This window comes from Mesorhizobium sp. B263B2A, from assembly GCF_020165775.1.
Lineage (GTDB): Bacteria > Pseudomonadota > Alphaproteobacteria > Rhizobiales > Rhizobiaceae > Mesorhizobium > Mesorhizobium opportunistum.
In genome coordinates this window covers 54448-111222 of sequence record NZ_JAIUIU010000010.1, presented here as the reverse complement: position 1 = coordinate 111222, position 56775 = coordinate 54448, and the positions used below count along the sequence as shown (strand labels likewise).

Below are 56775 nucleotides of genomic sequence, written 5' to 3'. Positions count from 1 at the left end.
GCCACGCTGGCGGCGATCCTGGTGACCATCCCGATCCTGCGGCTGAAAGGCATCTACATCATCCTGGTGACCTTCGGCTTCGCGCAGCTGGTGATGCAGGTGATCCTCAGCCAGTCCGACATCACCGGCGGCACGCAAGGGATCGTCCGCATTCCGGGGCTCTATGTGTTCGATCACAACATGATCCGCGACGGCAAGTTCGCCTATTTCTACATCGCGCTGGCGCTGCTGGTCGCGAGCACGCTGTTCCTGCGCGTGTTCGTGCGCTCGCGCGCCGGGGCCAGCATCGTGGCATTGCGCGACAATGAGGAATACGCCATCAGCCGCGGCGTCTCGATCGTGCGCCAGCGCATGCTGACCTTGGCAGCCAGCGCCTTCTTCACCGGCATCGCCGGCGCCTTCTACGCCGCCTACCAGCGTAATGCCTCGATCGACGTCTTCGGCATGAGCCTGGCCACCATCATCCTGTCGATGGTGCTGCTCGGCGGCACCAGCACGATCTATGGGGCGATCATCGCCTCCTTCGTGCTGACGATCTTCGCCGAGTGGATGGCCGATTTCGGGGCATGGCGCCCGATGATCACGGCGGTGCTGATCATCGGCGTGATGCTGGCCTATCCCAGCGGGCTGGCGGGCATGATCAAATCGGCATGGGGTGCCGTCGCCGGGCGGATCAACCGCCCGGCCTGACCACGTTGAAACAGCGGCGCCGCCTCAACGGACGCCGCACCAGTCGACAACGGATGCAGCGATAACCTTGGCGGTCTCGACCACCGATTCCACCTCGACATATTCGTTGGCGCCGTGGAAACCGTCGCCCGACGGGCCGAAGATGACGCCGTCGACCCCGGCACCGGCGTAATGCGCGGCATCGCACACGGCGACGAAGCCGCGCACCTGCGGCGCCTTGCCGACCACCGCCTTGCGCTTCATCAGCGATGTCACCAGCGGATGGTCGACCGGCGTGTTCATCGGCGGAAAATGCAGCCCACCGAGCTCCCACTGGATCACAGGCGGATTGTCGCGCAGCCAGGCGTCGGTCTGGGCGAAATGATGGACGAACATCTCGAAATCGCGGCGGTAGCCAGCCGAATTCTCGTCGGGCAGGAATTTCATGTCGAGGTCGAGCACGGCGACATCGGGAATGATGGCCGGGTTGGTCATGACCGTCGGCAGGCCATGCTCGCCAAGGCCGGTGCCGGCATGCATGACGCCAATGTTGATCGTGTTCATGCCGAGCGGCAGCAATGGATGCGATTTCGCCCGCGTCCGGTCCAGCTCGTACTGACGGACGGCGGCAATGAAGCGGGCGGCGATCTCGATCGCGTTGACGCCCGGCTCGAGCCGGTCGTTGTCGTGGCGCTGCGGGTAGATTTCATTGTAGCGTAGCGCCGAATGCGCGTTGCGGCCACGGATCGTCACCCGCGCCCATTCGAGCCCGCCTTCGACCGGCAGGACATCGCCCCAGGTCGGTTCGGCCACCAGCACCGCCTTGGCGAGCTTGCCCTTCTTGACCGCGTCCATGGCGCCGAAGCCGCCGGCCTCCTCGTCGACGACGGAGTGGACGGCCAGCCGGCCTTGCAGCGTGATACCCGCCTTGCGGATCGCATGCGCGGCGGCGATGCAAGCGGCGACACCGCCTTTCATGTCGACGGCACCGCGGCCATAAAGCCGGCCATTGGTGATCTCGCCACCGAACGGATCTACGGACCAGTCCTTGATCGCTCCGACCGGCACGACGTCGATGTGTCCGCACAGGATCAGGCTGCGGTCCTCGTCTCCGGCCCATTCGCCGACCAGGTTGGGACGGCCGGGCAAGGCGTCCCATTGTTCGGTGCGGAAGCCGTCCTGCTTGAGGATCGGCTCGAGCAGGGCCTGGACATCCGCCTCGCGGTTGATCGCCGCATTGACTTCGAACTTGGGATTGACCGAGGGAATGCGGACCATGTCGCGGGTCAATCCGATCAGCCAATCACGGTCGGCCTCGATCTCAGCCTGCACGGCATCGATGATTGTTTGGTTGTCAGGCATTTTCTCGGTCCCTTGGTTACGCTACGATAGCGGGAAGCGCCAAGCGCATCGGCGTCACTTTTTCTCGGCCCTGGATTTGTGGGCCGGCTTCGATGGCCCCGTGTCATCAGACGAGGCTGGTTCGGCGGCATCGAGCGTGACCGCGTTGGCACTGCGGATCTTCTCGATGTCCTCGATCCGCTTGCGGACCCCCGCGCCATGACCTTCCAGCGCATGGGCGAAGACGGTTTCCATCTGCGCGACGGCGGTCGCCAGCGTGTCGAACGGCGAATTGGCGTCGATCGCCGCGACCATGGTCAGGTCGGCGATATCGGCGATCGGCGACAGCCAGATATCGGTGAACAGCAGGACGGAGACGCCGCGCTCGTGGGCCTGTTGCGCAAAGCTCACCACGTCCGACTGGTAGCGGCGGTAGTCGAAGACGACGAGAAGGTCGCGCTTGCCAAGGTCGATCAAGAGGTCGAAATCGGCTGGGCTGAGGGAGCCGATGTCGCGCACGCCGGAGCGGAATTGCAGGAGGTAGCCGGCAAGCATTGAGGCGATATGCCGGCTGAAACGGCCGCCCAGCAGCACCACCTGCCCCTTGGTTTCGAGCAGCAGGTTGACGGCGCGCGTATAGGCTTGCAGGGGCACCGCCGTGCGTGTGCGCTCCAGACTGTCGGAAACCGAATGGAAATAGGCGAGTGCCGTGCCCTCGCTGGAGCCGCCCGGGCGCTTGGCCTCCATCATCAGAAGCGGCGAATGCAGCCTGGATTCGACCTCGGTGAGCAGGCGCGCCTGGAAATCGGCAAACCCGACATAGCCAAGCTTGGTCATCAGCCGCGTCACGCTCGGGTCGCTAACCCCGGCGCGGCGTGCCAGCCGGGTCGCCGTGCCCAGCCCGGACATGGGATAATCAGCTAGCAGGACCTGAACGATCTTTTCTTCCGCCGACGTGAACGCCAAGGTGGTGTTGGCCAGTTCTTCGCGGATCGACATGGTCATCGCCTCTCGCCGACGGAAAGACGATTATCTTACAATTTCATGCCGGATTGTCAAATTTGGAAAATATCTTACAGAGCCCAACGGGCGCCGCTGTGGAGGCCGCTGATTTCGCCCGACGGGACTGGGCCGTCGCGGCCGTCGCCAGCCTATTTGAAGCTGGCGATGGGCAGGAATTTCACCGCGGAACCAGTGAAGCGGCGGTGATCGGACGTCTGTCCTCGCGGCCGGAATCCATCGAGATAGACCTGCTCCGGGGCCGTGCGGATGAAATTGGCGGCGATGACGGGCGCCGCCGTCGGTTCGGCTCCCCTGGCGATGACGCGGCCTGCCGCAAGCGGCCGGCCGGGCGATGCGGCCGGCACGATAACGGCGGTGGCTTCGGGATCGAGACGTGGCTGGACACGGTCGGCCTTCAGGCTGGTCCTGACGCGCTCTTCGGGTTTCGACGGAGGGACCGCGATCCGCTGCCCGGCCAGCTTGTCGGGGCCGTCATCAGGATGATGCATGGCCAGCAGGGCACCGACAGCATCGCCGGATTTGGCCCCTTCCGGCTGATGCACCGGGCTCGTCTGGCTTTCCGGTCGCCATGTCGGCAACGGGATGTTGAGCGCCACCATGTCCGGCGCGACGCTCGCCGGAGCGGGATCCGTCTTGCCCAGGGGAATTTCGGCATTGGCTGATGCCGGCTTGTCGTCCGGCAATTCGGCGCGCGGCGCGAAGGCCGGCAGCGGCACTGAGCCCGGCGCCATGGCCATGACAGTCGCTTCAGGCCCGGCGAGCGGTTCTTCCGCAGGATCAGCGGCAGCCGTCTGGATGTCCGCAGGCTTGGCATCCTGCGGCGGCACGATAGCGATGCCCTGCCCGGCCGGCCCGGGTTCAACGGACTTTGCCGGTTTGCGTGGCGCCGGCGCCGCTTCCGCGACATCGTCGGACTCATCCGCGCCGCGACCCAAAAGCGTCGCCAGCAAGCCACGCGACTTGCGTTGGTTGCCATCGATACTTGCCAGTTCGATGTTGGGCGTGCCGGCGGCCTTGCGCGATTTGTATGAGGCAAACGCCTGCTCGTAGCCCGGCAACGGTTTGCCGTCGCTCGGCACATGCAGCGTGTTGCCGTTGGGGAAGACTCTGGCGAGTTCCTGGCGGCTGATGCCCGGCCAGTGCCGGACATTGCCGACATCCATATGAATGAAGGGCGACCCGGAGGTCGGGTAATAGCCGACACCGCCGCCCTGCATCTTGAGACCGATGTCGCGCAGCTTCTTCAGCGGCACGTCCGGCAGGAGGAAGTCCATCGCGCGGCCAACCATGTGCTGGCTCTCGCGGGCCACGCCCTTCGAGCGGCCGCGCAGCATGGCATTAGTCGCAGGCGAACGATAGGCGCTGACGATGTGGATGTAGGCTGTCGAGCCGCTGGTCCGATAGGCCTGCCAGACAAGGTCGAGCAGACGCGGATCCATTTTGGTCGGCTCGTTGCGGCGCCAGTCGCGCAGCATGAAATTGATCTTCTTCAGGCCGGACTGATCGTAGCGCCCGTTGCGCTTGAAGACGATCTCGGCCTTCTCGCCCGTATGAAGGTGCTGGATCTTCAGGGCACGCGTCTCGGCGAACGCGCTGGTGACGCACATGCAGAGGAACGCTGCCACGATGGCCGGCAGCCGTGTCCAACGATGGGAAGCGCCGGGCGGGTTTTGTTCGCTTTCAATCACGGTCATGCTTTGCACATCGTTTTTGTTTCGGGCGATTTGACGTCCCCGCCGGGATGAGGAGCTTCTTTTCGAGCCCTCGACCTGGCAAGCAGACTTGATCACGCAGACGGGCTCCCGTCCCCGTCATGTCGATGAACAGCATCTTGGTTAACGAATCGTGTCGGCGCTGGGAACGGGACGCTCCACCTCGACGGCCGCCCCGGACTGAATTTCAGCCAACCACTTCAGCGGAACAGAAATTTCGACACTTCCGGGTTGCCGCGCCGCCACATCACATTGTCCAGGAAGTAATGGTGCACGTTGATGAATATCCACGCGATAAAGAGGAAAAGCGACGAGCCGAACACCGCCTTGTCGTAGGGAACTAGGTCCGCCAGTGCCATCGGCACCAGCCAGAAACCGAGCGCCCCGAGAATTGCGCCGACGACGATGAACGCCAGCACGCGCAGCCTGTACACCGGTCCAAGAATGGACAGGATTTGCCATCGCGGCCTCTCGACGGCATCCGCGCGGTCGCGCTCGACATTGGTCTGGTAGCGCCAGACCACCGCCAGATATTGCAAGGAATGGAGCGCCGGCACCACCAGCAGCCAGAGCGGGTTCAACGTCACGAAGAGGATCCAGGCATAGAGGGACACGAGGTACGCGACGACGCCATTATACGGCAGCGCCCCACCATGCCTGCGCCAGCGGTTGATGAACATCACGGCGGTGGGGGGGGGGGAGGCGGCCGCGGTCGCCATGGCGATGGTGATGAGCCATGGCGGGACAGCGAAGGTGTAGTATTCCAGACCCCAGAACTGCCTCTCGGTGATCACCACGTTCGTCTGAAGCCAGGCGAACAGCCACACGGCGTAGCCGTTGAACAGCAACACCTTCTTGTCCTGATCGCTGAAGAATTTGCGCTTCAGCACGGCGTCCACCATCAGCATGCCGTAGCCTTGCTTGACGTAGTGCCAGCCGACGAAAAAGCCCATCGCGTTGGTCGCATTGCCGAGCAGCCGGGCGTTCCCCGTCAGCGAGCCATAGGCAAAGAAGGCGGCCATGGCCAACGGGACGACGATGCCCGCGAGGATATAGCGGATCTGGAGACTGCGGCCGTAGCCCTCGCCGCGCACCTTGCGCGCGAAATTGCGATAGAAGATCTGGTACGAATGACCGAAGTGCGGCTGGTTTATAAGATGGGAGAGCAAGAACATCGTCAGCGTCAGGGCCGCTTCGTATCTGAGCGGCACGAAATACAGCACCGGCAGGATGACAAGCGCGCTCCCGCCAAGCATGAAAAAGTCGATGAACGGGCCAAAGAGATATTTTTGCGGGGCAGCCGCGACCGAAGCCGGGGCGTCCGCCGAAAGGTGAAGTGCCATGGTGCCTTCTCCTTGTGATCGTTTATTTTAGCCATCGACCCGGGCGCCCGGCAAGCCGCTGGTGCGCGAAAATGACCTGAGCGGACGCAAGCCGAGGTTCCAAAGCAGGCCAAATTGAGGAAAGCGGGGAGAATCTGGTGCTGCGAGAGAGGATTGAACTCTAAGTTACTGCAACAAAATCAACATGTTACGCCAAATTTTGTAACATTGTGACGTCCGGCAGAATGATCTCGTCTATCGATCGAAGAAGGTCCATCCCCGGGGAACTGGGCCGCGCCTTTGCCTTGGCATCCTGTTGCGTTAGCATAGGCTCAAATTAGCTATGCCTGACGAATCGGATTTCGCTGAGGGGGCGAAGATTCATGGAGATGCAGCAGGTCCGTTACTTCCTGGCCCTGTCCAGCACCCTGAACTTCACCAGGGCAGCTGAAGAGTGCAACGTCACACAACCTGCGCTGACGCGCGCGATCAAGACACTTGAAGACGAATTGGGTGGAGAACTCCTTAGGCGCGAGCGCCAGCATTCCCATTTGACCGAGCTTGGGCGTCGCATGCTGCCGTTGCTGCAGCAATGTTACGATGCCGCCACTTCCGCCAAATCGCTCGCCAAGGCGGTGCAAAGCAGCGACGTGGCGCCGCTCAATGTGACCATTTCCAACAGCGTCAACATAGCGCTGCTGGTTTCGCCGTTTACGGAGCTTTTCCGTGCCTATCCCGGGGTCCACCTCAAGATCAACCGCGGCTCGCCAACCGCGGTCATCGATGCTCTCAAAAATGGGGAGGTCGAACTGGCGGTTGCCGGTTCGCTGGGGCAGGCTTGGGATCGCCTCGACACCTGGCCACTTTTCCAGGAGGGCATAGAGCTTGTCGTGAATTCCGATCATCCGCTTGCCCGCCGCAACGAAGCCGATGTCGCGCTGAGCCAGCTTGCCGCGGAGCCTGTGTTGAGCAGGATCGATTGGGAAACGAGCGAGGAGCTGTCGCGCTGCCTGTCGGCAAATGGGCTGACGCCGCGGTCCGCGCATGAGGTCGAGACCGACCACGATCTCCTGGCGCTGCTCGAAGCCAATGCCGGAGTTGGTTTCGTCTCGGTGACAGCACCACGCTCGCCAAACGTCCGTAGGCTCAAGCTGCGCGACTTGGACATATCGCGAGTCGTCGCCGTCTATGCAGTCGCCGGCCGCCAGCGTTCGCCGGTGGCGACGACGTTGCTAAACCTGTTGCGATCGACCGACTGGTCGACCTTTGGCGTCAGCGAGCCCGACTGAGCGCCCCGATCAAGTCGTCGATATCCATCCGACGGCGGTAGTCCGGATCAACGAAGCGATCCGTGATCACCCCGTTTGTGCCGACGACGAAGGTCGCAGGGATCGGCAGGAACCAACTGGAGTTGCCTTGAAACTTTGGGATGTCATACGCAACGCCCATCAACTGCTCCATCTCGGACCCGATCCAGATCGCAAGGTTGAGCGAAAGGGCGTAGCCATTGTCCATGTCTGTCAGGAATGGAAATTGGGCGCCTACGGCGGTCTTCATCGCCTTCGCGAACTTGCGCCGCTCAGGTATGATCGCGACGACCTGACCGCCCAGCGTCGCAATCTCCTGCTGAGCTTCGACGATGCCGATCGCATTCAACCGGCAATATGGACACCAGTGCCCGCGCTGAAAGGTGACCACGGCAGGCCCCTGGAGGAGGATGTCGCTCAGGCCGGTCAGTCTGCCCTCGTCGTCAGGCAGCAGGAATCCCGGCATGATGTCGCCGGGGGCCGGCGCCATGGCTCCGGCCTCCTGCTGCTCCAGGCGCTCCACGAGGCGGTCCACCGCATCGGCGAAATCCGCGTTCAGGCGGCGCACCGCGGTCGCAATCACGGCGAGCCGCTCGTTCAGCGGTGCGTCGAGCTCGATGGCAGCCTGGACGGACTGTTCGAATGTCATTGCCTCGTAGTCGATGGCCATTTCTGCGCTTTCAAGGGTTGCAGGCAGCCTATCATCAAAGCCCGCCGGCCATGGCCATGCTTTTCTCGCATGGTTTCGATACCCCGCGTGCATCAACGCAGGAGAGGTTCGTATTCTGTTCGCAGCCTCCCCTCAATTCGTTACATCATGTTCCTGATATCCGAGGCAAAGGTCGGGAAGCCGTAGACCGTTTCGGACAGCTGCGATGCGGTGATGCTGTGTTTCATGGCAAGCGCGAAAATATGGATCAGCTCCTCGCCGGCATGCCCCACAATGTGAGCGCCAATGATCCTGTCCGTAGTCTCCTCGACGATGATCTTTGACCACGCCACGGTCTCGACATAGGTCCTGGCGGACAACCAGCCCTGCATGTCGTTCACATGAATCTTTACGGCAAGCCCCTGCTCCTTGGCCTTGACTTCGGTCAATCCAACGCTGGCCAGCGCCGGGACCGTATAGAGACAAGCCGGTATCTGGCCATAGTCCGGGCGATGTTTCGCTCCATCGACGATGTTGCGACCGACGATGCCGCCCTCATAGGTCGCGACTGGGGAAAGCTGCGGAGAATTCCACACCGCATCACCACAGACATAGACGTCCGGGTTGGAACGCGAACGTAGGTGATCATCGATTTCGATACGGCCTTCGCGATGCACGATGACGCCGGCGCCAAGGTCGAGCCCCTCGACATTGGCTAAGCGCCCGGTGCAATTTACAACCCTGTCCGCCTCTACGACGCATTCGGCGCAATCCGCCACAAAGGTGACGCGCAACCGTCCATCGGCTTTGTCGATCCTCCGCACCCAAGCCAGTGTGCGGACACAAATGCCGATGCGTTCGCTCTCGTCGCGGATCCGGGCAACGGCATCGGCATCGAATGTTGCGAGCAGGTGCGGCAGCGCTTCGAGGATCGTCACCTTGACGCCGGCGCGCGCGTAGACGTGCCCCAGTTCGAAAGCGATGACACCGCCTCCGACGAATACCACTGCGCTTGGCAGCACCGGATCGCTGAGGACATCGTCGGAAATGGTCATATGATCTGCGCCCGGAATCGGAAGTGGACGCGGCTTCGAGCCCGTTGCGATGACAATGTTCCTTGCTTCGAGTTCGCGGCCGTTGACGCTGATGGCATTGCTGCCGATGAACGTGGCCTCGCCGACGATGATGTCGACGCCGCGCCTCGCCATCAATCCGGACAGGCGGGACGGTATGTCCCTGATGATGTCCTTTTCGCGTTCGATCAGGGCAGGCCAGTCGAGCCGAGGCTTGTCGATCGCGATCCCGTGCCGGTCGGCCCGTTCTATCTCATGGAGGGCATGGGCGGCCGCGACGAGAACCTTCTTTGGCGTGCAGCCGCGATTGGGGCAAGTGCCGCCGAGGTCGTGCGTCTCGATCATCGCCACCGACAACCCGGCTGCGCGCGTGGCCACCGTCACACCCATCCCGGCATTGCCGCCGCCGAGGATCACGACATCATACTTTTCCACTGTCTTGCGCTCCCGGGTTCAATGCAGTTTGACTCGCGGTTTTGTGCGCCGCGCAAAGATACCGGCGATCGTATCCAGCGTGGTGTTCAAAGACCCGTGCACAGCCTTGAGGTGCATCTTGTAAAGCGTGCGATACATCAGCCGGGCAAGCAGGCCTTCGATCTTCAATCCACCGATCAGGGTGCCAAACGAGCCGTAGTCGGAAAGCGAAACGAGTGAGCCGAAGTCGCGGTAGCGAAAAGCCGGCGCGGCTCGTCCCTCAAGACGCGCGGCAATCACCTTGGCAAGGTGGTGAGCCTGCTGGTGGGCAGTCTGGGCGCGCGGCGGCAAGGGATTGTCCTCGCCGGGCAGGACACAGCTTGCGCAGTCGCCGATCGCAAACACGTTTTCGTCGCCTCTGGCCCGCAATGTCTCATCGACGACCAGGCGATTGATGTGGTCCGTCTCGAGACCATCGAGCTTCTTCAGGAAATCCGGCGCCTTGATCCCGGCGGACCAGACGATCAGCTCCGCCGGCACGAATAGCTTCTCGCCAAGCCTGACGCCGTTCTCCGTCACCTCCGTCACCTTGATCCCGCAGCGTATCTGGACACCGAGGTCGCGCAGCAGATGCGCCGACGCACGTGCCAGAGGCTCGGGCAAAGCCGGCAGGATACGCGGCCCCGCCTCAACGATGGTGATGCGGATCAGCCTTTCGAAATCAATGTTGTCGAGATTGTGCGACGCGATCTCCCGCATCGACTTATGCAGTTCGGCAGCCAACTCGACGCCGGTGGCCCCGGCACCAATGATGACGCAATGAAGCTGGTCTGGGGACAGCTGCTCATATTGCGCATTGGCGCGCAGGCATGCGTCTATCATGCGCCTATTGAAGCGGGCGGCCTGATCGGCGGTATCGAGCGCGATGGCATGACGTGCCGCTCCAGGCGTTCCGAAATCGTTGCTGACGCTGCCAACGGCCAGCACCAGCGTGTCGTAGCCCAGCACACGTGGCGGGATGACTTGCCTGCCTTCATCGTCGAAGCTTGGGGCGACAAAGATCTGACGTCCGGTGCGGTCGATGCCGACGACTTCACCGATGCGGTATCGATAATGATAACGGCTGGCATGGGCGATGTATTCCACCGCATCGCTCGACGCGCTCAACGCACCGGACGCCACCTCGTGTAGAAGCGGTTTCCAGATGTGCGTGCGGTTGCGGTCGACAAGCGTGATCGAAAGTTGCCGTTTGCCGAACTTGCGGCCGAGGCGGGTTGCCAATTCCAGACCGCCCGCGCCACCACCGACAATGACCACGCGATGAAGCGAGCTGTCCGCATGCGATGGAGTTTCCGGTATGGCGCGGAAAAGCGCGGCGTTGTTGGCGAGCACGGCTTCTGGAACCAGCCGCATTCCCGGAGTGATGATCTGCATCTGTAATTTCCGTCTGTTTCCAGGCTTAGCCGCGCTCGAACAATTCACTCTTGCGATTCGTGGATGACGATGCCCTGCAGCATGTCGACGTCGCATTCCCACGGCTTTTCCGAGAGCACGCGCTGCCCGTGCTCGTATCCCGCCTGCCAGCGCGTGCGGATGCCTGAGCGGGTGAAGTCGATGTCCTTGGTGTGGTCCTCGCCGTCGAGGCGCGGCGAAAGCAGCCTGACAAGGTGCATGACCGAGGGACAGCCGTAGGAAGCGAGTTCCTTGAACATTGGATCCTCGCGCTGTTCTTCGGGGACGAGCCTCCCCATTTCGCGCACGACGTGGCGCAAACGATGCAGTTGCTCCTGTCGCGCCACATGGCTCCGGCCCCGGCTGGCGTATTGAAGGTCCTTCTGCCGCCCCATGACCTGCCAGATCGATTTCGGCTCGGTGGCAAGGGGCTGCCACATGTTGACGGCAAAGATCAGCGCATCGCGCCGGGGACGCGCGTCCAGCACGACCTCGATCGGCGTGTTCGAATAGATGCCGCCATCCCAATAGGGCTCGCCGTCGATACAGACCGCAGGAAACGCCGGCGGCAAGGCGCCTGATGCCATGATATGCGCCGCTGAGAGCGTCACCTCACGGGTGTCGAAGTATTTGAGCTCGCTGGTGTTGACGTTGACCGCGCCGACCGTCAGCCGCGTATGGTGCCGGTTGAGATAGTCGAAGTCGACCAGGTCATTCAGCGTCCGCTTGAGAGGATCGGTGCTGTAGTAGGAAGCATTCTCGACACCCACCTCGCGGTTCACCCCGAACATGGCACTTGGGTTCGGTTCGAAAAAGCCTGGGATGCCGCGCATCACCGTGCCCATATTGGCAAAGATATTGCTTGGAGCCATCATCCGGAAAAACTCGTCGAGCGGACTGACACGGCTGACGCCTTCCCAGAATTCCTGAAGCCTCGCCAGCCGAACCGTTGGTTCGTTTCCGGCAATCAACGCCGCGTTGATGGCACCGATCGAGGTGCCGATAACCCAATCCGGTTCGATGCCGCCTTCGACCAGCGCCTGGTAGACGCCGGCTTGATAGGCGCCGAGAGCGCCGCCGCCCTGCAGCACCAGCACGGTCTGGCGCTGGACCGAACCGTGGGGGACGTGGCCGGTCTCCGAGGCAGGTTCCGACGTCGAGGGATTTCGGTTGGTCTTGTTCATCGTTGCGCTCCTTGCTGCCGGTTTCAGTGGGCGGTCCAGCCGCCTTCGATCGGCATGATGGCGCCGGTGATCGAGGCTGCGTCGTCCGAGGCCAGAAACAGGCAGAGTGCCGCTACCTGGCCTACGGTCACGAACTGTTTGGTGGGCTGCGCCGCCAGAAGCACGTCCTTGATCACCTGTTGTTCGGTGATCCCGCGTGCCTTGGCCGTGTCCGGTATCTGCTTCTCGACCAGCGGCGTGAGCACATATCCGGGGCAGACCGCATTGACGGTAATGCCTTGCTCGGCGACTTCCAGCGCTACCGTCTTGGTCAGGCCAGCGATCCCATGCTTGGCGGCGACATAGGCAGACTTGTAAGGCGAGGCGACAAGGGCGTGGGCGGACGCAACGTTGATGATGCGGCCCCATTTGCGTTCCTTCATCGCCTGCAGCGCGCGCCGGATCGTGTAGAACGACGACATCAGATCGATCGCCACCACCGCCTCCCATTTCTCGATGGGGAAATCGTCGATGGGCGCGACGTGCTGGATGCCCGCATTGTTGACGAGGATGTCGACCGCGCCGAACTCGGCGATAGCCTTGTCCATCATTTCGGTGATCGCGCCGCCTTTGCTCATGTCCGCATTGTCGTAGCGAACGGTCACCCCATGATCGGCGGCAAGCCTCACCCGCAGCAGTTCGATCTCATCGGCATCGCCGAAGCCATTCAGGACGATGTTACAGCCCTTGGCCGCGAAGGCTTCGGCGATGCCTTGGCCGATGCCGCTGGTCGAGCCTGTGATGAGTGCCGTCTTTCCTCTGAGCATCGTCGTTTCCTTCGGTTGGAGCCATGGCCGGAAGGCATTGGCTGCGAGCAACGGGCTTGCGCGCCCAGGTCTGATTTCTGGAGCAAGTATGGCGAGCGTCTCGAAGCAGCGGAAATGCCGTTGAGACATGGATTCGATAGCCGAGGGTCAGAGCGTCGGTTCGACGCCGTCGCTCCATCCGCCTTGGCTTGTTTGACGCAAGGGCAGCTAGTAAGATTGCGCCGCAACACGGGTGCCGTATGCCTGCCCGCCGAGGGGAGTTGCCGTGGAAATCAGCCAGATCAGATATTTCTTGGCCGTCGCCAAGGAACTGAATTTCACCAGGGCGGCCGAACAGTGCAACGTCACGCAGCCGGCGCTTTCACGCGCGATCAAGCTGCTGGAGGATGAATTTGGCGGCGCGCTTTTTCATCGCGAGCGACGCTTCACCCATCTCACGGAACTCGGCCGCATGGTCGAGACCTATCTCGAGGGTGTTTTCGAGAACTCCCGCCAGGCAAAGCAGATCGCCGAACAATACGTGCATTTGAAGAAGACTCCCCTCAGGGTCGGGATCATGAGCACCATCGCTCCGGACGAGATCATCGAACTCATCTCGTCCGTCCGCACCCATCACCCGGGGGTGGAGCTCCACCTTTGCGATGCCGATGCGCCGAGTTTGCGCAGGCGATTGCTCGAAGGCGACATAGAGGCAGCAATCTATGCATTGCCGTCGAACGTGGCCGACGAGGAGGTGCATTCCTTGCCCCTGTTTCAGGAACAGATGGTGATGGCTGTTCACCTCACCCATCGGCTGGCCAACCAGCGGGTCGTGCGCGTGAGCGACATGAGCAATGAAAGCTACATCCACCGTAACAATTGCGAATTCGCTGGTTACGCTGATGCCATTCTGACCGAGCAAGGCGTCACGGTCAGTCCTGTCTACTGGAGCGATCGTGACGATTGGACACTGGCGATGATCGCCGCGGGGCTTGGCTTTGGCTTCATGCCTGAGCATACCGCCAAGCACCCAGGGGTGGTGTCGTTGCCGATTATCGAGCCGGAATTCTGGCGCGAGGTCAATCTCGTCACCGTGCGCGGTCGCAGGCATTCGCCGGCGGTTGGCGCACTGGTTCGCGAGGCGACGCAGAAAAGGTGGTTCGGCGAGCGGGCGAAGGCATTGTCCGCCGCCGAGTAGCCCGGCACCACCAGACACCGGCCTCGCATGCCCGGGCGTCGGATCTCCGGCACATGTGCGCGGGCTCAGTTCTTTTTGATCGTCGAGGTCACGGACTGAATCACCTCGGTCGCCATCTTGAATTGGGCCTCGCGGTCGGTGATGGCATGCCGTTTGGCGATCCAGCCGAAATCGCTGTAGGCGGCGTAAACCGCGCCATCCGCGGTCTGATAGACCAGCACGCGCACCGGCCAATCGAGCCCCGCTTCCGGATTTGATGTGATGAAGGTCGTGCCAAGCGCCGGGTTTCCGAACATCACCAGCCGCGACGGCCTGACATCATTGCCAGCGTTCTTGCCAAGCGTTGCCTGGTCGATAACGCCGAAGAACTTGATGCCTTTCTTGAGGACATCCTTCTTGATGCGGGCGACGGTCTCGGCGACGGAATAGCCGCTCTTCACAGTGACGACACCATCCGAAGCGGCAGCCGGAAGGACGATCGCCACCAGCATGGCGGCGCCGGAAATCATGGTTTTCAGGTAGTTGGTCATGTCAGTCTCCTTTGTTGATTGCCAGATTTCGTTCTTAGGTCTCATGTCTTGGCGTTTGCAGCACGCGCGCGATCCCGAACGCGCCGGCGAGGACAGTGGCGAGCACGGCCACGCACGCGGTCCAGCCGACGCGGTCATAGATCTGTCCGACTACGAAGCTGCCGGCGAGCCCGCCGGCATAGTAGGAGGCCAGGTAGATGCCGCTTGCGGCGGCGCGGTCACGCGAAGCGGTCCGGCTGACGTGTCCTGTGGCTATCGCCTGCGCCAGGAAGGTGCCGATGGCGACCAGCGCCATGCCGGCAAGAACCATCGGCAGGCTGGTCGTGAGCAACAGCAACAGACCGAGGATCGCCAGCGCAAGCGTTGCCCCGATGCCCATCTTTGGGCCAAGGCCGGCGGCGACACGCCCGGCGAGTGGAGTGGTCAGCATGGAAGGCAGGAAGACGAAATAGACCAACCCCAGCGTCATCGGCGACAGCGACAGCGGCGCGGCGACGAGCTGGAAATTCACATAGGTGAAGGTTCCGATGAAGACGAAGAGGATCAAGAAGCCGATGGCGAAACAGGCGCGCAACTCGGCGTTGTTCAGCAGTCTCCTCCAAGCTGCGCGGGCGGTCTGGCCCGTCGTGTCGGGGCGCACCATTGCGGATGTCTTCTGCAGCGTGAACCAGACGAGAGCCGCGCCAATCAGATTGAGGGCGGCGAATGTGAGGAAGTTGATGGGAATGCCGAACGTGTCGGCGACGGCGGCCGACATAAGCCGTCCGAAGAAGTTGCTGGCGACGTTGCCGGTCACATAGGCCGCAAGCGCGCTCGTCGTCTGCCGCGCGGAAAAGTGCTCCGCCAAGTAGGCCATCGTCAGCGTGAATGCCGTCGACATACACAAGCCTTGGACGACACGCAGCAGGGCGAACACCACGATACTGTCGGTCTGCGACAGCAATGTTGTCGGGATCGCCAGCACCGCAAGGCTGATCAAGATGCCGTTGCGTCGATCGAGGTTCCTGCCGAAGAGCGCCACCGCGATCCCGGCCACGGCCATGCCGAACGTGCTGGCGTTGACGGCAAAACCCATGGCCGCGCGGCTAACACCGAATTTGACCACCAGCGAAGGCAGGATGGCCTGCGTAGCGAACAGATCGACAAGCGTGAGAAACGCGATCAGGGCAACCAGGCCGAAGCGCCGGCTGTCGGCGGCAACCATGCTGAGCCGCGTCAGTTCAGTCTGTTCACTGGTAGTCATGAAAGGGCTCCGTGTCACACGTCCCCAGGCGATCGCCTGAGGACGCACTTTCAGTTGCTGATGCTGGAATGGTCTCACCGCGAGGCGCGGGCTACATCATGTGGTCGTCGTGCATTGCCGGCGGCAGGACATCGGCGGAATAGAGCACCGCGGGCACCTTGCCGTTGTTCTTCCACCAATGGGCGAGCTGGCCGAACTCGGCGGTGACGTCTCCTGCCGGATGCTCGATGCCGACCTTGCAGGTGCTGCGATATTCGGTGATCGAACCTTCAACAATCAGGATATTGGCCGGACGAACGTTGTGTTCATGCCATGGCACAACTCCGCCGGGCTGAACGACGAGTTTGCGCAGACGCAGCATGTTGCCTTTCCAGGCCTCGCCCTTGCTGCTCAGGTCGATCGCGGAGAGAACCGTGTCGACAACGCCAACCGGCTTGCTGGGATGTTCCTGGGTGTCGGTCGTGGCGGCTTGGCCGGCGGGGCAGTCGCCAGCGAAGGCCGGAGCAGCGGAAAGTGCCGCGGTGGCGGACAGCAGCCCGATCACAAACGCGAGATTAAGTCTCTTGATAGCCATATGGTATTTCTCCTTTGTCGGTGCCCAAACGCGGGAGGCGGGGCATGACAGGGAGAATGATCGGAGCCGCGAAGAAAGAGAAATGCTGACTGGCTTTCAATTCGATACCTGAAAACTATCGTGAGCTATCGTGGCTGCACGCAGAGGCACGGCAACACATGCGACGCCATGCCAAAATTTCTTGGAGTTTGCTTCAGGCGGCGGTCTTGCGGATTGCCTGGACTATGGGGCTTTCCGGCCAGCCATGCGCCTTGACGCTGTTGACGAAGGCGGATGCCGCTGGCGAGAACCTGCGTCCCGCGACAACGACCAGAGACACCTCCCGCCAGACTTCGGGGTCGACTACCGGCCGGACCTGCAGGCCGGGGATGACCGCACTGAATTCCGGGATGAAGCAGATTCCCAATCCGCCGGAAACCATGTTCTGGATCCAGTCCTCGCGCTCGCTGGCGTAGGAGATCCTGAGTTTCACGCCGCGGTCATTGCACAGGCCGGCAAGATGATCGCGATACTCGCAGTTGAGACGCCTGAGATAGTTTTCACCGTCGAGCTCGGAGATCGCGACGTTGTCGTTCCGAGCCAGCCGGTGGCCATTCGGGAAAGCAAGGACAAAGCGCTCGCGATAAAGCGGGGTCACATCGAACCGCTCTGGAAAGCTGTCGCTCGAAGCCATAATGGCAACGTCGATTTCCCCTGATTCAAGCAGTTGGGAAAGCGATGCCGGCACACCTTCGACCAACTGCAGCTGGATGCCCTGCTGGCGTCTGTTGAAGTCGGCCAGCAGGCCAGTGAAGCGGCGCGGCCCAATGGTGCACATGACGCCAACCTTGAGGTTGGCGTTTTCCAGGCACAAGAATCTCGACGCTTCCTGCCGCACTCCGGTCAACTCGTCGAGGATCTGCTGGAAACGAGGGCGCAGCAGCACACCAAGATCGGTTAGGTGCGTGAGGTTTCGTTCGCGGCGAAACAGAAGGCCACCGACCTCGTCTTCGAGCTGCTGGATGGCGCGAGATAGGGCCGGCTGGGTGACATTGCACTTTTCGCCAGCGCGCGTGAAGTTCCGCGTCTCGCACACGGCAAGAAAGTAGCGGATGTGATGAATGTCCATGCCGACTTGTCCCAACGTCCGAGGCTCTCGTAGGTTTGGAGCCTGCCGCACCGCTCGTCTCGGCGCCAATGCACTGCGGCTATAAAGTCGATAGCGGTCCGTCATGGTCACGCGGATCGCGAGTTTCGGGCATCGTGTGAAGCGTGGCAGGGGGCCGCTGCCGAAAACGGAATGGCGGGCACATAGGCCCGCCATCCCGTCGTTTGGGTCGGGCAGCGTGTTACTTGTTCGCGCCGCCAAGTGCTTTCAAATTGGCGCAGAACTCGGCGTGAGGCTTGCTCATCGCCGCATCTTGGCATTCCTTCATCATCGCGTCCTGCTTGTCCTTCGCCATTGCGCCCCAAGCGGCCTTGAACTCGGCCTCAGGCTTCATCGTCTTCATGCTGGCATCGGTGAAGAAGGGCTGCATGTTGGACGGCTCATCGAGCGCCCCGGCGAGCGAAACGCCGGTCAGAACGGAAAGTGCAAGCGCGCCGAGGCAGATAGCTTTGATAGTCATGGTAGGATCCTTCTCTGGAGTTGAGCACTCGTCCCAGCGACGACTGCGGTGATTATCAGCAGCAATTTAAAACTCTCCGGTTCCTCCTTGCCGAGATGGACTTTGCTGCAATCGATGCGGGAGTTGCCAATGCCATCTGCGTATGGAGTTTATGCCGGTTCTGCATTCAGCCACGCATGGCCTGACTTGCACCTAGTTGGCTCCACCCAGCGCCAGCACATTTGCGCAGAACGGGGCATGGGCCTTGCTCATCGCCGGGTCGTTGCAGGCCCTCTTCATTGCGGTCCGGTCTCGCTTTGGCGTGGCTCGCCACGCCTTCTTGAACTCAGCCATCGGCTTCATCGTCTTCATCTCGGCATCTTTGTAGAACGAGGGGAAAGATGCCAGATCGCTGAGGGGGTCGGCGGACGCGCCTCCCGCAAAAAGACCGAGAGCAATCGCACCCAGATACCAGCCTCGTATTTTCATGACGCGTCCTTTAGCTGTCGATCGATTGCCTAGGCGGCGATCATCGTGCTGGTCAAAACAGCCAACCACGTTGGTTTGCCTGGCTGCCAAACCTTGCGACGCGCGTGCGATGGCGACCAATGCAATCTACCTATGGAGTTCATGCCACCTTGGCATTTGGCCAGCAGCAGATGATGCGGCAGTCTCTTCGCTAAACGCCCCTGGCGGCGTTTTGGGATGGAGACCAAGACGATGCATATCCAGACCGGAATCAAAACCGACCGAGCCCTCGTTGGCAGCGCAAGATATGCGATGCACGACCGGCAACTTGTCGACATCGTCGTGGCAAGCGATGCACACGGCGCGTTCGTCTGGGGCGTTCTCGACCGCTTGCTGGAGGAGCCCGGCCTCTGCTTCGGCAGCATTGCCGCGTCCGGGTTCGGCGCCATGGAAGCTGCAGTTCTCGCCTACGGGTTGACCTTGGGCGGCCGGCGTGGCGCACGCACGGCACTCACCAATTTCTGGCGACGCGTCAGTCACGCATCGATGTTAATGGCAGATAAGGCAAGCCCTCTGAGGACGATCTTGGAGCAGACAATCGAAATTGCGGAGATCCGTAAGGAAACCTGCCCTGTGAGACTCAACATCCTGGCGTCGAATGCCCGCACCGATGCCGTGAAGGTCTTCCCAAGCGATCAATTGTCGATCGACATTATCCTCGCGGCAGCCACGGTCCCGTTCCTGTTCCCGGCCGTGGAGATTGATGGCGACATCTACTGGGGTGACGGCGACATTTCAGCTTTGCAATCGTTCCAGCTCGTTGAGCCGGGTGGCCAGTTGATCATCGCCGGCAAGCCATCGAGGTCAATGACTACCTGTTCGGATCACCGCGTCGCCGCCATGCCCGCCCCCCCGAATTTGGCCCGGGCACAGACCATCTTCGACAGTGCGCACTGGGCTGGCGCAACGATGTTTTTGAGGCCTTGGACCGACTGGGGTGAACTGACCGCCATGCGCGACAGAGGGCGGAAAAAAGTTGAGGACTGGCTTATGGCGGACCATTTCGCGGACGACCGCTCCGCGGTTGAGAGAAAAGGTCGATATGTCTAGGCGCTTCCTTCCCGCCTAGTCGCGCCTGCTTCGCCCGCTCACGGACGCAGGCGCCAAGCCCTCCGGTTCCCTGCCGGAGGGCTTTTGCTTGGCACCGGTTTCAACATAGTGACCGCGTATCAAATCCATGCCGAGACAGCATTTCAGCTCGGCCGCTTGATCGGGGACACTGCTTGCAGACAGGCCGCAAGGTCAGTCTTTCCCTCGAAACGAAAGCAGGAGATACGACCGTGATCAACACCAAAACCCTCATCGGTTCGGCCCTCGCGGCCGCCACTTCGCTGGCCGCAACGGCCGCCTATAGCGGCCCTGCCGCCCAGCCCAACTTCACCTTCGAAAAGTGCTATGGCGTCGTCAAGGCTGGCCAGAACGACTGCCAGACCGCGACGCATTCATGCGCCGGCACGTCCACCGCCGACAACCAGCCGGACTCCTGGCTCTACGTGCCCGCCGGCAGCTGCGCGAAGATCGCCGGCGGCAGCGTCAAGCCGAAAGCCTGAGCAATCCCGACGTTGAGCCAACTCTAAAATGGAGCAGACCGATGACCCGTGCGTTTCAGTCCCTCACGATCCCCGCTACCGCGGGCATCGGTCTTCGCTCGCCGCACGTCAAAGAAATGCTCTCGCGGCGGCCTTCCGCGGGTTGGCTCGAAGTTCATGCCGAAAACTACATGGGGGACGGCGCTGGCGTTGATGCGCTGGAAAAGCTGCGCGAAACCTACCCACTGTCGATTCACGGGGTTGGCCTGTCCCTTGGCAGTGCAAGGGGAGTCGATCACGACCATCTCCAAAGGCTGCGCAAGGTCTGTGCGCGCTTCCAGCCGGATCTCGTTTCGGAGCATCTGGCCTGGAGCGTTGCTGACGGCGCCTACCTAAACGATCTGCTGCCTCTGCGTTACGATGAAGAGGCGTTGGCGATCGTCGCGCGCAATGTCGAGACGGTCCAGGACACTCTGAAGCGCCGCGTCCTGATCGAAAATCTCTCCGCCTATATCGCTTTTGCGGACTCCTCGATGAACGAGGCTGAGTTCCTGGCCGAACTGGTCGAACGGACCGGCTGTGGGTTGCTGCTGGATGTCAACAATGTCTACGTTTCGGCGCACAACCTTCAATATGACGCAGAAGCCTTCATCGACACTTTGCCGGCTGATTCAATTGGCGAAATCCACCTTGCCGGACATGCCACCAATCAGATCGGGGCCGACACCGTGCTTATCGACGACCATGGCTCTCGCGTGCCACCGGTCGTCTGGAAACTCTACCGGCATGCGATAAGCCGGCTTGGACCGCGCCCTACCCTGATCGAATGGGACACCGATGTCCCTGTTCTCGATGTGCTGCTCGGCGAAGCGATGTGGGCCGACATGCTCTCCGCTTCGATCATGTTCAACCGCAAGCAGGCCGCGAGACACACGGCGGCCACCAAACCCCGGCCGCCCTCCACCCTGGTTTCCTTCGAGGCGGGGGCGAGGACAGGCATGCCAGTGCTTGCGGCGTTTGCCGTCGCCAAGGCTGGGCAGGCAATGCCGTTAGTGTTGCCGCCAATACAGAGAGCGTATCATGCTGCCGCTTGAACATTTGCAGACCACCATGGCGCGCTCGGTGCTGGCCATCGAGCCATTGGCCGCCGCAAAAATGTTGACCGCCGGCAAGGCCGATCCTCTGGCCCGCCTACGCATCTATCAAAACAACACCCGTAGTTCGCTCACCGCAGTGCTGATGGCGGTGTTTCCCGTCACGGTTCGCCTTGTCGACGAACGGTTCTTCCGTTTCGTGGCGAGCGAGTTCATTCGACGGCATCCGCCCGCGGAGTCGCGGCTGGCGCGCTATGGGGCGGGCTTCCCGCGCTTCCTGAAGACAATCGACACCCTGTCCGACATGCCGATCGTGGCCGAAACGGCAAGGCTTGAATGGACCATCGCAGAAGCGCTCGACGCGGCTTGCCTGCCGTCGCGGACCCTCGCTGAATATGACAACACCAATCTCGGACCTTCGCTCTATATCGTGCTGCAGCCCTCCGTGCGGTTGATTGTTTCGCACTGGTCCATCCTGTCCGTTTGGACGGCGCACCAGCAAGACGTGGTGATCGACCAGCAGAGTGCCTTGCTAAGGCGCCCTCAACGCGTGGCGTTGTGGCGAGCCGGAGACAGCGTCCGGCTGGTCCTTCTCGATCGGGCGAACTTTGCGTTCCGGCATTCGCTGAAGCACGGCCTAGGCCTCGAACACGCCACAAGCCGTGCCCTCGCTCTCGAACCCTCATTCGATCTCGTGTCCGCGCTCGTGCGTCTGTTCGGCGACGGGCTCGTCACGGATGTTCGGATCCCGACGCATCCCCTCTCAAACCGATGGAGACAGTCATGACCGCGATACAAGAATATTCCTCGCCCGCCCCGGCGGGTCTTTTCGGCCTTTACAGGCGTGTCATCAAGCTACCCGAGCGCATTCCGTTTTCGCTGATCCAACTCGCCGCCCGGATTGCGATATCGCATGTCTTCTGGCAGTCCGCTCAGACGAAGCTGGCATCCTGGCCGGTTACGCTGCAGCTGTTTGCCAACGAATACAATCTGCCCTTCATCGATCCGTCGATCGCGGCGCCGCTGGCGACGACCGCCGAAATCACGGGGTCGGTCCTGCTTTTCCTGGGGCTATTCTCTCGCCTCGGCGCGCTGATGCTGCTCGGTGTCGTATCGGTAATCCAGATCTTCGTTTTCCCGGAGAACTGGGCCGAGCATCTGCTGTGGGCCTCGCTGCTGCTGCTCGTGCTGACCCGAGGCGCCGGCGTCTTTTCGCTCGACTATGTCGCCGAGCGGACCTTTTCAGCGTCTAGAAAATAAAGATCTCGGCCAGCAAGGAAGCACTGGCAAAACTCCAGGATGTGGCGGACGCCATGACATCGAAGGCGACGCAAGAGACTGCGGAAAGATCGGCCGGCGCCTTTGTTCGCTCTTATCATCCATAAGGGCCCTCAGGTCTGTCGAAATGACCAGTGTGCGAAATAGCGACCGTCTCGATCCAGCAGATTTCGAACTGGCCTCCGCATGTTTTCCCGCCATTTTGTTACATGTTTTGTAACATCAGAATGGACAAGAAGCCTTGCATGTCAAGGGCTCCAGCGATTTCAATGGGATACCATGGTGCTGCGAGAGAGGATTGAACTCTCGACCTCTCCCTTACCAAGGGAGTGCTCTACCACTGAGCTACCGCAGCCGCTGATGGCGGGCTTCTGCCATATCGAACCGGCAAGCGCAAGGCCAAGTGCAATGCTTCTGTGAAAGCCTTTGCCGGATAGCTTTTGATGACATGTTCGATGACATGGCGGCGCCACAATGTTGGCTATCCCTGAATGGGTGTCGGCCGACAGGCAGGCGGGACGGGACGATGAACGACAAGACAAATGAAGCAAAAAAGGGCGGCACGGACCGCAAGGACCGGCTCGCCGAGCAATTGCGGGCCAATCTGCAGAAGCGCAAGGCGCAGTCGCGCTCGCGCCGCACCGGCGGCGCCGACCAGCGGCCGGAGGGGCTCGGCGGAGCCGAGGAAATACAAAAAGATTAACTCAAATCGGCCACTCTTGGACCGGGGTGGGCGAAATCCTATTTCTTGAACCACGCCGGCCAATGGTCTAGACGGACCGATACTCAAACGATTGAACCGGCCTTTTCTGGCCGAGAGGGACGTTTTCCATGGATCGCATCAGAATTGTCGGCGGCAACAAGCTTGCCGGAAGTATTCCGATCTCGGGCGCGAAAAACGCGGCCCTGCCGCTGATGATCGCCTCGCTGTTGACCGACGACACGCTGACGCTGGAAAACGTTCCGCATCTGGCCGATGTCGAGCAGCTGATCCGGATCCTCGGCAATCACGGCGTCGACTATTCGGTCAATGGCCGCCGCGAGAAGCAGAATGAAGGCTATTCGCGCACCATCAACTTCTCCGCCCGCAACATCGTCGACACGACCGCCCCTTACGAGCTGGTGTCGAAGATGCGCGCGTCGTTCTGGGTGATCGGGCCGCTGCTGGCCCGCATGGGCGAGGCGAAAGTGTCGCTGCCGGGCGGCTGCGCCATCGGCACGCGTCCGGTCGACCTGTTCCTCGAAGGCCTGCAGGCGCTGGGCGCCGACATCGATGTCGACACCGGCTATGTGCTTGCCAAGACCCGGAACGGCCGCCTTGTCGGCAACCGCTACGTGTTCCCGAAAGTCTCGGTCGGCGCCACCCATGTGCTGATGATGGCGGCCTCGCTCGCCAAGGGCGAGACGGTGCTTGAAAACGCCGCCTGCGAGCCCGAAATCGTCAACCTCGCCGAATGCCTCAATGCCATGGGCGCCAGGATCTCCGGCGCCGGCACGCCAACCATCACCATTGACGGCGTCGAAGCGCTTTCGGGCGCCCGCGTGCGCGTCATCCCCGACCGCATCGAGACCGGTACCTATGCCATGGCCGTCGCCATGACCGGTGGCGACGTGGTGCTCGAAGGCGCGCGTCCCGAATTGCTGCAGACCGCGCTGGACGTGATCGCCCAGACCGGCGCCGAGATCACGCAGACCAACTCCGGCATCCGCGTGAAGCGCAACGGCACCGGCATTTCGCCCGTCGATGTGACGACGGCGCCCTTCCCGGCGTTCCCGACCGATCTGCAGGCGCAGTTCATGGGCCTGATGACGATGGCCAAGGGCAAGTCGCGCATCACCGAGACGATCTTCGAGAACCGCTTCATGCACGTCCAGGAACTGGCCCGGCTCGGCGCCCACATCACGCTTTCAGGCCAGACGGCGATCGTCGACGGCGTGGCGAAGCTGAAGGGCGCACCGGTTATGGCCACCGATCTTCGCGCTTCCGTCTCGCTGGTCATCGCCGGCCTGGCCGCCGAAGGCGAGACCACGGTCAACCGTGTCTACCATCTCGACCGCGGCTTCGAGCGGCTGGAAGAGAAGCTCTCCAACTGCGGCGCGGTGATCGAGCGTATCTCGGCGTAACGACTGCTACCTCTGCTTCTGCGCAGGCGATTGGCGAAAGCCGAGGCAGCATCCAATCTCCCCTCTTCCTGGGGAGATCGGCAGCTTTGCCGAGGCGCTAGCCCGTGCTGCGGTTGCACCGACCGGAAAGACCGCCTAACAGAGGGCTTAAACCAACTTTCAGGTGCACTTTCAGCATGGCAGCCCTCAAACTCATCGCGCTCGACGATCAGGATCTGAGCATTGTCTCGGCCCATGTCCAGGACGCCGTGATGAAGGTTTCGGACCTCGAATTCCTGCCTTCGGCCAAGCGCTTCGTGCTGACCATGAACCGCTTCGTCTGGGAGGCGAAGTCCGGCCTGTTTCGCCAGCACAATGAGCGGCGGCAGGCCGTGCTGCATTTCGACCGGGTGCTCGGCGCCAAGACCAACGGCATCGCCCGCGACAAGCCGGCCGAGATCCTGTCCCTGCTGGCGGTCAGCTTCATCGAGATCAGCAAGCCGTCCGGCATCGTCGAGCTGATCTTTTCCGGTGGCGGCACCATCATGCTCGATGTCGAGTGCATCGAGGCCCGCCTTGCCGATATCGGCGGCGCGTGGGAAGCCACGTCGCGGCCCGTCCACAAGGCTTGAATATCCGATGGCCATCACGCTTCGTCAGTCCGACGCCGATTTCGAGCAGCGTTTCGCCGCTTTCCTGTTGACCAAGCGGGAAGTCTCCGAGGACGTCGACGCCGCCGTGCGGCAGATCATCGACCGCGTGCGTGCCGAGGGCGACGCGGCGCTGATCGGCTACACACAAAGATTCGACCGCGCCGATTTGAACAGCCTCGGCATTGCCGTGTCGAAGGAAGACATTGCGGCCGCCTACGAAACGGCCGACCCGAAGGCGATCGAAGCGCTTGAATTCGCACGCGACCGTATCCGTTCCCACCATGAGCGGCAGCGGCCCAAGGATGATCGCTACACGGATGCCGCCGGCGTCGAGCTCGGCTGGCGCTGGACGGCAATCGAGGCGGTCGGGCTCTACGTGCCGGGCGGCACGGCAAGCTACCCAAGCTCGGTGCTGATGAACGCCGTGCCCGCTCGAGTGGCCGGCGTCGAGCGCATCGTCATGGTCGTGCCGGCGCCGGGCGGCATCATCAATCCGCTGGTGCTGGTGGCGGCCGATATGGCAGGCGTGTCCGAGATCTACCGCGTCGGCGGCGCCCAGGCGATAGCGGCACTTGCCTATGGCACCGAGACCATAAAGCCGGTCGCCAAGATCGTCGGGCCCGGCAATGCCTATGTCGCGGCGGCCAAGCGCCAGGTGTTCGGCACGGTCGGCATCGACATGATCGCAGGCCCTTCGGAAGTGCTCGTCATGGCCGACGGCGACAACGATCCGGACTGGATCGCCGCCGACCTGCTCGCCCAGGCCGAGCACGACGCGTCGGCGCAATCGATCCTGATCACCGACGATCCGGCTTTCGGCAAGGCGGTCGAACAGGCGGTCGAGCGCCAGTTGCAGAGCCTGCCGCGAGCCGAGACGGCGTCGGCGAGCTGGCGCGATTTCGGCGCGGTGATCCTGGTGCCAACGATCGACGCGGCATTGCCGCTGGCCGACCGCATCGCGGCCGAGCATGTCGAGCTGGCCATCGACGATGCCGAGGGCTTTCTGTCGCGGATGCGCAATGCTGGCGCGGTTTTTCTCGGCCGTCATACGCCGGAAGCCATCGGCGACTATGTCGGCGGCTCCAACCATGTGCTGCCCACGGCCCGCTCGGCGCGCTTCTCGTCGGGCCTGTCGGTCCTCGACTTCGTCAAGCGCACCTCGATCCTCAAGCTCGGACCGGAACAGTTGCGCCTGCTGGCGCCCGCGGCGGTCGCGCTGGCAAAGGCGGAAGGGCTCGACGCGCATGGCCGCTCCGTCACTGTCCGGCTGAATATGTAGGCCGATATGACGGGCTCCGATCAAACCCGCGCAAAACTGATCGATGTCGAACTCGATGAATCGATCGGCCGTTCGACGCCCGATGTCGAGCATGAGCGGGCGGTGGCGATCTTCGACCTGATCGAGGAGAACAGTTTTCAGCCCGTCAACGACAGCGGAGCCGGTCCCTACCGGCTGAAACTGTCGCTGGCCGAGCAGCGCCTGGTGTTCGCCGTGGCGCGCGAGGACGGCACCGCGGTCATCACCCATATCCTGTCGCTGACGCCTCTGCGGCGCATCGTCAAGGATTACTACATGATCTGCGAAAGCTATTACGACGCCATCCGCTCCTCGACGCCGAGCCATATCGAGGCGATCGACATGGGCCGCCGGGGTTTGCACAATGAAGGCTCGCAGACGCTGATGGACCGGCTTTCGGGCAAGATCGACATCGATTTCGATACGGCGCGCCGGCTGTTCACGCTGGTCTGCGTGCTGCACTGGCGGGGCTAATCCTGGCTACCCTGCCCCGCTCGATCCTGTTCCTGTGCGGCATGAATGCCGTGCGCTCGCCGATGGCAGAGCAGCTGGCACGCCGGATGCTGCCCGCCACCGTCTTTGTCGCTTCGGCCGGTGTGCGCGCCGGCGAGCGGGACCCGTTCGTCGATGCCGTGCTGGCCGAGGACGGTCTCACGCTGGGCGAACGTCACCCACGGACGCTGGACGAGCTCGAGGATGACTATTTCGATCTCATCGTGACGCTGGCGCCGGAGGCGCACCATGCCGCGCTGGAGCTCACCCGCTCGCTTGCCGTCGAGGTCGAATATTGGCCGACACCGGACCCGACCGGTGCCGACGGCACGCGCGAGCAGATCATGGCCAGCTATCGCGACGTGCGCGAGCGGCTGAAAGCCCGGATCGGCCGCCGGTTCGTCGCTCCAGACCATCCGGATTAAGCATGTTCACAAGCGAACGATTATCATATAGGTTCCGCCGAAATTCCAGCCGGGGCGCTGGAATTGCCATCCAAGCAAAGGTATCGAATGCCGAAGGAAGAAGTCCTCGAGTTTCCGGGTGTCGTGACGGAATTGTTGCCCAACGCGATGTTCCGGGTGAAACTCGAAAACGAACACGAGATCATCGCCCATACGGCCGGCCGCATGCGCAAGAACCGCATCCGCGTGCTGACCGGCGACAAGGTTCTGGTCGAGATGACGCCATACGACCTGACCAAGGGCCGCATCACCTACCGCTTCAAGTAAGATCAGGGCTCGGCCGGAACGCGATGAGCATTTTGCAGAAGCTGGTGCTTGCCTCGGGTTCGCCGCGCCGTATCGAACTCCTGCAGCAGGCCGGCATCGAGCCGGACCGCATCCTGCCAGCCGATATCGACGAGACGCCGCTGCGTGCCGAGCATCCGCGTTCGCTGGCCAAGCGGCTGTCGAAAGAAAAGGCCGAGAAAGCGTTCGCGTCGCTGAAGACCGAGACGGACCATGCGCCAAGCTTCGTGCTGGCCGCCGACACGGTGGTCGCGGTCGGGCGGCGCATCCTGCCCAAGGCCGAGACGCTCGATGATGCCGCCAACTGCCTCGGCCTGCTGTCGGGCCGCTCGCACCGGGTTTATTCGGGCATCTGCCTGATCACGCCGGGCGGCAAGTTGCGCCAGCGGCTGGTCGAGACGCGGGTGCGCTTCAAGCGGCTGCCACGCGAGGAAATCGACGCCTATGTCGCGTCCGGCGAGTGGCGGGGCAAGGCCGGCGGCTACGCCGTCCAGGGTCTCGCCGGCGCCTTCGTCGTCAAGCTGGTCGGCTCGTACACCAACATCGTCGGCCTGCCGCTCTACGAGACGGTGGCGCTGCTGTCGGGCGAAGGCTTCAGGATCCATCAAAACTGGCTGTCCCCACGGCTATGAGCCCCGACGACAAAGTGACCCCGCTGCGCCCCAAGCGCCCCTGCCCCGAATGCGGCAAGCCCTCGGCGCGCGAGACCTATCCATTCTGCTCGACGCGCTGCAAGGACATCGACCTCAACCGCTGGCTGAAGGGCGCCTATGTCATCAAGGCCCGCGACGACGAGGAAGAGCCGGACGCCGACGAGCCGAAATAGAGCGGCCTTTGGCGACATGCTCTGATCAGGCGGCTTCGTTCTTGCGCCTCACACGCGCCCAGGCCGGCAGCCAGTCACCGTGAGCGGCCAGGAGATCATCGACCAGCGACCAGATCTGGTCGAGATCGAGTTCGGCCGACGTGTGCGGGTCCATCATCGCCGCATGGTAGATGTGCTCGCGGTTCTCGCTCATCAGCGCCCGCACCGTCAGTTCCTGGACGTTGATGTTGGTGCGGATCAGTGCCGTCAGTTGCGGCGGCAGGTCGCCGATGTAGGTCGGCTGGATGCCGGAGGCATCGACAAGGCACGGTACTTCGGCGGCGCAATCGCGGGGCAGCGAGGTGATGCAGCCATTGTTGCGGACATTGCCGTAGATTACCGAGGGTTCGCCGGTCCACACCGAATTCATGATCGAGGAGGCATATTCCCGGGACGGCTCGACCTCGATACGGTCGGCCGAGCGATAGGCCTGCGCCTGGTCCTTCCAGTGCTCGATCTGTTCGATGCAGCGCTTGGGGTATTCATCGAGCGGAATGCCGTATTTCTCGATCAAATCGGGGCGGCCCTCCTTGATGAAATAGGGCGTGTATTCGGCGAAATGCTCCGAGCTCTCGGTGACGAAGAAGCCCAGCCTGGTCAGCATCTCGTAGCGCACCTTATTGGGGCAGCGCGGGTTCCAGCCGGGCTTGGGCGCGCGGCCCTCGCGATAGGCGCGCACGAGATCGGGATAAAGGTCGCGGTAGGAGCCGTCCGCCTGCCGATGCTCGAATTTCAGGTAGAAGGCCATGTGGTTGATGCCGGCCGAGCGATAGCGGATTTCCTCGTAGGGAAGGTCGAGATCGTGTGCCAATTCCATCGCCGTGCCCTGCACCGAATGGCAGAGGCCGACCTGTTTGATATCAGGGTATTTTTCCGATATCGCCCAGGTGTTGATCGCCATCGGGTTGACGTATTGCAGCATGATCGCTTCGGGGCAGACGGCGAGCATGTCCTCGCAGATCTTCCACAGATGCGGAACGGTCCGCAGGCCGCGCATGATGCCGCCGACGCCGAGCGTGTCGGCAATCGTCTGGCGCAGGCCGTATTTCTTCGGCACTTCGAAGTCGGTGACCGTGCAGGGTTCGTAGCCGCCGATCTGGAAGGCGACGACGACGAAGTCGGCCCCGGCAAGTGCCTTGCGCTGATCGGAATAAATCTCGGCCTTCGCCTTGACGCCGAGCGTCGCGATCAGCTTGTTGACGACGACGGCGCTCTCCTCCAGCCGCTGCGGATTGATGTCCATGAGAGCGATCGTCGCGCCCGACAGCGACGGACGCTGCAGCACGTCGCCGACGATGTTCTTCATGAACACCGTCGAGCCGGCGCCGATGAAAGTGATCCTGGGATTTTTTGCCACGCTAACCTCCGGCTATGTTCAGGCCACGTCGAAAGCGGCCCTGACGAGCCGTTCGGTGTAGGCGGTCTTGGGATTGGAGAGGACCTCGTCGACAGGTCCCTGCTCGACGATCTTGCCGTGCTGCATGACGATAACGCGATGGCAGAGCGCCCGCACCACCTTCAGGTCGTGCGAAATGAAGAGGTAGCTCAGGCCGCGCTCGTCCTGCAGCTTGCGTAAGAGGTCGATGATCTGGGCCTGGACGGAGAGGTCGAGCGCCGAGGTCGGCTCGTCGAGCAGGATGAATTCGGGTTCGAGCGCGATGGCACGGGCAATGGCGATACGCTGGCGCTGGCCGCCGGAAAATTCGTGGGGAAAGCGCGACAGGATATCGCCGGGCATGCCGGCGCTGACCAGCGCCTCGCGCACCCGCTCGACCCGCTCGCGCCGCGTCGCGCCGATGCTGTTGACGATCAGCCCTTCCTCGATGATCTGGCCGATCGTCATGCGCGGATTGAGCGAGGAGAAGGGATCCTGGAAGACGATCTGCATGCGCGAACGCAGCGGCCGCATCTCGTTGCGGGACAGGCCCTGGATCGGCTGGCCGTCGAAACGGATTTCGCCGCGCTTGGCGTCGATCAATCTCAGCAAGGCCTGGCCGAAGGTGGTCTTGCCGGAACCGGATTCGCCGACCAGCCCCAGCGTCTCATGACGGCAAAGTTTAAGGCCGAGATCGTCGACGGCGACCAGTTCGCGCCAGTCCGGTTTCAGGAAGGTGCCGTGGCGCAGCATGAAGCAGACGCGCACGCCATTCGCCTCGAGGATGGTGCCACTGCCCTCCGGCAGCGGTTGTGGCCGTCCGCGCGGCTCGGAAGCCAGCAGCCGCCTGGTGTAGGGGTGCTGCGGATCGGCGAACAGCCGTTCCGTGACGTTGTGCTCGCACATTTCGCCATGCTGCATGACATAGACGTAGTCGGAGAATTTGCGCACCACGGTGAGATCATGGGTGATCAGGATCACCGCCATCCGCAGCTCTTTCTGCAGATTGCGGATCAGGTTGAGGATCTGCGCCTGGACGGTGACGTCGAGCGCGGTCGTCGGCTCGTCGGCGACCAGCACGTCGGGATTGTTGGCGAGCGCCATGGCGATCATTACGCGCTGGCGCTGGCCGCCTGAAAGCTGGTGCGGGTATTGCTTGAGCCGCGCTTCCGGCTCGGGAATCTGCACATGCCGCAGCAGCTCGAGCGCCCGCGCCCAGGCTTGCCTGCGGCCCACCTTGCGGTGCACCCTGATCGCCTCGACGATCTGGCTGCCGACCGTGTAGATCGGGTTGAGCGAACTCATCGGCTCCTGGAAGATCATCGAGATGCGGTTGCCGCGCAGCTTGCGCCGGTCGCGCTCGGCGAATTTCAGGATGTTCTGGCCGTCGTAACAGACGCTCGATCTTGGCGACACGGTGGCCCGCCGCGACAGCAGTCCCATGACGGTGCGCGCCGTCACCGACTTGCCGGAGCCGGATTCGCCGACGATGGCGATCGTCTCCCCGCGATAGAGCTGGAACGAGACGTCCTTGACCGCCTCGACGACGCCGTGCTCCACCTTGAAGGCGACCTCGATGTTGCGGGCGTCGATGATGGGCTCGCCCTGGCGCCCGTCATGGTCGTGGCGGACGGCGGGGGCGAAGGATTCGACGAGTGCGACGGTCATTCCTGCCACCTCAATAGGGGTCGACGGCGTCGCGCAGGCCGTCGCCCAGCGCGTTGAAGGCAAAGACGGTGACGAGCACGAAACCGACCGGCGACAGGATCCAGGGATAGGTGCCTATGACGGAATAGGTCGCAGTGTCCTGCAGCATCAGCCCCCATGAGATCAGTGGCGGCTTGACCGCGAAGCCGAGGAACCCGAGGAAAGATTCCAAGAGCACCACTGTCGGGATCGCCAGCGTAACGGCAACGATCACGTGGCTCATCACATTGGGGAAGATGTGCTGCATGATGATGCGCCGGTCGGTGGCGCCAACCGCCATGGCGGCGCGCACATATTCGATCCGCGCCAGCGCCAGCGTCTTGCCGCGCACCTCGCGTGACATCTGCGCCCAGCCCAATGCCGACATGACGATGATGACGAAGGCGAGGAAGACATTGGTGGGCGCGGTGACCGGGATCAGCGTCGTCAGCGCCAGATAGAGCGGCAGTTGCGGAAAGGCGAGCACCAGTTCCACGAAGCGCTGCATCCAGACATCGAACCGGCCGCCGAAATAGCCGGAGACCATGCCGACGGTGGTGCCGATGACGGTGATGATGAAGACCACCGTCAGCGCGATCATCAGCGAGACGCGCGAGCCGTGGATGGCGCGCGACAGCACATCGCGACCGAACTTGTCGGTGCCGAGAAAATGCACCGGCAGGCCGTCCATCGAGGCGAAGAAATGCCGGTTGGCCGGAATGAGCCCGAAGAGCCTGTAGGGCGCGCCCTCGACGAAGAAGCCGAGCAGCCTCGGATGGTCGTAGTCGGGGCCGACGATGGGCTGGAAGGTGACCGGATCGAGATCCGCCGAGTCGGCCAGCGCATAGACCCTCGGCCGCATGACGACATTGCCGTCCTTGTCGTGGAAGGAAGGCACTTGCGGCGGCGCGAAGCCGACATCGGTCGCCTTCGGATCCATCGGCGCCAGGAACTCGGCGAACACCGCCATCACCAGCAGCAGCACGACTAGCCAGAGCCCGGCCATGCCGGTCCAGGAGCGCTTCAGCCGGCGCCAGACAAGCGCCATGTAGCTCTCGTTGCCGCGCGCCGGTATGGCTACGATGGGCGCTTCGGCCGGCAGCGGTGGGGGTGACGGATCGCGCGCCAGCATCTAGCTCTCCCCGAACTGGCGCACACGCGGATCGAGCAGGACGAGCAGCATGTCGGCGATGATGTTGCCGACGATCAGCGTCGCCGACAGCACCATCATGAAGGTGGCGGTGACATAGACATCGCCGACCGCCATGGAGCCGACGATCGCCGGGCCGACGGTCGGCAGCGCGAAGATGATCGCCGTCTCGATCTCGCCGGTGAGCATGTAGGGCAGCACCACGCCCTGATACATGACGAGCGGATGCAGTGCGTTGGGCACGGCATGGCGCATGACGACGGCGCTGCCGGTCAATCCCTTGGCTCTCGCCGTCTCGACATATTGGGCGTTCAGCGTATCCAGCAGATTGCCGCGCATGACGCGCATGTTGTAGGCGAGGCCGCCGAAGGTGGCGATCGCGACCACGGGCCAGACATGCTTGACGAGGTCGGCGAACTTGCCCCACGACCACGGCGCGCCGCCATATTGCGGTGAGAAGAACGAGCCGATCTCCGACACGTTGAACTGGAAGACCAGCAGATAGACTATGATCAGCGCCATCAGGAAGCGCGGCACCGTCATGCCGAGGAAGGAGATAGCCGACAGCGTCGAGTCGATCCAGGTGTATTGCCGGGTCGCCGCCCATATGCCGAAGGTGATGCCCAGCACCGAGGCGAGGAGATGACAGACCAGCGCCAGCAGCAGTGTGCGCGGCAGGCGCTCGCCGACGACGTCAGCAACCGGCTTGTTGTAATAGAGGCTGTAGCCGAAATCACCGCGGGTGACGATGCCGCCGATCCAGTTGAGATACTGGACGGGCAACGGCTTATCGAGGCCATGTTCGATACGATAGGCGTTGGCCTGCGCGTCGGCTTGGGCGAAGGAGGCTCCGCCCTGGTTGATCAGCTGCGAGCGGATGTAATCGGCATAATCGCCCGGCGGCGCCTGGATGATGGCAAAGGTGACGAGACTCAAGATGGCGAGGACCGGTATCGCCGACGCTATGCGCATGGCCAGGAATCGCAGCATGGACGGTCCGCTTCCTCATCTTGCCGGACGCGCCGCTTGGGCGTTCGGAGGTTGGTTTTTCCCGGCCGCGCCATCCCCCCCCCCGGGTCTCTCTCAGTCAGGGGAGGTAAACCTACATCGGGCCCTTGTCTCCGGGTTTGCCGGGGAGCTCCTCAGGGAACAGTTCGTATTTCGCCTGCTTGTCTGCCGCGACAAAGACACGTTCGCGGACGATCGAATCCTCGGCCCAGTTGAACATGAAGATCGGCGTACCCTGCGGAATGTTGGAGAAGCGCTTGTTGACGATCAGCGCCCCGGGATACTCCGTCAGGCCGATATTGTAGACGTGTTCCGTCGATATCTTCTGGAACTCCTTCATCAGGCTGGCGCGCTCATCATTGTCCGACGAGGAGACGAACTTGTTGACGATGTCGACGAGGTCCTTTTCGAAAGGCATCAGATCGACCTGGCCGCTTTCCGGCGCGCGGTGATCCCAGCTGGTCTTCGGGCCGACCGGAGCGAGCTGCACTGTATTCTGTACGACGGAGGTCAGCTCCTGCTCGTTGCGCCGGATCAGCCAGTCGAAGCGCCCGGAATATTGCGAGGCGTCGCGCTGGGTGCCGTTGAGACCGTTGAGCACAACCCGAAGCCCGAGCTTCTCCATCTGGGCGACGACGCCTTCGGCGAGGCTCTTGTCGGTGCCGTAGTCGTTGTTGACCAGCATCACGATCTCGACATTCTTGCCGCCGGCGGTGCCGGCCGGGAAGTTCACGAAACCGTCGCCATCCGTGTCCTTGAGGCCGGCCTTGGCGAGTTCGGCCTTGGCGCCCTCGAGGTCGAAGGGATAATAGACCGTCGACTTGCGGTCATAGAAGCTGGTGCCAGACGAGAAGCCGCCGGGATAGATGGCGGTGAACGGCCCCTTGACCAGGGAGTCGCCAAGCGCCTTGCGGTCGAGCGCCATGGTGACGGCCTTGCGGAAATCCTCGTTGCGGTTCAGTTCGCGGATGGCCTGGCCGCGCTCGTCCGGGTTGCCCCAGCCATTGGCGGAAAAGTTCAGGCGCAGATTGTAGCCGATGAGCCGCGGGCCGAAGGCCAGACGTGCCGGCGCGTTCGCCTCGGCCGCGCGCTTCAGCGAGGCGACGAAATTTTCCGGCTGCTCGAGGTTTGAAAAGTCGCCAGAGCCAGCCACCGCCTGGACGTCGCGGTCGGCCCAGGTCGACAGCTTGTACTGCAGTTCGTCGAGGTAGGGCAGCTGGTTACCCTTTTCGTCGACCTTCCAATAGTAGGGGTTGCGGCGCATGACGATGATGTCGTCCGGCCGGTAATCGACCGGCACCCAGGCGCCCATCACCGGCATGTTCATATATTCCGGTGGGAAGGCGTTCTTGAACTGGTCGTAGGTGTTCTTCGAATATTTGGGATGCTGCGGCTTCAATATGTGCGCGGGACCGGGACAGAAAGTGCCGTAGGCCATGGCGTAGAGGTACTGTTTCGGGAAGGCGTCCTTGAAGGTCCACTCGACGGTGTAATCGTCGATCTTTTTCAGCGTCGTGCCGACGCCGAAGGTTTCCTGTGTCGCACCATTCAACGGAGAGACGTTCGGGTCGATGACCTCGTCGTCCCAGTAGAACATGACGTCGTCGGCGTTGAAGGCAACGCCATCGGACCATTTTGCGCCCTCGACCAGATGCATGGTCAGCTTGTGGCCGTCCTTCGACCAGTCCCAGCTTTTGGCGAGATTCGGCAGCGGTTCGGTATCCTTGGCCTCGACCTGGAACAGCGGCGCAGTGCGCGTCAGGCACTCGGAGAGGCCTATGTCGATGCCGCCCCAGCCTTGCGTCTGGCCAGCGCCGTAGTTCCAGCCTTCCGGCCGCCCGCCGATGACATGGCGCATCGTATCGCCATAGACGCCGACGCCATCGGGCATGTTGGCGGTCTTGAAGACCAGCGGCTCCTTCGGCAGCCTGTCCTCCACCGGCGGCAGCTTGCCGGCCTTGACGTATTTTTCCGTCACCCAGTCCGGCTCGTGATATTCCGGCAGCGTCTTGAACTCCAGGATGGAGTCGCGCGCCACATACTTGATCTTGCCTTCGGCCGGAAACGTCGCCGGCGTCGGCGGGACCGTCGGTTCGGAAGCGAAGGCGTTGAGCGCCGGAACGGAGACGCTCAGCGCCAGTCCAGCGACAATGCCAATGCTGCGTAGGTTCCTCATTATCTCCTCCCTCGTGTTCAGACTTTTTCTGCTGCTTGTCTTCTGCCTTGGCGGCTGACTGCGGCGGACCTGCCTCCCGTGGATCCGCGGCCGCTCCCGGATTTTCAGCCGGTCTGCTTCAGCGCGGCTTTTTCGGCGCGCAATTCCTCGATCGAGCGCACATTGCGCCGCGCGGCACCGGCCCATTCGCGGGTCTTGACCACGGATTTCGACAACCGCTCCTTGGCGGCCGGAACGGCATGCGCGTATTGCGGCAACCAGGCGGCCTGGGCGACGACCATTTCGTCGACCATCTGCCAGACCTCCTCCGGAGTCGACACCGCGCCAACCAGCGGATCATGCAGCACGGCGAGCTTCAGGAGATCGATATCGCCCGATATCGCGGCATGGACCGACATGCGCTGGACGTTGATCGAAGACATGCAGGTCGCCGCACAGGCCTCCGGCAGCGTGATGCCGGCGGCCATGTTGATGCCGAAACGATCGACGAAGCCGGGCGACTCGATGATGGCGTCCTGCGGCAAATTGGTGATCACACCATTGTTCTTGACGTTGAAGTGGCCGCGATAGACGCGGTTGGTCTCCAGCGCCTCCAATATGTGGCTGGCATGCTCGTTGGAGCGCTTGGCCACGTCGATCGGCTTCGACGCCGCTTCAAGGAACTGCGGATACTCCGTCTCGAACCAGTTGCGGGTCTCGGTCGAGTAGCGGAGGTAGCCGCCGGTCTCGCCATGGATCCAGTCCGACATGTCGATCCAGCGCATGATCTCGTCCGGACGCTTCCGATACCAGGGCAGGTATTCGGACAGATGGCCGTTGCTTTCGGTCGAATAGACGCCAAAGCGCTTCAGCACGTCGATGCGCAGCTTCTCCTGCTGTGAGTAGACCGGATGCGCCTCGAAGGCAGCAACCAGTTCGTCCTTGCCGATCTTGCGGCCATTCAGGCGCAGATCGGTGAACCAGGTCTGATGGTTGATGCCGGAGCAGATATAGTCGAGCTCCCCAGGCGACTTCGCACCCAGCACCTTGGCAATCTGCTCGGCACCGTGCTGGACGCCGTGGCAGAGCCCGACCGTGTCGACCTTGCCGTACTCGATCGCCGCCCAGGTGTTCATGGCCATCGGGTTGGCGTAGTTGAGGAACTTGGCGTTGGTGTCGGCGACCTCGCGGATGTCCTTGCAGAAGTCGAGGATCACCGGAATGTTGCGTTGGCCGTAGAGAATGCCGCCGGCGCAGATCGTGTCGCCGACGCACTGGTCGATGCCGTATTTCAGGGGAATGCGGATGTCGTCGGCATAGGCTTCCAGGCCGCCGACCCGAACGCAGCTGATGATATAGCGTGCACCTTCGAGCGCCTTGCGGCGGTCGGTGGTCGCCGTCACCCTGGTCGGCAATCCGTTCGCTTCGACGATCCTGTCGAGGATCGCCTTGATCATCCGCAGATTGTGCTCGCTGAGATCGGTCAGCGCGAATTCGATGTCCTTGAATTCGGGCACGCAGAGGATGTCGGTGAACAGTTTCTTGGTGAATCCGACGCTGCCGGCGCCGATAATAGCGATTTTGAAACTCATCACCTTCACCTCGATCCAATCGAATGCTAGGCAAGGAGCAACAAGGGAGGATATGGCCACGCGCGAAGGCGTGCCTGCCATTCAGGCCGGAATCCGGCTTTTCTCCTCCCGCCCGCTCCTCGACGCGGGTCTTTCGCGTTCTTCGAGGCGGGATTATGCGCTTATTCGCGAGCGCGACCAGAGAAGGATTATGCTTTCAGGGGTAATTTTGTGCTGCAGGATTTGATTGCCAACGGACAGTCGATGCGTACGATCTCGCTGCCGCGCGGCCGCCAGCGCCTGCATGCCATGCCGACAAGCACGGGCTATGAAGTGCGCGAGGACGAAATCTACGACTGGGATGGGCGCAAACGCGGCCAGACGCCATTCACCGTGCTGCAGCACACGATCAGCGGAACCGGCCGGCTGCGCTACGAGAACCGCAACTATCGCCTGCAGCGGAACGACACATTGCTGGTGCTGGTGCCGCACAACCACCGCTACTGGCTGGCCAGGGACGAGCGCTGGGAATATTTCTGGATCTCGATGAACGGCGAGGAGGCGCTGCGCATCCACAAGTCGATCCTCAACGTCTCCGGTCCGGTGTTCCGGCTGCAGCCGGCGACGATAGATCATCTTGCCGATTGCAGCTTGCGGCTCGTCAAGGGCGCCGCTTCGCCGGGCGCTGCTTCGGCGATCGCCTACGAGGCTGCGATGGCGCTCTATGACGATGTCTTCGGCTCACACGCCTTTGCCGAGAAACAGAGCGCCATGCAGCCGGTCATCGATCACATCAACGCTAACCTCGACAAATCGCTGCCAGTGGCGGAGCTGGTCCAGATCAGCGGCCTCAGCCGGGCCCATTTCTCGCGCTGCTTTGCCGAGAGCGAAGGCCTGCCGCCAGCCGAATTCGTGCTGCAACAACGCCTGCAGCGCGCGGCGAAGCTTTTGACCAAGGCCGACTTCCTGCCGGTGAAGGAAGTCGCCATCCTGTGCGGCTTCGAGGATGCGAACTATTTTTCGAAGGTGTTTCGCCGCCTTTATGGCACCACGCCCAGCCAATTCCGCACCACCGGCATGTATGCCAGCTTGCGGACACCGCCCCGGGTTGGCGTCAGGGTGTCTGACGACGAGACCTGACGCCGCTTTTTGTCCTTGTTTCATGCGTGTCAGGCGGCGTGCAGCCTGCCACTATCCAGCCATTCGAGATCGGCCGGCGAAAGCTTGATGTCGAGGGCGCGCAGGCTGTCGTCCAGCTCGCCCAGCGTGCGCGGCCCGATCAACGGAATGGACGGGAAGGGCTGATTGAGCACATAGGCCAGCGCGATGTGGATCGGGCTCTTGCCCAGTCGTGCGGCAAGTTCGATCGCCCGGTCGCGGCGGCCAAAATTCCGCTCCGAATACCAGACCCGCACCAGTTCCTCATTGTCGCGCAGGTCGCGGCCGGCGCGGTCGGTGAAGAAGCCGCGGCCTTGGCTCGACCAGGCGAAGTTCGGCATCTGCCTGGATGTCAGCCAGGCCTTCCAGTCATCGGTGGAGGAGGTGATGCATCCTGCCCAGATCGGCTCCAGCATCTCGGCCAACGAGAAATTGTTGGAGAGTGCGCCCGGCTTCTGCTTGCCGGTCCGCTGCGCATAGGCAATCGCCTCGTCCATGCGCTGCATCGTCCAGTTCGAGCCGCCGAACGGACCGCGGATGCGGCCGGCCTTGACCTCGCGGTCCATCGCATCGACGAACTCGCCGACCGGCACGTCAGGGTTGTCGCGGTGCATGAAATAGATGTCGACATGATCGGTCTGCAGCCGATCGAGCGACTGGGCGAGCTGCTTGCCGATCACGTCGGGATAGCAGAGCGGCGAATGCGCGCCCTTGGCGATGATCACCGACTGCTCGCGCACGCCACGGTTCTTCAACCATTGGCCGAGCAGCGTCTCGGTGTAGCCGCCGCCATAGACGTAGCCGGTGTCGAACAGATTGCCGCCGGCTTCGAAGAAAGCGTCGAGCAGGATCGAGCCCGAGGAGAAGGTGCGGAAATCCTCGAAGCCGAGCGCCACTATGGATGCCTGTTTCGCCAAGCCTGGGATGGCGCGCTTGGCGATCGCGGTGCCGCCGGGGCGCAAGGGCCGGCCGGCAATGGTGCTGGTGCGCAGCGGGGCTTTTTCGATCTCATACTCTAGCCCGACGGCGGCGCGCCATCTGTCGAGCACACGCAAGGTGCCTAGGCTGTCGGCCCAGCCCATCCCCGGCCAGGCGAATTCCTGCTGCCCGGCGCGGATCGCCTCGCCGGCGCCGTCGACCTCGAAGGAATAGACATGGCGTTTTTCGTTGACGCTGATCGTCTCTCGCGACCCGTCGGCGCCGATCACGTCGATGTGGCCGAGGCCGACATCGCGGTTGCCGCCGGCGAACCAGAAGTCCGGCACTTCGATGCGCCCCTTGGTGCCGAGGATGCGAAGGACATTGTCCTGGTTGAGTGAGATGCTGCAGGAGACCTCGGCGACGATGCCATCAGGGAAATGCAGCAGCGCCGAAGCCCACTCATCGACGCCGGACTGGCCGAGATGGGCGGTGCCCACCACCCTGTCGGGTTCGGCAAAGGGTTTTCCCGATGCCGCGCCGGCAATCAGCCGGACCATCGAGACGGGATAGCCGCCGACGTCCAGGATGCCGCCGCCGGCGAGCTCATTGGCATAAAGCCGGTGCTGCGGCATGAAGCCCGGCATGGCGAAGCCGAAGCTCGACTTGATCATCCTGATCTCGCCGATGACGCCGGACTTGATGAGTTCCACCAGCTTCAGCGTCTGCGGATGCAGCCGGTACATGAAGGCTTCGCCGAGAAAGGTGCCGGCCTTGCGCGCGGCGTGGATCATGGCGTCGGCCTCGAAGGCGGTCAGCGCCAACGGCTTTTCGCACAGCACGTGCTTGCCCGCTTCCGCCGCCCGGATCGCCCATTGCGCATGGCCGGGATGCGGAACCGCGATGTAGACGGCATCGATGTCCGGGTCGGCAAGCAATGCTTCATAGCCGTCGAGGATGCGGGCACCGGGGAAATTCTCCGCAAGGCCCGGCTTGGCGGGATTGCGCGCGCCGATGGCGACCAGTTTTCCGGTGTGCGAAGCGGCCACGCCGCCGGCAAAAGCCTGGGCGATGCCGCCCGGACCGAGAATGCCCCAGCGAATAGGCGTGGTTGCAGTCATTGTCATTCTCCTTGAAGGCTGAAGGGGCGGCCAGTCAGCGCAGCCGCAGCCCCTTTTCGTCGAACAGGTAGGATTTGCGGATGGAAACGGTGACTTCGGACGTGTCGGGAACCTTGGCCGCGTCGCGCTGGATCACCACATCTTCGCCGTGCGCCGTGCGGGCATAAAGAAAGCTCGTGCCGCCAAGGTGTTCGATCACGTCGATGGCGACAACGAGATCGGTGCCGCCTTCTCCGGCGACGCCGAAATGTTCGGGCCGCACGCCGACAATGACCTTCGTCCCGGCCTCCGGCGCGGTGCCGGTCAGCGGCTGGGTGATGCGGGTTTTATCCTGGCCCGCCAGCTCGATCACGACACCGCGCGCATCGCGCCCGACGATTTGGCCCTTGATGAAGTTCATCTTCGGCGAGCCGACAAACCCCGCCACGAACAAATTGTCGGGATCGTCGTAGAGTTCGAGCGGCCGGCCGATCTGCTCGATATGGCCTGCGCGCAGCACGACGATCCTGTCGGCGAGCGTCATCGCCTCGGTCTGGTCGTGGGTGACATAGACCATGGTGGCGCCGAGTTCCTTGTGCAGGCGCGATATCTCGACCCGCATCTGCACGCGCAGTTCGGCGTCGAGATTGGAGAGCGGCTCGTCGAACAGGAACACTTGCGGCTCGCGCACGATGGCGCGGCCGATGGCGACGCGCTGGCGCTGGCCGCCGGAGAGCTTTTTCGGGCGCCGGTCCATCAGTTCGCTGATGCGCAGGATCTCGGCCGCGCGCTTCACCCGCCGCTCCGTGTCGGCCTTCGGATTGCCGGTCATGCGCAATCCGAAGGAGAGGTTCTGCTCGACGCTCATATGCGGATAGAGCGCATAGGACTGGAAGACCATGGCGATGCCGCGGTCGGCCGGTTCGACGTCGTTGACAACCTTGCCGCCGATGGCGATCTCGCCATCACTGATGTCCTCGAGCCCGGCGATCATCCTGAGCAGCGTGGACTTGCCGCAGCCGGAAGGGCCGACGAAGACGACGAACTCGCCGTGCTTGATGTCGATGTTGGCGCCGTGGACGACCTCGAAGGTGCCGAAGCGCTTGACGACATTGTTGAGCGTGACCGTTGCCATGCTGCCCCTTACTTGATCGCGCCGGCGGCGATGCCGGCGATGAAATGGCGCTGCAGCAGCACGAAGACGATAAGCATCGGCACGGTCAGCATCACGGCGCCGGCCATGATGCCGCCCCACGATACCTTGGTGAGGCCGATCAGCGTGCCTAGCGCCACGGGTGCGGTCATCGAGCCCGGCTGGCTGTTGATCAAAAGCGGCCAGAGATAATTGTTCCAGGACGCGAGGAACAGGATGATGGCGAGTGCGGCCAGCATCGGCCGCGCCAGCGGCAGTGCGACGAACAGGAAGATGCGCCACTCCTTCACGCCTTCGACCCGCGCGGCGTCGAACAGGTCGTCCGGCATCATCGAGAAGCTCTGGCGCATGAACAAGACGCCCAGCGAATTGAACAGTGGCGGCACGATCAGCGCCACCCAGGTGTTGGCGAGTTGGAAGTCGCGCGCCACCATGATGAATTGCGGGATCAGAACCACCGCGTATGGCAGCGTGATGGTGCCGAGGATGATGGCGACGACCACGCCCTTGCCGAAGAACTGGTAGCGCGCCAGCGCCCAGCCGGCCATCGAGGTCAAGAGCACCGACAGGAAGGTGTAGGTCACCGCCACCGAGACTGAGATGCCGATCGCGCCGACGAAGTTGGTGTCGCGTTGCAGATTGTTGAAATTGTCGACGAAATTGCCGTGCGGCAGCAACTCGATGCCCGGGCTGAAGATGCCGTTGTCGGGCATGGTCGAGAACACCACCATCATCCACAACGGAAACAGCCAGATCAGCGCCAGCGGCGTCAGGAAGAGATGCAGCAAGAGGCTGCGTCTCAGGCGGGCCGAGGAGAGCGAGCTCATTGCTTTTCCCTCGTCAGCCACAGTTGCACCAGCGTGATGGCGATCGCCAGCCCCGCCATCGTGTAGGCGACGGCCGAGGCGTAGCCGAAATTGAGCGAGCGGAAGCCTTGGCGGTAGAGCAGCAGGCCGAGCGTCTCGGTGCCGCCGCCCGGTCCGCCGCGCTCGGTGATCAGGAATGGCTCGGTGAACAACTGCATGGTGCCGATGATCGACAACACCGTGCAAAACACGATGACCGGCTTCAAGAGCGGCAAGGTTATGTAGAGGAATTGCTTGAGCTTGCTGACGCGGTCGAGCGTCGCCGCCTCGTAGACATCCTCGGGAATGGACTGCATGCCGGCCAGAAGGATGATGGCGTTGTAGCCGGCCCAGCGCCAGGTGACCGCGATCATGATCAAAGCCATCGCCGGCGTGACGTTGGAGAACCAGTCGATCTTGGGCAGCCCGACGCTGTTCAGGAGCTTGTTGACGATGCCGAAATCGAGGCTGAACATCAGCCGGAAAACAGCCGAATAGGCGACCTCGCCGACCACGACCGGAGCGAAGAAAGCGAAGCGATAAAGCCCCCTCGCCTTCAACAGCGGCGAATTCAAGAGCACCGCCATCACCATGGCCAGCGTGATCATCACCGGCACCTGGATGACGAGGATGAGCAGCGTGTTCTTCAGCGCGTTGAAGAAGGCCGGATCGCCGATCAGCCGGCCCCAGTTGAAGCCGGGGGCAAAGCGCCAGGGCACCGTGCGCGTCGCCTGGAACGAGATCATGAACGAGGAGATGATCGGCCACAGCCAGAAGACGGAGAAGATCAGGAGATAGGGCGCGAGGAAACGATAGGCCGTGGCGTTACGGTTGCGCATCTTCGTCCTCCTTCTCCCGATTGTTGTTTTAAGCCATCGTTTGGGTCTTCCCTTCTCCCCTTGTGGGAGAAGGTGTCGTCGAAGGCGACGGATGAGGGGTGTTCCAGGAAACGCCAACGTCTCACTCCGCTGGGGCACCCCTCATCCGTCTCGGCGCTATCGCGCCGATCCACCTTCTCCCACAAGGGGAGAAGGAAAAGCGGCGCTCACTGCTTGACCGGCAGTCCGGTCGCCGCGGCGATCTGGCTGGCGGCATCGTCGAGCGCTGCCTTGGCGCCGGCATAGCCGCCGGCGAGATACTTGGTCTGCACCGCGCGCATGATGATTTCGGCGTCGCTCTGGAACTGCGTGCCACGGCTGGGGACGACCTTGGGCAACGTGCCGAGGATATCCTTCCACACAGCCTGGCCACCCCAATAGGGCAGGCCTTCCGAGACGTAGGGATCATTCAGCGCCGACACCAGCGAGGGGACGAGACCGAATTCCTTCAGCATCGTGATCTGGCCCTCATTGGTTCCGAGCGTGTATTTCAGGTACTCGTAAGCCGCCTCCTTGTTCTTCGACACCGAGGTGATGGCCAGCGATGAGCCACCGAGATTGGCGGCGCGCGGGCCGTCGGAGGTCAGGCTCGGCATCAGATAGACGCCCCATTTGCCGTTTTCACCGGCCGATTCGGTACGGATTGTGCCTTCATACCAGCCGCCATAGACCTGGGTGGCGACCGTACCGGCGGTGTTGTTGGTGATCTTGGTGCCCCAGTCGGCCGAAGACATGATGCCGGCATCCTTCATGTCCTTGATCTTGGCCAGCGTATCGACACATTTAGGCTGGTTGACCGTGATCGACTGGCCGTCCTCGGCGAAATAGGAGCAGCCCTGCTCATTGGAGATCATGCGGAAGAATTCGGTATCGCCGTTGAAATCGGCATTGGTCATCGAGACGCCTGGATTGGCGGCCTGGATCTTCTTGCCGGCGGCGATGAAATCGTCCCAGGTCTTGATCGACGCCGGATCGACACCGGCCTTTTCGTAGAAGTCGCGGCGATAGAAGGCGGCGACCGGGCCGGAATCCCATGGCATCGCATAAGCCTTGTCGCCGACTTCGAGCTCGGTGCGCTTGAAATCGGGGAATTTCTTCTGGTCCTCGGCGCTGTAGCCCAGCGTGTGCAGGTCGACGAAGCAGTCGGGGAACTGGCTCCAGTAATTCTCGGCCTCGCCGTTCTCGATGGTGACGATGTCGGGCAGGCCGACACCGCCTGCGGCACAGCCGGCGATCGACTTGTCGTAGGTCGGCTGGTTGCCGAGATCCTGGACCATGACCTTGATGTCGGGGTGCAGCTTGTTGAAGCCGGCGACCGTCGCCTTCAGTGATGAAGCGGCGACGTTCCAACTCCAGATGGTGATTTCGCCAGATTGCGCGAATGCCGGGGCTGAGCCCAGGGCAAGCGCAAGCGCGGCGCAGGACAGTGTGATGCGCATTGAAATCCTCCCATTTCATTTGCTCTCTCTGCGAGCCGGGCTAGACTATGCAGCACGGAAGGCTTGTCCCCGACAAAGGGAATAAGGAATTGGCGGAAAGTAAGATGCCGGAACGGCCGTTTTACCAGCCTGGCGCCAGCAGCGTCGAAGGCCTGCCGCTGCTGTTGCAGATGTTTCACACCGCGCCCCTGGTGATGCTCAAGCCGCACTGGCATGCGCAGGTCGAGGTGAATTTCATCGTGCGCGGCAGCGTGCACTACCGCATGAACGAGCACGAAATCTCGCTTTCGGCCGGTGAGATGTGCCTGTTCTGGGGCGGCCTGCCGCACCAGATGGACGATTTGAGCGACGATGCCGTCTATGCCGGCGCACATCTGCCGCTGGTGCATTTCTTCCGGCTGCACCTGCCGGCGGACGTGCGCCACCGGCTGATGACGGGCGCCACGCTAGTGACCGGCGCCACCGATCAATCCGACAACGACAATTTCGCCCGCTGGAACCGCTATGCCCGCTCGGGCGACCCGGCCAAGGCCGAGCATGCCGTCAACGAACTTCTGCTGCGGCTGGAGCGGGTGCGGTTCGAGCCTTACCGGCTGGTGCCCGAAACGGCCGCCGGGCACGAGATGGGCAGTCCCTTCGACCAGCAGTCGTCGCGCAATGTTGGTCGCATGTGCGATTTCATCGCCGAAAACTTCCTCTACGACATCGATTGCGTGAACATTGCCGGGGCGGCCGACATCCACCCCAAATACGCCATGAGCCTGTTCAAGAAATCGACCGGCATGACGTTGAACGAATATGTCAACCTTCTGCGGTTGAGCTACGCACAGGCGCTGTTGATGCACCAGGACGCCAATGTGCTGCGCGTCGCCATGGATTCGGGCTTCGGTTCGCTCAGCGCCTTCAACAAATCGTTCCGCAAGCTGGCCGGCATGACGCCCTCCGATTTTCGCAAGGGCCTGGTCAGCGCCAGATAGCCCCGCCGGCCGGTCGAGGCCTGGCCAGGGATGCGAGCACATTTCGGCATCTCGCCCATCGCCGCATCTCGCCGGATCTCAATTGTCGGCCAAAAAGGCGGCCGGGCTGCCGGCAAAGGGCTATCGCGGGCTCGTGCAACGATGCCTATGCCTGAAACAGTACAGGCCGCGCGCCATTCCGGGGATGAAAGCAGCATGAAAAGGCACCCATCACACGGCCTGTCTTTTCCTGTCTGAAATCGCAACCTAGGCGCTGGACAGGCCGAATTCCCGTGCTATAACCCACGCGCTTTCAAGGGGCGCCCCACGGCGCCTTCGTGAAATCCGGTCAACGCAATTTCAGTTACCGAAACAGGCCCAGATAGCTCAGTTGGTAGAGCAGCGGACTGAAAATCCGCGTGTCGGTGGTTCGAATCCGCCTCTGGGCACCATCCCCTCTTCTCCCGACAGTCTCTTTCGCCGAAGCATCTACGCTTTTGTCTCGGCAAATGTCTGAAATCCTTGGTAATTTTTGTGACGCAAGGCGCGGTTGGCCGTGTTTTGTGGAATTTCGGCGTAGTTGGTCCAACGAGGCGGAGGGCTGGTATTTTCGGTGGTATTGGAGATCCTGATGGTATCGATGCAGCCAAATGGAGCTCCCGGAAATGGCGCTTTCCGACGTAAAATGCCGAAATGCCCGACCCGCTTCAAAGCTCGTGAAATTGTCTGACGGTGGCGGGCTCCAGCTTTGGGTTCAGCCTACCGGATCTCGCCTATGGCGCCTCGCCTATCGTTTTGGCGGCAAGCAGAAGCTTCTGGCGTTGGGCAGCTATCCGCTCATCTCCCTGGCTGAGGCACGCGAGGCGCGCGATACCGCCAAACGTCTCCTCCTACGTGGCATCGACCCCGCCCAGGAGCGTAAGTCACAAAAGGCTTCGGCAGAGGACACCTTTCGCTCAATCGCGGAGGACTATGTCGACAAGCTGAAGAAGGAGGGTCGTGCCGACCGGACCATCACCAAGGTCAAATGGTTGCTCGACTTTGCCCATCCAACGTTGGGGGACAAAAGCGTTCGGGAGATTGATCCGGCCACAATTCTTGCCGCTCTCCGCAGCGTGGAGGTTCGCGGTCGATACGAGTCGGCCAGGCGACTGCGCTCCACTATCGGCAGCGTGTTTCGATATGCAATCGCAACCGCACGCGCCGATACAGATCCGACGATCGCCCTGCGGGGAGCACTCGTCGGTCCAACGGTCACGCCGCGCGCCGCCGTTACCGATCCTAAGGCCTTGGGAGGCTTGCTGAGGGCGATCAATGCATTTGACGGGCAGCCGACAACCCGAGCCGCCCTAAGGCTGATGGCCCTGCTGTTTCCCCGCCCCGGCGAGCTGCGCGCGGCCGGATGGGACGAGTTCGATTTCGAAAGCTCGGTGTGGAGCATCCCTGAAGGGCGCATGAAAATGAGACGGCCGCACCGCGTACCTCTCTCCAGGCAGGCCGTCGGGGTCCTGACCTCACTTAGAGAAACCTCTGGTGGGGGCACGCTGTTGTTTCCTAGTATTCGATCGGGCTCGCGTCCGATTTCCGACAACACGCTTAACGCTGCCCTTCGCCGTATTGGGTACGGCAAGGAAGAAGCCACCGCGCACGGTTTTCGAGCAACGGCATCAACTTTGCTAAACGAATGCGGAAGATGGCATCCGGACGCCATAGAGCGGCAGCTGGCCCATGTTGAGAACAACGACGTACGTCGCGCCTACGCCCGGGCAGAGTACTGGGAAGAGCGCGTAAAGATGATGCAATGGTGGGCCGATTATCTGGATGAACTCGAGAGCAAAAACGCGCGGGTGAAAACGGCGGTTGAAGATCGCTAAAACTGGGCCACCTTTGGTCTGGCGAATCTAATGACCAAGACATGGAGATTTGCAGCGCTGTACCATTGTACCGAATTAAACTCTGCGAGAGTGATCCCTCCCGCTTCGGGGCACATTAACACTGCCCGATTTTCTAGTGAAGCCAAGCATTCTGACTCGATTCGGCCCACACATGGCTGGAAGTGAAAGAGAGCTTTGCGCCCGATTTCGGTCGTTGAGACGCCCTTTACACTGTCCGAAAGGCCGCCGTTCGTTTATTTACCTAGCCTGCTGGCGGGACCGACCGGCGCTTGACTAAGCCCTGCTCGACCGCCTTAACGTGGTGGGCAGCATATCGTCGATTTCCTTGTCGGAGAACATAAGCTCCTCGTTGTCCTTCAAGGAATTCTGTGCCTTCTTGTAGGCCTTCCCGTCCGTGAAGGGTGCCGCCCGATAGATTTCGTGAAGGTTGGTCTGCAACTCGTCGCGCTGAGTCCGAAGGTCGTCAATTGGCACTGCCGTATTGAGCGCGTCGGTTATCAGGCTGAGGTAAGATTCTCGCACATTCCAGATGTCGGACGCGGTTTCCCTGTGTCGCTGCGCGAGAGCACCGGGGTCTAGGTCCTTCTGGTAGGCGTTGTAGATCAGGCTGAGAATGGCAAGCACGACGGTCGCGTATTCCGCATATTGCAGAAGCCCCGTCTCCGCCCTGAAAACGGTCGTCACCGCGCCGCCGGCGATGAGCGCGGACAGGATGATGTTGAACCACTTTGCATACCATTGATGGTCGGCAAGCCGCTCGGCCATCTTCTCGTGGATCTTGTGGGTGTAGGCGCAACGGCCGTAACACTCGCGCACTTGGCTCTCGAGTTGGTACCGCGGATCAAATTGGGAAGGTTGTGCCAAAGACGATCCTCCATTTCGCGCGGCGCTGTGCGGCTTTGTCGTCGGTCTGCATGTTGCAGGCCTCGACGGCGATATTGTAGTCACTGAGCGCCTTCAACCAGAACACCCCCGTCTTGTAGACGTAGGAACCGCTTCCCGGCATCCGCCAGTAAGTTTTCTCTCGGTCGAGGTCGTAGAGATACTTCAGGAAGTCCCGCGCCATGTAGTCATGATAGCCGTAGGATTTATCCCGATACTCCCACGTTTCGATGAACTGATAGGCAAGCGCGTCAATCAGCGCTCCAGTCATCGGAACGCTATTATGGTCTTTCCACACCCTCATCATGCGGCCGAGCGCTTTCAGGTTGCCGTTAACGGCCGTATTGCGTGTCTGGACGGCATTTATCTCTGCCCGGGGGTTGCACTGTCGCCAGGTACCTCCCCCGTTTGAATCGGCAAACGTCCAGGAACCGTCCGTGTTGTCGAAATAGGGGAGGATTTCGAATGTGATTCCGTCCGTGAAGGAGATGACGACAACCTGACCGTTGCCGCCGACGTTGCTGGAGCCGTAGGTTTTGAGGAGGGAGTTTTTCACGGCCTGAAGAAGTGCGGACTGACCGTTGCCCTGATACGCGCTGTATTTGACGTATTCCGCATAGGGGAGCTGGAAGCCGATATCCAGGTCGCTGATTCCGCGTGCGGCGGTGTCGCGACCGTAAGAGCCAACATAGAGACTGTGGGCGGAGCTGGAATCAGTGTTCCAGAAGTCTGTGTTAAGGCGCGTGGTGATACGCCGGTACCGCTGTCCTATCGAGCTGATCAGGTCGGTGCCGATATTGTAGTTATTCCGGAAGTTGTAGAACTCGTCAGATACGCCCATTCCCATCCCCACCAGCGGTAACTTCGTCGGGAGATGGCAATTTTATGCTTTCAGCGCAATAGCTTCGGTGTGCGTTCAACGGGAATATTACGCGGCGGACATGAACTATGCTCGCGGGCTGTGGCGAGGGCTGATGTCAGTTTCTTCCTCATTTGGATATCAACTCGCGCCCATGGGATTGCGCTCCTGCCGGAATGCCCCCCGTTCACACGTTGCTGCCAGTTTACGCCGAACGAACTAGTCAGGCCGCTTCCGCTTAACGAGGCTCTTCTTATTTTAGCCAAACATGATCTCCTCGCTGCGGAATGGCAACTAAGATGTGGCTTTTGTGCTTCGATACCCACACGCCGGGAATACCAGGACCGAGGCAGCGTCCATGAAGAGTGACGCAATCTCGTATGCCCCACGAGGGCTATCTCGTGAGGAAGCGGCTCGCTACATCGGTGTAGGATCGACGCTCTTTGACGAGATGGTTGCCGATGGGCGAATGCCGAAGCCCAAGCGCATCAACAGCCGCGCTGTCTGGGATCGTGTAGCCCTGGATATTGCTTTCACCTCGTTGCCGGACAAAGATAGCCGCCTTCAAGAGCTGTTGGAACGAAGTAGGCGGGAGGTAGAAAAGCGATAGAAAATACGTTTATTGCGTATACGCTGCGGACGTAGTACGATGAAAGCCCGTGTGCGGAAGGCATGACGTGAGCGAGAACGACAAACTTGCGCAAGACGTGAAAGCATGGCGGGCCAAGGAAGGGTTCACTGCCGCAGCCGCGGCCAAGGTGCTTGGAATACCGAAGCGCACCTTTGAAGGCATAGAGCAAGGAAGAGGCTTTCCTTACCCGGTGCTCCTGCGGGTTGCCATCGAAAGCAAAACCCGTTCGGTACGGGCAGATCTGAAAGGGTCCTGAAAGGAGCATTTGATGGCTCGCCCATTTAAGGACCCCAGTTACCCTGGGGTATCTTCGCGCCTCAAGAACGGCAAGCGAATCTATCGCTACCGCGCAAAAGGCGTGCCCGAGATGCACCTTCCTGGCAAACCTGGCGATCCCGAGTTCGAGGCGGCTTACGAGAAGGCCACGCAGGGCCAACACAAGAATGCAGGGATCATCGATTTGCCCGGTCGGGCACTGCCTGAAACTTTTGGCCATGCCGGGCGCCGGCTTGAAACGACAATGGAGTGGCTCGATTTTGATGAAGCGACGCAGCGGAAGAATGCGCGACTGATTGAGCGTTTTCTTAATCTGCGGGTCGATCCAAATTACCCACTCACTTGGCGCGATACTCCGGTGCAACATCTCGACGCGGATCGGCTTCGCGCCATCATCGAAAGCATCTTCAGGAGCAACCGCACAGTCGCCAAACATATGCTGGTTGCCATCAAGAAGCTTTTATGGGTCGCGACCGATGTCGAGAAATGGATAAAGCCGCAGGATGATCCTTCACTGTCAATTCGCGTACGCGTGCCCAAATCGACCAAGAACCCGGCTTGGCCAATTGCGATCCGAGAAAAGTACGAGGAGCGGCATCCGATCGGGACGCCGGCTCGGACGTGCTACGCGCTTGGTTTCTGGCTCGGCAACCGACGAGGCGACATCGCTGACCTTGAATGGGATGATCTCGTGACCGAGGAGATCGAACTGTTCGACGGTTCCTTGGCATTGATCGAGGCGTTCGCCTTCCGACAGAAGAAGAACCGAAACCGTCATGGCGGACGGGAGATGTTTATCCCGGTGGTGGACAAACTGGCGGCTGCGCTAGACCCGCTTGACCGCTCGAAGGGTGGAACCGTCTTGAAGAATGGCTATGGCAACCCGTTTTCAGAAAAGAGCCTGACAGGCATGATGCAGCATTGGGCACGACAGGCCGATATTCCTGACGGCTATACGCTTCACGGCCTGCGCCGTACCTTCGGCACCTACCTCGCTGAATGCAACATCCAGGCCCGGGCCATCATGGACGCCATGGGGCATTCCTCCATGACGGTGACGGATGACTACGTGCGTGAGGCCAACAAGAAGCGGATCGCGGTTGATATTGCTCGCGCGATCAACGAGCGCGAGGCCAAACGCGACGCCATGAAGCGACGGGCAAACCTCCGCATCGTCAGATAATCACACCGAGTCGGAACAAACCGGGACCACGGTCCTTGTTTTGGCCCATAATGGACCCAAAACGTTTTGGGCCGAGGGCACTTTTCCGAAATAAAATCAATGGTCATGGTGGGCCCGGAGGGACTCGAACCCCCAACCAAGCGGTTATGAGCCGCCGGCTCTAACCATTGAGCTACAGGCCCCACGCGCGCTGGATTAATGTTTTTCGCATCGCGGCACAAGGCTTTCCCGACGGGCTTCCGCAGATCGCCCAAATCAACCCATAATCGCGCTCTACGCGACGTTTGCGACCTGATCGCAGACCAAGGAGATTTTCATGACCAAACACCTTTTGCCCCTCGCGCTCGCCGCTGCAGTCGCTTTTCCAGCGATGGCTGGAGCCACCGATTTGCCGACGCCGCCGCGTATCATCGTGTCGGGTGAAGGCGAAGCAACCATTGCCCCCGACCTGGCCCTTTTGACGCTAAGCGTCATGCGCGAGGCCAAGACCGCGCGCGCGGCGCTCGACGCCAACAACGACGCCATGGCCGCCGTGATCGCTGCGATGAAGGCGGCCGGCATCAAGGACCGCGATCTGCAGACCGCGGGCATCCAGATCAATCCGCGCTACAACTACACCAACAAGCCGGACGGCAGCCAGGAGGCCGAACTCGTCGCCTATCAGGTGACGAACACGCTGTCGGTGCGCGTACGCGACGTCGACAAGACCGGCGAGATCCTCGACAAGGCGGTGTCGCTCGGCGTCAACCAGGGCGGCGGCATCGCCTTCACCAACGACAATCCGGCGGCCACCGTCACCGAAGCACGCAAGAAGGCGGTCGCCGACGCCATGGCGAAGGCCAAGACGCTCGCCGAGGCGGCCGGCGTCAGCCTCGGCCGGGTACTCGAGATCACGGATCAGAACATCAGGCCGGCACCAATGCCGATCAACGCCAAAGCCTTCGATGCCGCGGCCGGCGCGGCTCCGGTACAAGCTGGCGAAAACGCCTACAACGTCCAGGTCACCGTTACGTTCGAACTGAAGTAGCCGGTTCCGGTGATTCCATTGGCCGAGCCCACGCCCGGCCGTGGGATTATCCGCCAGCGCATGAAAAACCCCGCGGGATTGCTCCCGCGGGGTTTTGTCGAGCCGCACCCGTCCGATTGGGAAAGGGGCTCCGCTACTCCAGACCGACCTCCCGGAGGTCGTGTCTCCCGGCATAACCCTCGCAGAGGATCATGCCGCTAGGACCAGACCTCCCGCTCAGCGGTTGATGATCGGGCAACCGCGCTCGTTGGCGAACACGATCACGACCCGGTCCCCATACTGGCGTCCCATGACCTTGACGACACGGCGGTTGGCGTCGACGATGCGGGCGCGGTGCAGCCCCATGCGCTCGGCCTTGTCGAGGGCCCGGTCCGGCGAGCAGCCACGGCGCCAGCCGTGGCCGCGCCAGTCGTCGCGGCGCTCGTCACGGCGATGGCGGTAGCCGTCGTCGCCGGCGTAGACGCCAAAGCGCGGGTCGTTGTTGTTGCCGAAGCCGAGATAGAGGCTGTCGGCATGGGCGGGAATGGCCGCCAGCGTGCCGAGGCCGATCAGGGCCGAAAGGGCTGCCGTCTTGATCGTGGTGTACATGGTTCTCTCTCTTTGTTGCGGGCTTGCGCCCGTCCTCGTGAAACCGATGGTGGGAGAATGCACTGGCCTGTCTGAACTATTTACGAACTCGCCGTTCATCTGCGGTTCATGTGACGGGAAAGGGAAAGCTTCGCCGGTTCTCCACCAATATGCCCCCCCAAACGCCCTGCCTCGGTTCATGCTTCCGGCGCGCCTTGCGGTTATGAGCCTCAAGGCTCCTCGTCGAGCATATAGTCAAAATAATCCTCGGGCTCGACGAGCTCGGTCTCGCTCGCCTTGACGCGGCCGCGCATCGAGATACCGGCCTCGTGCACGGTCTCGGCACTGCCCGACACCAGCCGGTGCCACCAATAGAGGTCGCGGCCCTCTGCCACCAGCCGGTAGGCGCAGGTGCTGGGCAGCCAGCTGATGGTGCGCACGTTCTGTGGCGTCAGGCCGACGCAATCGGGAACGCGCGCCAGCCGGTTGGCATAGTCGGCGCAGCGGCAAGTCTGCGCGTCGAACAGCCGGCAGCCGACGCTGGTCCAGTAAATCTCACCGGTATCCTCGTCCTCGAGCTTCGACAGGCAGCATTTGCCACAGCCGTCGCAGAGCGACTCCCACTCGGCCGGACTCATCTCTTCCAGCGTCTTTGTTTTCCAGAACGGCGTTTCCATTTTGGGGATGTGGCCCCAGCGGACGCCGAGGTCAAGCACCGCGATCGCCGCCAAAGCCGCCCCACCATAGGAAAAACATGAAGTTGCCTTCAAAACGCCGGTCAATCGTCCTTCGTTGCCGGTAATGCCCGCAAACCGGAACCAATATGGATGATGAAGGTTTGGGCAGGGATGGGACCCCACAAGGAGAAATTTCGATGAAACGCCAACCACGGATTCTGGCAGGCACAGCACTTGGCCTGTTGATGGCATCCGCGCCGTTGGGCGCATCCCCGCTTCAGGGAAGTGCCGCGTTCGGCTCCATGCAGCGCGGCACCGTACCGTTGGTCCTGGCCCAGGCGGCTTGCGCCGAGGGCGAATCGGCCGAAGCCTGCGCACAGCAAGGGGAACAGAAGCCTGAGCGCAAGAAGCGCGAGCAGCAGCAGACCGAACAGGCACCCGCCGGCGAGGCTGCTCCGGCCACCGACGAACAGCAGCCGCGCAGGAAAAAGCGCGACCAGCAGCAGCAGGTCGAACAGGCACCCGCCGGCGAAGCCGCCCCCGCCACCGACGAGCAGCAGCCGCGTAGGAAAAAGCGCGACCAGCAGCAACAGCAGACCGAGCAGGCGCCAGCCGGTGAGGCCGCTCCCGCCACGGACGAGCAGCAGCCGCGCAGGAAAAAGCGCGACCAGCAGCAACAGCAGACCGAGCAGGCGCCGGCTGGCGAGGCAGCCCCCGCCAACGACAACCAGCCAGGCGAGAACCCGCGCAAGAAGCACAAGCAGGGTCAGCAAGAGGCCGCGCCCGTACCCACCCCGAAGGAAGCTCCGGCCGAACAACCGACACCCAAGGCGGAGCAGGCCCCTGCCGGCGAACAGGCTCCCGCCCAGGGCGAACAGGCTCCGGCCCAGGGCGAACAACTCCGGGACAAGACGAAGAAGCACGGCAGGAAGCCGGCCGCGGAGCAGCCTGCAAACGGCGAGCAGCCCGCAAATGGGCAACAGCAGCAGACTGGCGAGCAGCCGGCGACGGGTGAGCAGCCGGCGACGGGTGAGCAGCCTGCCACCGGCGGCAAGGCCGCGCCTGTCCAGGGCGAAACCCCCATGCAGGGCGAGGCACCCGCTGACAAGAACGCCGCCCCTATTCTCGACAGCCAGAAGGATGCCCAGCGCAAGGGTCGCGGCGAAAACGGCCAGGGCGGCAGGAAACCGGCCAACCAGAATGGCGAGCAGCAGAACAGCGAGCAGCAGAATGGTGGCCAAAACGCTCAGCAAGGTGCCGATCAGGGCCGCAAGCCCCTGGTCGCTCCTGTCGACCAAGGTCCGCCGCCCACCGACGACAAGTCGGCCCAACAGGCAATCCAGCCTGAAAAAATCGCCCCGGTGACGGAGGAAAAGGGCAAGCGCGTAGAGCGTGCACCCGATGAGAACGTCCGCGACCGCCAGCGTCCGAAAGGCGTCAATGTCGTCAGGGAACTCGGCGACCGCGTCATCCTGCAGTTCAACAACCAGACATTCGTCCAAAGCAATGATGCCCCGCGCATGACCCGCGGCGCCAGGAATGTGTACTATGAGGATCTGTCGGGCGATCGCACCCGGGAAGTCGTCGAACGTGACAACGGTGTCCGGATCGTCACCATCCGCAACCGCTATGGCGACGTCATCCAGCGTTCGCGCATTGCGCCGGACGGACGCGAATATGTGCTGAGCTATGTCGACGAGCGGCACTATGAGGATGAAAACGACTGGCGCGATCCCGGCGATGACCTGCCGCCGATGCGGCTGACCATCCCGCGCCGGGACTACATCCTGGATTCAGAGGATGTCGAAAGCGACGACGACTATTACACCTTCCTCGAACAGCCGCCGGTGGAGCGGGTCCAGCGTCTCTATTCGATCAACGAGGTCAAGCGTTCGGCGCGCGTGCGCGACATTGCGCGGCGCATCGACCTTGACACGCTGAACTTCGAATTCGGCTCGTCCTCGATCTCCGATACCGAGGTGCAGAAGCTGCAAGGCGTCGCCGACGCCATGGAGAAGCTTTTGAAGAAGAACCCGGCCGAAACCTTCCTGATCGAAGGCCATACCGACGCCGTCGGCACGCCGGAGGCAAACCTGGCCTTGTCGGATCGCCGCGCCGAAGCGGTTGCCGAAGCACTGACCAACGCCTTCGGCATCCCGGCGGAGAACCTGACGACGCAGGGCTATGGCGAGGAGTATCTGAAAGTCGACACCTCGGCGCCCAACCGAGAGAACCGGCGTGTTGCGATCCGCCGCATCACCCCGCTGGTGGCGCCGGTGGCCAGCAACAACTGATCCTGATCCGGAAAGATCATGGTCCATTAAATCTGTATTTCCAGGAGCTTGAGCCGGCTTCTGGAATCAGATCGGCAACAAGGCCCCATCCCGGAGGACCGGGATGGGCGGGAATGCGGACGACAGCCCGGGGTCAACAAGAATTGTCCGGGCATCAGGTCCGGCTCATTGAAACGTGAGGCAGCCTACCCCAGATTCATGACTGGGCGTTCCCTGCCCCGTCCCGACTCCAGCGGGACGCACTGAGCCCCGCCGGCCCTCTCCGGCGGGGTTTTTTGCTGCCGCGATTTGCCTCGCAGACCGCGGCGAGCTGACCGAAATACGGGTCCAGCACCGACGAGAGAACCACCGGAACCAGCCCATGAAGCGGCAAGAAGGACGTGGCGTGAAGCCTCGCTCATCCGAGTGCTTGCTGGCATTCTGGTAAGTTGATACCATCTAT

The 56775-nt window shown here is 62.1% G+C and carries 55 protein-coding genes and 3 tRNA genes (1 of these 58 only partly in view); 26 read left to right on the top strand and 32 right to left on the bottom strand.

Features of this window, described 5'->3' with window-relative positions:
- Nucleotides 1–690 carry the 3' portion of a branched-chain amino acid ABC transporter permease gene (locus LB568_RS17580; RefSeq protein WP_224730764.1) on the top strand. The gene continues 345 nt to the left of window position 1, outside the view, so 690 of the gene's 1035 nt are visible here — the last part of the coding sequence; the start codon falls outside the window, past its left edge; it ends in the stop codon at nt 688–690.
- A 24-nt stretch (nt 691–714) separates the two neighbouring features.
- On the opposite strand, the gene LB568_RS17575 is transcribed toward LB568_RS17580, so the two are convergent.
- From LB568_RS17575 to LB568_RS17560, 4 genes are all read right to left on the bottom strand, one after another.
- On the bottom strand, nt 715–2031 hold the full coding sequence (locus LB568_RS17575) for a M20 family metallopeptidase (protein ID WP_224730763.1): 1317 nt from the start codon (nt 2029–2031) through the stop codon (nt 715–717).
- Between the two features lie 54 nt (nt 2032–2085).
- Nucleotides 2086–3009: a MurR/RpiR family transcriptional regulator gene (locus LB568_RS17570; RefSeq protein WP_224730762.1), complete on the bottom strand. Its 924-nt coding sequence runs from the start codon at nt 3007–3009 to the stop codon at nt 2086–2088.
- A gap of 152 nt (nt 3010–3161) precedes the next feature.
- Nucleotides 3162–4727 (bottom strand): DUF882 domain-containing protein, encoded by a 1566-nt coding sequence (locus tag LB568_RS17565; RefSeq protein WP_224730761.1) that lies wholly within the window; start codon nt 4725–4727, stop codon nt 3162–3164.
- A gap of 218 nt (nt 4728–4945) precedes the next feature.
- A complete protein-coding gene (locus tag LB568_RS17560) occupies nt 4946–6088 on the bottom strand; it encodes a hypothetical protein (RefSeq protein WP_224730760.1) in 1143 nt (380 codons plus the stop codon).
- 362 nt (nt 6089–6450) lie between these two features.
- Here LB568_RS17560 and LB568_RS17555 point away from each other — a divergent pair, with 362 nt between their 5' ends.
- A complete protein-coding gene (locus LB568_RS17555) occupies nt 6451–7356 on the top strand; it encodes a LysR family transcriptional regulator (protein WP_224730759.1) in 906 nt (301 codons plus the stop codon).
- On the opposite strand, the gene LB568_RS17550 is transcribed toward LB568_RS17555, so the two are convergent.
- The 5 genes from LB568_RS17550 to LB568_RS17530 all read right to left on the bottom strand — a co-directional run bounded on the left by LB568_RS17550 (nt 7340) and on the right by LB568_RS17530 (nt 12952).
- Nucleotides 7340–8044, bottom strand: coding sequence for a peroxiredoxin-like family protein (locus tag LB568_RS17550; RefSeq protein WP_224730758.1), 705 nt, complete (start codon nt 8042–8044; stop codon nt 7340–7342). The two genes, LB568_RS17555 and LB568_RS17550, sit on opposite strands and share 17 nt — an antisense overlap.
- Before the next feature lie 140 nt (nt 8045–8184).
- Complete coding sequence (locus LB568_RS17545) at nt 8185–9531, bottom strand: dihydrolipoyl dehydrogenase family protein (RefSeq protein WP_224730757.1); 1347 nt, start codon at nt 9529–9531, stop codon at nt 8185–8187.
- 18 nt (nt 9532–9549) lie between these two features.
- The gene (locus LB568_RS17540; protein ID WP_224730756.1) at nt 9550–11046 is read right to left on the bottom strand and encodes an NAD(P)/FAD-dependent oxidoreductase; all 1497 of its coding nucleotides are present in this window, start codon (nt 11044–11046) and stop codon (nt 9550–9552) included.
- On the bottom strand, nt 10989–12146 hold the full coding sequence (locus LB568_RS17535; RefSeq protein ID WP_224730755.1) for a patatin-like phospholipase family protein: 1158 nt from the start codon (nt 12144–12146) through the stop codon (nt 10989–10991). The genes LB568_RS17540 and LB568_RS17535 overlap by 58 nt, the downstream gene beginning before the upstream one ends.
- Nucleotides 12147–12169: 23 nt before the next feature.
- Complete coding sequence (locus LB568_RS17530; RefSeq protein WP_224730754.1) at nt 12170–12952, bottom strand: 3-hydroxybutyrate dehydrogenase; 783 nt, start codon at nt 12950–12952, stop codon at nt 12170–12172.
- 232 nt (nt 12953–13184) lie between these two features.
- On the opposite strand from LB568_RS17530, the gene LB568_RS17525 reads away from it, so the two are divergent.
- Nucleotides 13185–14129 carry a LysR family transcriptional regulator gene (locus LB568_RS17525; RefSeq protein WP_318013284.1) on the top strand — a complete coding sequence of 315 codons (945 nt, stop codon included), beginning with the start codon at nt 13185–13187 and terminating at the stop codon, nt 14127–14129.
- A 65-nt stretch (nt 14130–14194) separates the two neighbouring features.
- Here the strand turns inward: LB568_RS17525 and LB568_RS17520 are convergent, their stop codons facing one another.
- From LB568_RS17520 to LB568_RS17495, 6 genes are all read right to left on the bottom strand, one after another.
- Nucleotides 14195–14659: a DUF302 domain-containing protein gene (locus LB568_RS17520; protein ID WP_412033916.1), complete on the bottom strand. Its 465-nt coding sequence runs from the start codon at nt 14657–14659 to the stop codon at nt 14195–14197.
- Nucleotides 14660–14693: 34 nt separating this feature from the next.
- Nucleotides 14694–15902 (bottom strand): MFS transporter, encoded by a 1209-nt coding sequence (locus tag LB568_RS17515; protein ID WP_224730752.1) that lies wholly within the window; start codon nt 15900–15902, stop codon nt 14694–14696.
- 91 nt (nt 15903–15993) lie between these two features.
- Nucleotides 15994–16476, bottom strand: a complete 483-nt coding sequence (locus LB568_RS17510) for a cupin (protein WP_224730751.1) — start codon at nt 16474–16476, stop codon at nt 15994–15996.
- Nucleotides 16477–16669: 193 nt separating this feature from the next.
- On the bottom strand, nt 16670–17584 hold the full coding sequence (locus LB568_RS17505) for a LysR family transcriptional regulator (RefSeq protein WP_224730828.1): 915 nt from the start codon (nt 17582–17584) through the stop codon (nt 16670–16672).
- 220 nt (nt 17585–17804) lie between these two features.
- On the bottom strand, nt 17805–18083 hold the full coding sequence (locus LB568_RS17500) for a hypothetical protein (RefSeq protein ID WP_224730750.1): 279 nt from the start codon (nt 18081–18083) through the stop codon (nt 17805–17807).
- 192 nt (nt 18084–18275) lie between these two features.
- Complete coding sequence (locus tag LB568_RS17495) at nt 18276–18671, bottom strand: hypothetical protein (RefSeq protein WP_224730749.1); 396 nt, start codon at nt 18669–18671, stop codon at nt 18276–18278.
- Between the two features lie 111 nt (nt 18672–18782).
- On the opposite strand from LB568_RS17495, the gene LB568_RS17490 reads away from it, so the two are divergent.
- The 5 genes from LB568_RS17490 to LB568_RS17470 all read left to right on the top strand — a co-directional run bounded on the left by LB568_RS17490 (nt 18783) and on the right by LB568_RS17470 (nt 22473).
- Nucleotides 18783–19640: a patatin-like phospholipase family protein gene (locus LB568_RS17490; protein ID WP_224730748.1), complete on the top strand. Its 858-nt coding sequence runs from the start codon at nt 18783–18785 to the stop codon at nt 19638–19640.
- A 230-nt stretch (nt 19641–19870) separates the two neighbouring features.
- Nucleotides 19871–20140 carry a DUF2282 domain-containing protein gene (locus LB568_RS17485; RefSeq protein WP_143975880.1) on the top strand — a complete coding sequence of 90 codons (270 nt, stop codon included), beginning with the start codon at nt 19871–19873 and terminating at the stop codon, nt 20138–20140.
- 41 nt (nt 20141–20181) lie between these two features.
- On the top strand, nt 20182–21213 hold the full coding sequence (locus LB568_RS17480; RefSeq protein ID WP_224730747.1) for a DUF692 domain-containing protein: 1032 nt from the start codon (nt 20182–20184) through the stop codon (nt 21211–21213).
- The gene (locus tag LB568_RS17475; protein ID WP_224730746.1) at nt 21200–22000 is read left to right on the top strand and encodes a DNA-binding domain-containing protein; all 801 of its coding nucleotides are present in this window, start codon (nt 21200–21202) and stop codon (nt 21998–22000) included. The genes LB568_RS17480 and LB568_RS17475 overlap by 14 nt, the downstream gene beginning before the upstream one ends.
- The gene (locus tag LB568_RS17470) at nt 21997–22473 is read left to right on the top strand and encodes a DoxX family protein (RefSeq protein ID WP_224730745.1); all 477 of its coding nucleotides are present in this window, start codon (nt 21997–21999) and stop codon (nt 22471–22473) included. The genes LB568_RS17475 and LB568_RS17470 overlap by 4 nt, the downstream gene beginning before the upstream one ends.
- A 298-nt stretch (nt 22474–22771) precedes the next feature.
- Here LB568_RS17470 and LB568_RS17465 read toward each other — a convergent pair.
- Nucleotides 22772–22846: transfer RNA gene (locus tag LB568_RS17465), tRNA-Thr, on the bottom strand.
- A 171-nt stretch (nt 22847–23017) separates the two neighbouring features.
- Here LB568_RS17465 and LB568_RS17460 point away from each other — a divergent pair.
- The 9 genes from LB568_RS17460 to yacG all read left to right on the top strand — a co-directional run bounded on the left by LB568_RS17460 (nt 23018) and on the right by yacG (nt 28611).
- The gene (locus tag LB568_RS17460) at nt 23018–23194 is read left to right on the top strand and encodes a hypothetical protein (protein WP_083833364.1); all 177 of its coding nucleotides are present in this window, start codon (nt 23018–23020) and stop codon (nt 23192–23194) included.
- 128 nt (nt 23195–23322) lie between these two features.
- Nucleotides 23323–24615 carry a UDP-N-acetylglucosamine 1-carboxyvinyltransferase gene (gene murA, locus LB568_RS17455; RefSeq protein WP_140779979.1) on the top strand — a complete coding sequence of 431 codons (1293 nt, stop codon included), beginning with the start codon at nt 23323–23325 and terminating at the stop codon, nt 24613–24615.
- A 176-nt stretch (nt 24616–24791) separates the two neighbouring features.
- Entirely contained in the window at nt 24792–25226 is a 435-nt protein-coding gene (locus tag LB568_RS17450; RefSeq protein WP_224730744.1) for a DUF2948 family protein, read from the top strand.
- A 7-nt stretch (nt 25227–25233) separates the two neighbouring features.
- Complete coding sequence (gene hisD, locus LB568_RS17445; protein ID WP_224730743.1) at nt 25234–26526, top strand: histidinol dehydrogenase; 1293 nt, start codon at nt 25234–25236, stop codon at nt 26524–26526.
- Nucleotides 26527–26532: 6 nt separating this feature from the next.
- Nucleotides 26533–27018 (top strand): UPF0262 family protein, encoded by a 486-nt coding sequence (locus LB568_RS17440; RefSeq protein WP_224730742.1) that lies wholly within the window; start codon nt 26533–26535, stop codon nt 27016–27018.
- Complete coding sequence (locus LB568_RS17435; protein WP_224730827.1) at nt 27006–27461, top strand: low molecular weight phosphatase family protein; 456 nt, start codon at nt 27006–27008, stop codon at nt 27459–27461. Before LB568_RS17440 ends, LB568_RS17435 begins: the two co-directional genes overlap by 13 nt.
- An 87-nt stretch (nt 27462–27548) precedes the next feature.
- Entirely contained in the window at nt 27549–27767 is a 219-nt protein-coding gene (gene infA, locus LB568_RS17430; RefSeq protein WP_006200926.1) for a translation initiation factor IF-1, read from the top strand.
- 23 nt (nt 27768–27790) lie between these two features.
- Nucleotides 27791–28417 (top strand): Maf-like protein, encoded by a 627-nt coding sequence (locus tag LB568_RS17425; RefSeq protein ID WP_224730741.1) that lies wholly within the window; start codon nt 27791–27793, stop codon nt 28415–28417.
- Entirely contained in the window at nt 28414–28611 is a 198-nt protein-coding gene (gene yacG, locus LB568_RS17420; protein ID WP_023766678.1) for a DNA gyrase inhibitor YacG, read from the top strand. The genes LB568_RS17425 and yacG overlap by 4 nt, the downstream gene beginning before the upstream one ends.
- A gap of 25 nt (nt 28612–28636) precedes the next feature.
- Here the strand turns inward: yacG and LB568_RS17415 are convergent, their stop codons facing one another.
- The 6 genes from LB568_RS17415 to LB568_RS17390 all read right to left on the bottom strand — a co-directional run bounded on the left by LB568_RS17415 (nt 28637) and on the right by LB568_RS17390 (nt 37616).
- Nucleotides 28637–30007 (bottom strand): alpha-glucosidase/alpha-galactosidase, encoded by a 1371-nt coding sequence (locus LB568_RS17415; protein WP_224730740.1) that lies wholly within the window; start codon nt 30005–30007, stop codon nt 28637–28639.
- Nucleotides 30008–30025: 18 nt separating this feature from the next.
- Nucleotides 30026–31693, bottom strand: a complete 1668-nt coding sequence (locus LB568_RS17410) for an ABC transporter ATP-binding protein (protein ID WP_224730739.1) — start codon at nt 31691–31693, stop codon at nt 30026–30028.
- 10 nt (nt 31694–31703) lie between these two features.
- Nucleotides 31704–32843 carry an ABC transporter permease gene (locus tag LB568_RS17405; protein ID WP_013893689.1) on the bottom strand — a complete coding sequence of 380 codons (1140 nt, stop codon included), beginning with the start codon at nt 32841–32843 and terminating at the stop codon, nt 31704–31706.
- Nucleotides 32844–33851 (bottom strand): ABC transporter permease, encoded by a 1008-nt coding sequence (locus tag LB568_RS17400; protein ID WP_013893688.1) that lies wholly within the window; start codon nt 33849–33851, stop codon nt 32844–32846.
- Between the two features lie 112 nt (nt 33852–33963).
- On the bottom strand, nt 33964–36045 hold the full coding sequence (locus LB568_RS17395) for an ABC transporter substrate-binding protein (protein ID WP_224730738.1): 2082 nt from the start codon (nt 36043–36045) through the stop codon (nt 33964–33966).
- 104 nt (nt 36046–36149) lie between these two features.
- Nucleotides 36150–37616 (bottom strand): alpha-glucosidase/alpha-galactosidase, encoded by a 1467-nt coding sequence (locus tag LB568_RS17390; protein ID WP_140572522.1) that lies wholly within the window; start codon nt 37614–37616, stop codon nt 36150–36152.
- A gap of 210 nt (nt 37617–37826) precedes the next feature.
- Here LB568_RS17390 and LB568_RS17385 point away from each other — a divergent pair, with 210 nt between their 5' ends.
- On the top strand, nt 37827–38735 hold the full coding sequence (locus tag LB568_RS17385) for an AraC family transcriptional regulator (protein WP_181176691.1): 909 nt from the start codon (nt 37827–37829) through the stop codon (nt 38733–38735).
- Nucleotides 38736–38764: 29 nt separating this feature from the next.
- On the opposite strand, the gene LB568_RS17380 is transcribed toward LB568_RS17385, so the two are convergent.
- The 5 genes from LB568_RS17380 to LB568_RS17360 all read right to left on the bottom strand — a co-directional run bounded on the left by LB568_RS17380 (nt 38765) and on the right by LB568_RS17360 (nt 45086).
- Nucleotides 38765–40792 carry an aldo/keto reductase gene (locus LB568_RS17380; RefSeq protein ID WP_140572520.1) on the bottom strand — a complete coding sequence of 676 codons (2028 nt, stop codon included), beginning with the start codon at nt 40790–40792 and terminating at the stop codon, nt 38765–38767.
- A 34-nt stretch (nt 40793–40826) separates the two neighbouring features.
- Nucleotides 40827–41906 (bottom strand): ABC transporter ATP-binding protein, encoded by a 1080-nt coding sequence (locus LB568_RS17375; protein ID WP_140572519.1) that lies wholly within the window; start codon nt 41904–41906, stop codon nt 40827–40829.
- An 8-nt stretch (nt 41907–41914) separates the two neighbouring features.
- The gene (locus LB568_RS17370; protein WP_013893682.1) at nt 41915–42751 is read right to left on the bottom strand and encodes a carbohydrate ABC transporter permease; all 837 of its coding nucleotides are present in this window, start codon (nt 42749–42751) and stop codon (nt 41915–41917) included.
- Nucleotides 42748–43608 (bottom strand): carbohydrate ABC transporter permease, encoded by an 861-nt coding sequence (locus tag LB568_RS17365; protein ID WP_140572518.1) that lies wholly within the window; start codon nt 43606–43608, stop codon nt 42748–42750. Before LB568_RS17365 ends, LB568_RS17370 begins: the two co-directional genes overlap by 4 nt.
- Nucleotides 43609–43814: 206 nt before the next feature.
- Nucleotides 43815–45086: an extracellular solute-binding protein gene (locus LB568_RS17360; protein WP_224730737.1), complete on the bottom strand. Its 1272-nt coding sequence runs from the start codon at nt 45084–45086 to the stop codon at nt 43815–43817.
- 104 nt (nt 45087–45190) lie between these two features.
- On the opposite strand from LB568_RS17360, the gene LB568_RS17355 reads away from it, so the two are divergent.
- The 3 genes from LB568_RS17355 (at nt 45191) to LB568_RS17345 (ending at nt 47916) form a co-directional block, all read left to right on the top strand.
- Nucleotides 45191–46063: a helix-turn-helix domain-containing protein gene (locus tag LB568_RS17355; RefSeq protein ID WP_224730736.1), complete on the top strand. Its 873-nt coding sequence runs from the start codon at nt 45191–45193 to the stop codon at nt 46061–46063.
- 355 nt (nt 46064–46418) lie between these two features.
- Nucleotides 46419–46494: transfer RNA gene (locus tag LB568_RS17350), tRNA-Phe, on the top strand.
- 213 nt (nt 46495–46707) lie between these two features.
- Complete coding sequence (locus tag LB568_RS17345) at nt 46708–47916, top strand: tyrosine-type recombinase/integrase (protein ID WP_064994782.1); 1209 nt, start codon at nt 46708–46710, stop codon at nt 47914–47916.
- Between the two features lie 294 nt (nt 47917–48210).
- Here LB568_RS17345 and LB568_RS17340 read toward each other — a convergent pair whose 3' ends face one another.
- On the bottom strand, nt 48211–48753 hold the full coding sequence (locus LB568_RS17340) for an SLATT domain-containing protein (RefSeq protein ID WP_224656008.1): 543 nt from the start codon (nt 48751–48753) through the stop codon (nt 48211–48213).
- A 25-nt stretch (nt 48754–48778) separates the two neighbouring features.
- On the bottom strand, nt 48779–49660 hold the full coding sequence (locus LB568_RS17335) for an SMODS domain-containing nucleotidyltransferase (RefSeq protein ID WP_064994781.1): 882 nt from the start codon (nt 49658–49660) through the stop codon (nt 48779–48781).
- A 376-nt stretch (nt 49661–50036) separates the two neighbouring features.
- Between LB568_RS17335 and LB568_RS17330 the strand changes: the two genes are divergently transcribed.
- From LB568_RS17330 to LB568_RS17320, 3 genes are all read left to right on the top strand, one after another.
- Nucleotides 50037–50288 carry a helix-turn-helix transcriptional regulator gene (locus tag LB568_RS17330; protein ID WP_084016061.1) on the top strand — a complete coding sequence of 84 codons (252 nt, stop codon included), beginning with the start codon at nt 50037–50039 and terminating at the stop codon, nt 50286–50288.
- Nucleotides 50289–50355: 67 nt separating this feature from the next.
- Nucleotides 50356–50565 (top strand): helix-turn-helix domain-containing protein, encoded by a 210-nt coding sequence (locus LB568_RS17325; RefSeq protein ID WP_084016009.1) that lies wholly within the window; start codon nt 50356–50358, stop codon nt 50563–50565.
- Between the two features lie 12 nt (nt 50566–50577).
- Nucleotides 50578–51768, top strand: a complete 1191-nt coding sequence (locus tag LB568_RS17320; RefSeq protein ID WP_064994569.1) for a tyrosine-type recombinase/integrase — start codon at nt 50578–50580, stop codon at nt 51766–51768.
- 106 nt (nt 51769–51874) lie between these two features.
- Here the strand turns inward: LB568_RS17320 and LB568_RS17315 are convergent.
- Nucleotides 51875–51950: transfer RNA gene (locus LB568_RS17315), tRNA-Ile, on the bottom strand.
- Nucleotides 51951–52084: 134 nt separating this feature from the next.
- Here LB568_RS17315 and LB568_RS17310 point away from each other — a divergent pair.
- Nucleotides 52085–52795 (top strand): SIMPL domain-containing protein, encoded by a 711-nt coding sequence (locus LB568_RS17310; protein WP_224730735.1) that lies wholly within the window; start codon nt 52085–52087, stop codon nt 52793–52795.
- A 216-nt stretch (nt 52796–53011) separates the two neighbouring features.
- Here the strand turns inward: LB568_RS17310 and LB568_RS17305 are convergent, their stop codons facing one another.
- On the bottom strand, nt 53012–53383 hold the full coding sequence (locus tag LB568_RS17305; RefSeq protein WP_224730734.1) for a hypothetical protein: 372 nt from the start codon (nt 53381–53383) through the stop codon (nt 53012–53014).
- A 209-nt stretch (nt 53384–53592) separates the two neighbouring features.
- Nucleotides 53593–54039: a YcgN family cysteine cluster protein gene (locus tag LB568_RS17300; protein WP_041164638.1), complete on the bottom strand. Its 447-nt coding sequence runs from the start codon at nt 54037–54039 to the stop codon at nt 53593–53595.
- 197 nt (nt 54040–54236) lie between these two features.
- On the opposite strand from LB568_RS17300, the gene LB568_RS17295 reads away from it, so the two are divergent.
- Nucleotides 54237–56333: an OmpA family protein gene (locus tag LB568_RS17295; RefSeq protein ID WP_224730733.1), complete on the top strand. Its 2097-nt coding sequence runs from the start codon at nt 54237–54239 to the stop codon at nt 56331–56333.
- Nucleotides 56334–56775: the final 442 nt, after the last annotated feature.

Bases quoted from the DNA above. Each gene is read 5' to 3' on its own strand.
- LB568_RS17460 (WP_083833364.1), top strand. From the start codon at position 23,018: ATGAACGACAAGACAAATGAAGCAAAAAAGGGCGGCACGGACCGCAAG.
- LB568_RS17490 (WP_224730748.1), top strand. From the start codon at position 18,783: ATGCATATCCAGACCGGAATCAAAACCGACCGAGCCCTCGTTGGCAGC.
- LB568_RS17520 (WP_412033916.1), bottom strand. From the start codon at position 14,659: ATGACCAACTACCTGAAAACCATGATTTCCGGCGCCGCCATGCTGGTG.
- LB568_RS17480 (WP_224730747.1), top strand. From the start codon at position 20,182: ATGACCCGTGCGTTTCAGTCCCTCACGATCCCCGCTACCGCGGGCATC.
- LB568_RS17335 (WP_064994781.1), bottom strand. From the start codon at position 49,660: ATGGGCGTATCTGACGAGTTCTACAACTTCCGGAATAACTACAATATC.
- LB568_RS17320 (WP_064994569.1), top strand. From the start codon at position 50,578: ATGGCTCGCCCATTTAAGGACCCCAGTTACCCTGGGGTATCTTCGCGC.
- LB568_RS17345 (WP_064994782.1), top strand. From the start codon at position 46,708: ATGGCGCTTTCCGACGTAAAATGCCGAAATGCCCGACCCGCTTCAAAG.
- murA (WP_140779979.1), top strand. From the start codon at position 23,323: ATGGATCGCATCAGAATTGTCGGCGGCAACAAGCTTGCCGGAAGTATT.
- LB568_RS17425 (WP_224730741.1), top strand. From the start codon at position 27,791: ATGAGCATTTTGCAGAAGCTGGTGCTTGCCTCGGGTTCGCCGCGCCGT.
- infA (WP_006200926.1), top strand. From the start codon at position 27,549: ATGCCGAAGGAAGAAGTCCTCGAGTTTCCGGGTGTCGTGACGGAATTG.
- LB568_RS17380 (WP_140572520.1), bottom strand. From the start codon at position 40,792: ATGACTGCAACCACGCCTATTCGCTGGGGCATTCTCGGTCCGGGCGGC.
- LB568_RS17450 (WP_224730744.1), top strand. From the start codon at position 24,792: ATGGCAGCCCTCAAACTCATCGCGCTCGACGATCAGGATCTGAGCATT.
- LB568_RS17355 (WP_224730736.1), top strand. From the start codon at position 45,191: ATGCCGGAACGGCCGTTTTACCAGCCTGGCGCCAGCAGCGTCGAAGGC.
- yacG (WP_023766678.1), top strand. From the start codon at position 28,414: ATGAGCCCCGACGACAAAGTGACCCCGCTGCGCCCCAAGCGCCCCTGC.
- LB568_RS17505 (WP_224730828.1), bottom strand. From the start codon at position 17,584: ATGGACATTCATCACATCCGCTACTTTCTTGCCGTGTGCGAGACGCGG.
- LB568_RS17365 (WP_140572518.1), bottom strand. From the start codon at position 43,608: ATGCGCAACCGTAACGCCACGGCCTATCGTTTCCTCGCGCCCTATCTC.
- LB568_RS17390 (WP_140572522.1), bottom strand. From the start codon at position 37,616: ATGAGTTTCAAAATCGCTATTATCGGCGCCGGCAGCGTCGGATTCACC.
- LB568_RS17405 (WP_013893689.1), bottom strand. From the start codon at position 32,843: ATGCTGGCGCGCGATCCGTCACCCCCACCGCTGCCGGCCGAAGCGCCC.
- LB568_RS17575 (WP_224730763.1), bottom strand. From the start codon at position 2,031: ATGCCTGACAACCAAACAATCATCGATGCCGTGCAGGCTGAGATCGAG.
- LB568_RS17305 (WP_224730734.1), bottom strand. From the start codon at position 53,383: ATGTACACCACGATCAAGACGGCAGCCCTTTCGGCCCTGATCGGCCTC.
- hisD (WP_224730743.1), top strand. From the start codon at position 25,234: ATGGCCATCACGCTTCGTCAGTCCGACGCCGATTTCGAGCAGCGTTTC.
- LB568_RS17530 (WP_224730754.1), bottom strand. From the start codon at position 12,952: ATGCTCAGAGGAAAGACGGCACTCATCACAGGCTCGACCAGCGGCATC.
- LB568_RS17470 (WP_224730745.1), top strand. From the start codon at position 21,997: ATGACCGCGATACAAGAATATTCCTCGCCCGCCCCGGCGGGTCTTTTC.
- LB568_RS17535 (WP_224730755.1), bottom strand. From the start codon at position 12,146: ATGAACAAGACCAACCGAAATCCCTCGACGTCGGAACCTGCCTCGGAG.
- LB568_RS17555 (WP_224730759.1), top strand. From the start codon at position 6,451: ATGGAGATGCAGCAGGTCCGTTACTTCCTGGCCCTGTCCAGCACCCTG.
- LB568_RS17330 (WP_084016061.1), top strand. From the start codon at position 50,037: ATGAAGAGTGACGCAATCTCGTATGCCCCACGAGGGCTATCTCGTGAG.
- LB568_RS17295 (WP_224730733.1), top strand. From the start codon at position 54,237: ATGAAACGCCAACCACGGATTCTGGCAGGCACAGCACTTGGCCTGTTG.
- LB568_RS17410 (WP_224730739.1), bottom strand. From the start codon at position 31,693: ATGACCGTCGCACTCGTCGAATCCTTCGCCCCCGCCGTCCGCCACGAC.
- LB568_RS17375 (WP_140572519.1), bottom strand. From the start codon at position 41,906: ATGGCAACGGTCACGCTCAACAATGTCGTCAAGCGCTTCGGCACCTTC.
- LB568_RS17550 (WP_224730758.1), bottom strand. From the start codon at position 8,044: ATGGCCATCGACTACGAGGCAATGACATTCGAACAGTCCGTCCAGGCT.
- LB568_RS17395 (WP_224730738.1), bottom strand. From the start codon at position 36,045: ATGAGGAACCTACGCAGCATTGGCATTGTCGCTGGACTGGCGCTGAGC.
- LB568_RS17360 (WP_224730737.1), bottom strand. From the start codon at position 45,086: ATGCGCATCACACTGTCCTGCGCCGCGCTTGCGCTTGCCCTGGGCTCA.
- LB568_RS17440 (WP_224730742.1), top strand. From the start codon at position 26,533: ATGACGGGCTCCGATCAAACCCGCGCAAAACTGATCGATGTCGAACTC.
- LB568_RS17370 (WP_013893682.1), bottom strand. From the start codon at position 42,751: ATGAGCTCGCTCTCCTCGGCCCGCCTGAGACGCAGCCTCTTGCTGCAT.
- LB568_RS17510 (WP_224730751.1), bottom strand. From the start codon at position 16,476: ATGGCTATCAAGAGACTTAATCTCGCGTTTGTGATCGGGCTGCTGTCC.
- LB568_RS17515 (WP_224730752.1), bottom strand. From the start codon at position 15,902: ATGACTACCAGTGAACAGACTGAACTGACGCGGCTCAGCATGGTTGCC.
- LB568_RS17570 (WP_224730762.1), bottom strand. From the start codon at position 3,009: ATGTCGATCCGCGAAGAACTGGCCAACACCACCTTGGCGTTCACGTCG.
- LB568_RS17565 (WP_224730761.1), bottom strand. From the start codon at position 4,727: ATGACCGTGATTGAAAGCGAACAAAACCCGCCCGGCGCTTCCCATCGT.
- LB568_RS17400 (WP_013893688.1), bottom strand. From the start codon at position 33,851: ATGCTGCGATTCCTGGCCATGCGCATAGCGTCGGCGATACCGGTCCTC.
- LB568_RS17560 (WP_224730760.1), bottom strand. From the start codon at position 6,088: ATGGCACTTCACCTTTCGGCGGACGCCCCGGCTTCGGTCGCGGCTGCC.
- LB568_RS17500 (WP_224730750.1), bottom strand. From the start codon at position 18,083: ATGACTATCAAAGCTATCTGCCTCGGCGCGCTTGCACTTTCCGTTCTG.
- LB568_RS17310 (WP_224730735.1), top strand. From the start codon at position 52,085: ATGACCAAACACCTTTTGCCCCTCGCGCTCGCCGCTGCAGTCGCTTTT.
- LB568_RS17300 (WP_041164638.1), bottom strand. From the start codon at position 54,039: ATGGAAACGCCGTTCTGGAAAACAAAGACGCTGGAAGAGATGAGTCCG.
- LB568_RS17475 (WP_224730746.1), top strand. From the start codon at position 21,200: ATGCTGCCGCTTGAACATTTGCAGACCACCATGGCGCGCTCGGTGCTG.